Annotated in this window: 53 protein-coding genes (1 of these 53 running past the window's edge); 4 read left to right on the top strand and 49 right to left on the bottom strand. The window is 71.5% G+C overall.

Annotation, left to right across the window (positions count from 1 at the left end; translation table 11 throughout):
- The 19 genes from pyk to hisD all read right to left on the bottom strand — a co-directional run.
- On the bottom strand, nt 1-367 hold the 5' end (the start) of the coding sequence (gene pyk / locus C5H89_RS12845; protein WP_104107385.1) for a pyruvate kinase. Its footprint begins 1,088 nt before the window's first position; only the first 367 of its 1,455 coding nucleotides appear in the window; the start codon lies at nt 365-367; its stop codon lies beyond the left edge, outside the window.
- Between the two features lie 93 nt (nt 368-460).
- The gene (locus C5H89_RS12840) at nt 461-1,921 is read right to left on the bottom strand and encodes a glutamate synthase subunit beta (protein WP_104107384.1); all 1,461 of its coding nucleotides are present in this window, start codon (nt 1,919-1,921) and stop codon (nt 461-463) included.
- Nucleotides 1,914-6,443 (bottom strand): glutamate synthase large subunit, encoded by a 4,530-nt coding sequence (gene gltB, locus C5H89_RS12835; RefSeq protein WP_104107383.1) that lies wholly within the window; start codon nt 6,441-6,443, stop codon nt 1,914-1,916. The genes C5H89_RS12840 and gltB overlap by 8 nt, the downstream gene beginning before the upstream one ends.
- A 149-nt stretch (nt 6,444-6,592) precedes the next feature.
- Nucleotides 6,593-7,471 (bottom strand): prolipoprotein diacylglyceryl transferase, encoded by an 879-nt coding sequence (lgt, locus tag C5H89_RS12830; protein ID WP_104107382.1) that lies wholly within the window; start codon nt 7,469-7,471, stop codon nt 6,593-6,595.
- A gap of 46 nt (nt 7,472-7,517) precedes the next feature.
- Nucleotides 7,518-8,165, bottom strand: coding sequence for an SCO family protein (locus tag C5H89_RS12825; protein WP_104107381.1), 648 nt, complete (start codon nt 8,163-8,165; stop codon nt 7,518-7,520).
- On the bottom strand, nt 8,162-8,956 hold the full coding sequence (gene trpA, locus C5H89_RS12820; protein ID WP_104107380.1) for a tryptophan synthase subunit alpha: 795 nt from the start codon (nt 8,954-8,956) through the stop codon (nt 8,162-8,164). Before trpA ends, C5H89_RS12825 begins: the two co-directional genes overlap by 4 nt.
- Nucleotides 8,953-10,185: a tryptophan synthase subunit beta gene (trpB, locus tag C5H89_RS12815; RefSeq protein ID WP_104107379.1), complete on the bottom strand. Its 1,233-nt coding sequence runs from the start codon at nt 10,183-10,185 to the stop codon at nt 8,953-8,955. Before trpB ends, trpA begins: the two co-directional genes overlap by 4 nt.
- The gene (gene trpC, locus C5H89_RS12810) at nt 10,182-10,964 is read right to left on the bottom strand and encodes an indole-3-glycerol phosphate synthase TrpC (RefSeq protein WP_104107378.1); all 783 of its coding nucleotides are present in this window, start codon (nt 10,962-10,964) and stop codon (nt 10,182-10,184) included. Before trpC ends, trpB begins: the two co-directional genes overlap by 4 nt.
- Nucleotides 10,965-11,052: 88 nt before the next feature.
- Entirely contained in the window at nt 11,053-11,268 is a 216-nt protein-coding gene (locus C5H89_RS12805) for an HGxxPAAW family protein (RefSeq protein ID WP_104107377.1), read from the bottom strand.
- Nucleotides 11,269-11,313: 45 nt separating this feature from the next.
- The gene (locus C5H89_RS12800; protein ID WP_104107376.1) at nt 11,314-11,943 is read right to left on the bottom strand and encodes a Trp biosynthesis-associated membrane protein; all 630 of its coding nucleotides are present in this window, start codon (nt 11,941-11,943) and stop codon (nt 11,314-11,316) included.
- Complete coding sequence (gene hisI, locus C5H89_RS12795; protein WP_104107375.1) at nt 11,936-12,292, bottom strand: phosphoribosyl-AMP cyclohydrolase; 357 nt, start codon at nt 12,290-12,292, stop codon at nt 11,936-11,938. The genes C5H89_RS12800 and hisI overlap by 8 nt, the downstream gene beginning before the upstream one ends.
- Before the next feature lie 55 nt (nt 12,293-12,347).
- Nucleotides 12,348-14,156: an ABC transporter ATP-binding protein gene (locus C5H89_RS12790; protein ID WP_104107374.1), complete on the bottom strand. Its 1,809-nt coding sequence runs from the start codon at nt 14,154-14,156 to the stop codon at nt 12,348-12,350.
- Complete coding sequence (locus C5H89_RS12785) at nt 14,153-15,988, bottom strand: ABC transporter ATP-binding protein (protein WP_104107373.1); 1,836 nt, start codon at nt 15,986-15,988, stop codon at nt 14,153-14,155. Before C5H89_RS12785 ends, C5H89_RS12790 begins: the two co-directional genes overlap by 4 nt.
- 98 nt (nt 15,989-16,086) lie before the next feature.
- Nucleotides 16,087-16,848, bottom strand: coding sequence for an imidazole glycerol phosphate synthase subunit HisF (hisF, locus tag C5H89_RS12780; protein ID WP_104107372.1), 762 nt, complete (start codon nt 16,846-16,848; stop codon nt 16,087-16,089).
- Nucleotides 16,845-17,588, bottom strand: a complete 744-nt coding sequence (gene priA / locus C5H89_RS12775; protein ID WP_104107371.1) for a bifunctional 1-(5-phosphoribosyl)-5-((5-phosphoribosylamino)methylideneamino)imidazole-4-carboxamide isomerase/phosphoribosylanthranilate isomerase PriA — start codon at nt 17,586-17,588, stop codon at nt 16,845-16,847. Before priA ends, hisF begins: the two co-directional genes overlap by 4 nt.
- A 152-nt stretch (nt 17,589-17,740) precedes the next feature.
- Entirely contained in the window at nt 17,741-18,403 is a 663-nt protein-coding gene (gene hisH, locus C5H89_RS12770) for an imidazole glycerol phosphate synthase subunit HisH (protein WP_104107370.1), read from the bottom strand.
- Nucleotides 18,400-19,035 (bottom strand): imidazoleglycerol-phosphate dehydratase HisB, encoded by a 636-nt coding sequence (hisB, locus tag C5H89_RS12765; RefSeq protein WP_104107369.1) that lies wholly within the window; start codon nt 19,033-19,035, stop codon nt 18,400-18,402. Before hisB ends, hisH begins: the two co-directional genes overlap by 4 nt.
- Complete coding sequence (locus tag C5H89_RS12760) at nt 19,032-20,138, bottom strand: histidinol-phosphate transaminase (RefSeq protein ID WP_104107368.1); 1,107 nt, start codon at nt 20,136-20,138, stop codon at nt 19,032-19,034. Before C5H89_RS12760 ends, hisB begins: the two co-directional genes overlap by 4 nt.
- Nucleotides 20,135-21,430 (bottom strand): histidinol dehydrogenase, encoded by a 1,296-nt coding sequence (gene hisD / locus C5H89_RS12755; RefSeq protein ID WP_104107367.1) that lies wholly within the window; start codon nt 21,428-21,430, stop codon nt 20,135-20,137. Before hisD ends, C5H89_RS12760 begins: the two co-directional genes overlap by 4 nt.
- Before the next feature lie 69 nt (nt 21,431-21,499).
- Between hisD and C5H89_RS12750 the strand changes: the two genes are divergently transcribed.
- On the top strand, nt 21,500-22,177 hold the full coding sequence (locus C5H89_RS12750; RefSeq protein ID WP_240181845.1) for an LON peptidase substrate-binding domain-containing protein: 678 nt from the start codon (nt 21,500-21,502) through the stop codon (nt 22,175-22,177).
- Here C5H89_RS12750 and C5H89_RS12745 read toward each other — a convergent pair.
- The 26 genes from C5H89_RS12745 to mraZ form a co-directional block, all read right to left on the bottom strand.
- Nucleotides 22,174-22,740, bottom strand: a complete 567-nt coding sequence (locus C5H89_RS12745) for a hypothetical protein (protein ID WP_162799357.1) — start codon at nt 22,738-22,740, stop codon at nt 22,174-22,176. The two genes, C5H89_RS12750 and C5H89_RS12745, sit on opposite strands and share 4 nt — an antisense overlap.
- On the bottom strand, nt 22,737-26,297 hold the full coding sequence (dnaE, locus tag C5H89_RS12740; protein WP_104107364.1) for a DNA polymerase III subunit alpha: 3,561 nt from the start codon (nt 26,295-26,297) through the stop codon (nt 22,737-22,739). Before dnaE ends, C5H89_RS12745 begins: the two co-directional genes overlap by 4 nt.
- 121 nt (nt 26,298-26,418) lie before the next feature.
- Nucleotides 26,419-27,390 carry a DUF2332 domain-containing protein gene (locus C5H89_RS12735; RefSeq protein ID WP_104107363.1) on the bottom strand — a complete coding sequence of 324 codons (972 nt, stop codon included), beginning with the start codon at nt 27,388-27,390 and terminating at the stop codon, nt 26,419-26,421.
- A 6-nt stretch (nt 27,391-27,396) separates the two neighbouring features.
- Complete coding sequence (locus C5H89_RS12730) at nt 27,397-27,873, bottom strand: GNAT family N-acetyltransferase (RefSeq protein ID WP_104107362.1); 477 nt, start codon at nt 27,871-27,873, stop codon at nt 27,397-27,399.
- Complete coding sequence (locus tag C5H89_RS12725) at nt 27,860-28,798, bottom strand: RluA family pseudouridine synthase (RefSeq protein ID WP_101524182.1); 939 nt, start codon at nt 28,796-28,798, stop codon at nt 27,860-27,862. The genes C5H89_RS12730 and C5H89_RS12725 overlap by 14 nt, the downstream gene beginning before the upstream one ends.
- On the bottom strand, nt 28,795-29,361 hold the full coding sequence (gene lspA / locus C5H89_RS12720; RefSeq protein ID WP_104107361.1) for a signal peptidase II: 567 nt from the start codon (nt 29,359-29,361) through the stop codon (nt 28,795-28,797). The genes C5H89_RS12725 and lspA overlap by 4 nt, the downstream gene beginning before the upstream one ends.
- Complete coding sequence (locus C5H89_RS12715) at nt 29,334-29,939, bottom strand: TraR/DksA C4-type zinc finger protein (RefSeq protein ID WP_240181844.1); 606 nt, start codon at nt 29,937-29,939, stop codon at nt 29,334-29,336. The genes lspA and C5H89_RS12715 overlap by 28 nt, the downstream gene beginning before the upstream one ends.
- 179 nt (nt 29,940-30,118) lie before the next feature.
- Nucleotides 30,119-30,868 (bottom strand): DivIVA domain-containing protein, encoded by a 750-nt coding sequence (locus tag C5H89_RS19515; RefSeq protein ID WP_104107360.1) that lies wholly within the window; start codon nt 30,866-30,868, stop codon nt 30,119-30,121.
- A 149-nt stretch (nt 30,869-31,017) separates the two neighbouring features.
- Nucleotides 31,018-31,311, bottom strand: coding sequence for a YggT family protein (locus C5H89_RS12705; RefSeq protein ID WP_104107359.1), 294 nt, complete (start codon nt 31,309-31,311; stop codon nt 31,018-31,020).
- 6 nt (nt 31,312-31,317) lie between these two features.
- The gene (gene sepF / locus C5H89_RS12700; RefSeq protein ID WP_101524175.1) at nt 31,318-31,818 is read right to left on the bottom strand and encodes a cell division protein SepF; all 501 of its coding nucleotides are present in this window, start codon (nt 31,816-31,818) and stop codon (nt 31,318-31,320) included.
- Between the two features lie 58 nt (nt 31,819-31,876).
- The gene (locus C5H89_RS12695; protein WP_104107358.1) at nt 31,877-32,572 is read right to left on the bottom strand and encodes a YggS family pyridoxal phosphate-dependent enzyme; all 696 of its coding nucleotides are present in this window, start codon (nt 32,570-32,572) and stop codon (nt 31,877-31,879) included.
- On the bottom strand, nt 32,569-33,303 hold the full coding sequence (locus C5H89_RS12690) for a polyphenol oxidase family protein (protein WP_104107357.1): 735 nt from the start codon (nt 33,301-33,303) through the stop codon (nt 32,569-32,571). Before C5H89_RS12690 ends, C5H89_RS12695 begins: the two co-directional genes overlap by 4 nt.
- 17 nt (nt 33,304-33,320) lie before the next feature.
- Nucleotides 33,321-34,571 carry a cell division protein FtsZ gene (ftsZ, locus tag C5H89_RS12685; RefSeq protein ID WP_104107356.1) on the bottom strand — a complete coding sequence of 417 codons (1,251 nt, stop codon included), beginning with the start codon at nt 34,569-34,571 and terminating at the stop codon, nt 33,321-33,323.
- A 253-nt stretch (nt 34,572-34,824) separates the two neighbouring features.
- Entirely contained in the window at nt 34,825-35,580 is a 756-nt protein-coding gene (locus tag C5H89_RS12680) for an FtsQ-type POTRA domain-containing protein (RefSeq protein WP_104107355.1), read from the bottom strand.
- A complete protein-coding gene (gene murC, locus C5H89_RS12675; protein WP_104107354.1) occupies nt 35,580-36,998 on the bottom strand; it encodes a UDP-N-acetylmuramate--L-alanine ligase in 1,419 nt (472 codons plus the stop codon). The genes C5H89_RS12680 and murC overlap by 1 nt, the downstream gene beginning before the upstream one ends.
- On the bottom strand, nt 36,995-38,065 hold the full coding sequence (gene murG, locus C5H89_RS12670) for an undecaprenyldiphospho-muramoylpentapeptide beta-N-acetylglucosaminyltransferase (RefSeq protein WP_104107353.1): 1,071 nt from the start codon (nt 38,063-38,065) through the stop codon (nt 36,995-36,997). The genes murC and murG overlap by 4 nt, the downstream gene beginning before the upstream one ends.
- A 12-nt stretch (nt 38,066-38,077) precedes the next feature.
- A complete protein-coding gene (gene ftsW, locus C5H89_RS12665) occupies nt 38,078-39,322 on the bottom strand; it encodes a putative lipid II flippase FtsW (RefSeq protein WP_104107352.1) in 1,245 nt (414 codons plus the stop codon).
- 24 nt (nt 39,323-39,346) lie between these two features.
- Entirely contained in the window at nt 39,347-40,807 is a 1,461-nt protein-coding gene (gene murD, locus C5H89_RS12660; protein WP_104107351.1) for a UDP-N-acetylmuramoyl-L-alanine--D-glutamate ligase, read from the bottom strand.
- The gene (gene mraY, locus C5H89_RS12655) at nt 40,804-41,877 is read right to left on the bottom strand and encodes a phospho-N-acetylmuramoyl-pentapeptide-transferase (protein ID WP_104107350.1); all 1,074 of its coding nucleotides are present in this window, start codon (nt 41,875-41,877) and stop codon (nt 40,804-40,806) included. Before mraY ends, murD begins: the two co-directional genes overlap by 4 nt.
- On the bottom strand, nt 41,874-43,265 hold the full coding sequence (gene murF / locus C5H89_RS12650) for a UDP-N-acetylmuramoyl-tripeptide--D-alanyl-D-alanine ligase (protein ID WP_240181843.1): 1,392 nt from the start codon (nt 43,263-43,265) through the stop codon (nt 41,874-41,876). The genes mraY and murF overlap by 4 nt, the downstream gene beginning before the upstream one ends.
- 5 nt (nt 43,266-43,270) lie before the next feature.
- Nucleotides 43,271-44,734, bottom strand: a complete 1,464-nt coding sequence (locus tag C5H89_RS12645; protein WP_240181859.1) for a UDP-N-acetylmuramoyl-L-alanyl-D-glutamate--2,6-diaminopimelate ligase — start codon at nt 44,732-44,734, stop codon at nt 43,271-43,273.
- Nucleotides 44,735-44,832: 98 nt separating this feature from the next.
- A complete protein-coding gene (locus C5H89_RS12640) occupies nt 44,833-46,626 on the bottom strand; it encodes a penicillin-binding protein 2 (protein ID WP_240181842.1) in 1,794 nt (597 codons plus the stop codon).
- 143 nt (nt 46,627-46,769) lie between these two features.
- Nucleotides 46,770-47,279 carry a hypothetical protein gene (locus tag C5H89_RS12635; RefSeq protein ID WP_104107346.1) on the bottom strand — a complete coding sequence of 170 codons (510 nt, stop codon included), beginning with the start codon at nt 47,277-47,279 and terminating at the stop codon, nt 46,770-46,772.
- Nucleotides 47,276-48,244, bottom strand: a complete 969-nt coding sequence (rsmH, locus tag C5H89_RS12630) for a 16S rRNA (cytosine(1402)-N(4))-methyltransferase RsmH (RefSeq protein WP_104107345.1) — start codon at nt 48,242-48,244, stop codon at nt 47,276-47,278. Before rsmH ends, C5H89_RS12635 begins: the two co-directional genes overlap by 4 nt.
- A gap of 5 nt (nt 48,245-48,249) precedes the next feature.
- The gene (locus tag C5H89_RS18950) at nt 48,250-48,405 is read right to left on the bottom strand and encodes a hypothetical protein (protein WP_158647940.1); all 156 of its coding nucleotides are present in this window, start codon (nt 48,403-48,405) and stop codon (nt 48,250-48,252) included.
- Nucleotides 48,406-48,655: 250 nt separating this feature from the next.
- Complete coding sequence (gene mraZ / locus C5H89_RS12625) at nt 48,656-49,084, bottom strand: division/cell wall cluster transcriptional repressor MraZ (RefSeq protein ID WP_101524164.1); 429 nt, start codon at nt 49,082-49,084, stop codon at nt 48,656-48,658.
- A 366-nt stretch (nt 49,085-49,450) separates the two neighbouring features.
- Between mraZ and C5H89_RS12620 the strand changes: the two genes are divergently transcribed.
- Genes C5H89_RS12620 through C5H89_RS12610 form a run of 3 tightly spaced genes read left to right on the top strand, consistent with a single transcriptional unit; the run spans nt 49,451 to nt 54,055 of the window.
- A complete protein-coding gene (locus tag C5H89_RS12620) occupies nt 49,451-50,428 on the top strand; it encodes a MoxR family ATPase (RefSeq protein ID WP_240181841.1) in 978 nt (325 codons plus the stop codon).
- A complete protein-coding gene (locus tag C5H89_RS12615) occupies nt 50,421-51,698 on the top strand; it encodes a DUF58 domain-containing protein (RefSeq protein WP_104107344.1) in 1,278 nt (425 codons plus the stop codon). The genes C5H89_RS12620 and C5H89_RS12615 overlap by 8 nt, the downstream gene beginning before the upstream one ends.
- Complete coding sequence (locus C5H89_RS12610) at nt 51,695-54,055, top strand: DUF3488 and transglutaminase-like domain-containing protein (protein ID WP_104107343.1); 2,361 nt, start codon at nt 51,695-51,697, stop codon at nt 54,053-54,055. Before C5H89_RS12615 ends, C5H89_RS12610 begins: the two co-directional genes overlap by 4 nt.
- 31 nt (nt 54,056-54,086) lie before the next feature.
- Here C5H89_RS12610 and C5H89_RS12605 read toward each other — a convergent pair whose 3' ends face one another.
- The 4 genes from C5H89_RS12605 to C5H89_RS12590 form a co-directional block, all read right to left on the bottom strand.
- Nucleotides 54,087-54,524 (bottom strand): DUF3040 domain-containing protein, encoded by a 438-nt coding sequence (locus C5H89_RS12605; protein WP_104107342.1) that lies wholly within the window; start codon nt 54,522-54,524, stop codon nt 54,087-54,089.
- A gap of 161 nt (nt 54,525-54,685) precedes the next feature.
- Complete coding sequence (dinB, locus tag C5H89_RS12600; protein WP_101524161.1) at nt 54,686-55,861, bottom strand: DNA polymerase IV; 1,176 nt, start codon at nt 55,859-55,861, stop codon at nt 54,686-54,688.
- An 83-nt stretch (nt 55,862-55,944) separates the two neighbouring features.
- Entirely contained in the window at nt 55,945-56,652 is a 708-nt protein-coding gene (locus tag C5H89_RS12595) for a methyltransferase domain-containing protein (protein WP_101524160.1), read from the bottom strand.
- 31 nt (nt 56,653-56,683) lie between these two features.
- Nucleotides 56,684-57,513, bottom strand: an 830-nt coding sequence (locus C5H89_RS12590) for an OB-fold nucleic acid binding domain-containing protein (protein ID WP_205305003.1), incomplete at its 5' end; no start/stop codon positions are given.

Raw genomic sequence — 57,513 nt, 5'->3', positions numbered from 1 at the left:
TCAGGATCGGGTCGCCCGGCGAGACGTCGCCCGGGAGCCCGGAGTACGTCGTGCCGCACTCGACGGCGTCGCCCGGCACGTCGCGAGTGGTGATGGTCCAGCGCTGGCCGGTCTCGAGCACCACCGGGCCATTGGCGAAGGTCCCCAGCCGGATCTTGGGACCCTGGAGGTCGGCGAAGATGCCGACTCCGTGACCGGAGGCGTCGCTGGCCTCCCGCACCATCCGGTACATCCGCTCGTGGTCCTCGTACGAGCCGTGGCTCATGTTGAGCCGCGCGACGTCCATGCCCGCGTCGACCAGCTCGCGGATCTTCTCGGGGGTGGCTACTGCAGGACCCAGGGTGCACACGATCTTTGCTCTACGCACGGGACGAGCCTACCTCTTGAACGATCCAACAGGACCGGGAACGACGACGGGCTCCCTGCGGCGAACCGCCAGGGAGCCCGTCAGGGGGGTTGATCAGACGCTCAGCGGACGTGCCGTGGGCGGGATCGGCACCGGCAGCGCGGTGGAGCCGGTGAGGTAGTCGTCCACGCCCGCCGCAGCCGCCCGACCCTCCGCGATCGCCCAGACGATCAGCGACTGGCCGCGACCGGCGTCGCCGGCCACGAACACCTTCTCCACCGAGGCGGCGTACCGCTCGTCGCGCACCACGTTGCCCCGCTCGTCGAGGTCGACCCCGAGCTGGTCGAGCAGTCCCTCGCGCTGCGGACCGGTGAACCCCATCGCGAGCAGCACCAGGTCCGCGGGAAGGTCCCGCTCGGTGCCGGGGACCGGCTGGAACTTGGCGTCGACCTCGACGAGCCGCAGGGCCCGCACGTGGCCCTGCTCGTCACCGAGGAACTCCTGCGTGGAGACCGCGAACATCCGGTCACCGCCCTCCTCGTGGGCCGAGGAGACCCGGAAGGTCATCGGGTACGACGGCCAGGGCTGGTTGGCCGGCCGGGTCTCGGGCGGCTGCGGCAGGATCTCCAGCTGGGTGATGCTGGCCGCGCCCTGCCGGATGGAGGTCCCCAGGCAGTCCGCACCGGTGTCGCCGCCGCCGATGATCACGACGTGCTTGCCGTCGGCACGGATCTGGTCGGGCACCTCCTCGCCCAGCGCGATCCGGTTGGCCTGGGGCAGGAACTCCATGGCCTGGTGTATCCCGGCGAGCTCGCGACCGGGCACGGGCAGGTCCCGGGCCACGGTGGACCCGGTGGCCAGCACGACGGCGTCGTAGCGCTCCAGCAGCCGCTGGCCGCTGAGTTTGTCCGCGCCGACGTCGACGCCGGCGCGGAAGATCGTGCCCTCGCGCCGCATCTGGTCCAGTCGGCGGTCCAGGTGCTTCTTCTCCATCTTGAACTCGGGGATGCCGTAGCGCAGCAGCCCGCCGAGCTTGTCGGCGCGCTCGTAGACGGCCACGGTGTGACCGGCCCGGGTGAGCTGCTGGGCAGCGGCCAGGCCGGCCGGGCCGGAGCCGATCACGGCGACCGTGCGACCCGAGAGCCACTCCGGCGGCTGGGGCCGGACGTAGCCGGAGTCCCAGGCGCGGTCGATGATCGAGACCTCGACGTTCTTGATGGTCACCGGGTCCTGGTTGATCCCCAGCACGCAGGCGGTCTCGCACGGAGCCGGGCACAGGCGACCGGTGAACTCCGGGAAGTTGTTGGTCGCGTGCAGCCGGTCCATCGCGCCGTCCCAGTCGTCGCGCCAGACCAGGTCGTTCCACTCCGGGATGTAGTTGCCCAGCGGGCAGCCCTGGTGGCAGAACGGGATGCCGCAGTCCATGCAGCGTCCGGCCTGGGTGCCGATGATGGGAAGGAGGGCGCGCCCGATGCCGTCGGGGTAGACCTCGTTCCAGTCCTTGACTCGCTCCTCCACGATCCGCCGGGTGGCCACCTGGCGTCCGTGCTTGAGAAAGCCCTTGGGGTCAGCCATGTAGCACCTCCATGATTCGTGCGGCGGCCTCTTCCTCGCTGAGACCCTCCTCGAGTGCCTCGGCGCGGGCCTCCATGACCCGCTTGTAGTCGCTGGGCATCACCTCGGTGAAGCGCCCCAGCGACGTGGGCCAGTCGGCCAAGAGTGCCTCGGCGACGTCGGAGCCCGTCTCCTCCAGGTGCTCGCGGACCAGCGCCTCCAGCTCCTCGGCAGCCGCGCCGGTCACCGGTGCGAGCTCCACGAGCTCACCGTTGACCCGTCCCGGGTCCAGGTCGAGCACGAAGGCGTAGCCCCCGGACATGCCGGCCGCGAAGTTACGGCCCGTGGAGCCCAGGACCACCACCCGGCCGCCGGTCATGTACTCGCAGCCGTGGTCCCCGACGCCCTCGACCACCGCGGTGGCACCCGAGTTGCGCACGCAGAACCGCTCGCCGGCCTGGCCTCGCAGGAAGATCGCACCCGACGTGGCGCCGTAGCCGATGGTGTTGCCGGCGATGATCTGGGCCGACGCCTCGAACGTGGCACTCCGGTCCGGTCGCACCACGATGCGTCCACCCGAGAGTCCCTTGCCGACGTAGTCGTTGGCGTCGCCCTCGAGCCGCATGGTGATCCCGCGAGGCACGAACGCCCCGAAGGACTGTCCGGCGGAGCCGGTGAAGGTCAGGTCGATCGTGCCCTCGGGCAGCCCCTCACCGCGGTAGCGCTTGGTCACCTCGTGGCCGAGCATGGTGCCGACCGTCCGGTTCACGTTGCGGACCACGATCTGGGCGCGCACCGGCTCGCGGTTCTCGAGCGCGGGTCGTGCGATCTCGATGAGCTCGTTGTCCAGGGCCCGGTCCAGCCCGTGGTCCTGGGACTTCGTGCGGCGCAGGTCCTGGCCGGCGAACTGCTCGCCGGTCTGGACCTGGTGCAGGATCGGGGTGAGGTCCAGGCCGGAGGCCTTCCAGTGGTCCACGGCGTCGACGATGTCGAGCGCCTCCACGTGGCCCACCGCCTCGTCGAGCGTGCGGAAGCCGAGCTCGGCGAGCAGCTCGCGCACCTCCTCGGCGATGTACTCGAAGAACGTGACCACGAACTCCGGCTTGCCCGAGAAGCGCTCGCGCAGCACGGGGTTCTGGGTGGCGACGCCTACCGGGCAGGTGTCGAGGTGGCAGACCCGCATCATGATGCAGCCGGAGACCACCAGCGGCGCGGTGGCGAACCCGAACTCCTCCGCACCCAGCAGTGCGGCGATCACCACGTCCCGCCCCGTCTTGAGCTGACCATCGGCCTGCACCACGATCCGGTCGCGCAGTCCGTTGAGCAGCAGCGTCTGCTGGGTCTCGGCCAGGCCGAGCTCCCAGGGCCCACCGGCGTGCTTGAGCGAGGTGAGCGGCGAGGCACCGGTGCCCCCGTCGTGACCGGAGACCAGCACCACGTCCGCGTGCGCCTTCGAGACGCCCGCGGCGACCGTGCCCACGCCCACCTCGGAGACCAGCTTGACGTGCACCCGTGCCGAGGGGTTCGCGTTCTTGAGGTCGTGGATCAGCTGCGCCAGGTCCTCGATGGAGTAGATGTCGTGGTGCGGCGGCGGCGAGATCAGGCCCACGCCCGGCGTGGAGTGCCGGGTCTTGGCCACCCACGGGTAGACCTTGTGACCGGGCAGTTGACCGCCCTCACCCGGCTTGGCACCCTGGGCCATCTTGATCTGGATGTCGTCGGCCCCGGTGAGGTACTCCGAGGTGACGCCGAAGCGCCCCGAGGCGACCTGCTTGATCGAGCTGCGACGCTCCGGGTCGTAAAGACGCTCCGCGTCCTCACCGCCCTCGCCGGTGTTCGACTTGCCGCCGAGTCGGTTCATCGCGATCGCCAGCGTCTCGTGCGCCTCCTGGCTGATCGAGCCGTAGGACATGGCTCCGGTGGAGAAGCGCTTGACGATCTCGGAGACCGGCTCGACCTCCTCGATCGGCACCGGCTGGCGGTCGGACTTGAAGGCGAACAGCCCGCGCAGGGTCATCAGGCGACGCGACTGGTCGTCGACCGCGCTGGTGTACTGCTTGAACACGTCGTACCGCCCGGTGCGGGTGGCGTGCTGGAGCCGGAAGACCGTCTCGGGGTTGAACAGGTGCGGCTCCCCGTCGCGCCGCCACTGGTACTCGCCGCCCGTGTCGAGCTCGCGGTGCGCGGGCAGGATGCCCCCGCGGGGGTACGCCGTGGCGTGGCGGCGTGCCACCTCCTCGGCGATGGTGTCGATGCCGATGCCACCGAGCTTGGAGGTGGTGCCGGTGAAGTACTTGTCCACCAGCGACTGCGAGAGCCCCACGGCCTCGAAGATCTGGGCGCCGGTGTAGGAGGCGACCGTGGAGACGCCCATCTTGGACATCACCTTCAGGACACCCTTGCCCAGCGCCTTGACCAGGTTCTTGACCGCCTGCTCCGGCTCGATCTTGACGTAGTGCCCCTGGCGCGCGAGGTCCTCGACCGTCTCCATCGCCAGGTACGGGTTGACCGCGGCCGCCCCGTAGCCCATCAGCAGGGCCACGTGGTGCACCTCGCGGACGTCGGCGGCCTCGATCACCAGACCGACCTGGGTCCGGGTCTTCTCCCGGACCAGGTGGTGGTGCACCGCGCCGGTGACCAGCAGCGACGGGATCGGCGCCAGCTCTGCGGTGGAGTGGCGGTCCGAGAGCACGATGATGCGCGCGCCCTGCGAGATCGCCTCGGAGACCTCGGCGCAGATCTCGTCGATGCGGCGGGCCATGGCGGCGCCGCCGCCGTCGACCTCGTAGAGACCGCGGGAGACGTGGGTGATGAAGCCCGGCATGTCGCCGTCACGGTTGATGTGGCGCAGCTTGGCCAGGTCGTCGTTGGAGATCACCGGGAAGGGCACGACCACCTGGCGGCACGAGGCCGGCGTCGGGTCGAGCAGGTTCGACTCCGGTCCGATGGTGCCGTACAGCGAGGTGACGAGCTCCTCGCGGATGGCGTCCAGCGGGGGGTTGGTGACCTGGGCGAAGAGCTGGGCGAAGTAGTCGAAGAGCAGCCGAGGCTTCTCCGACAGCGCTGCGATGGGCGTGTCGGTGCCCATCGACCCGATCGGCTCCATGCCCGCGTTGGCCATCGGGGTCAGGAGGATGCGCAGCTCCTCCTCGGTGTAGCCGAAGACCTGCTGGCGCCGCGTCACCGACGCGTGGGTGTGCACGATGTGCTCGCGCTCGGGGATGTCGTCGAGGCTGATCAGGCCGGCGTGCAGCCACTCGTCGTACGGGTGGTCGGCGGCCAGTTCAGCCTTGACCTCCTCGTCCTCGATGATGCGGTGCTCGTCGGTGTCCACCAGGAACATCCGCCCCGGCTTGAGCCGGCCCTTGCGGACCACGGTCGCGGGGTCGAGGTCGAGCACGCCGACCTCGGAGGCCAGCACCACCAGACCGTCGTCGGTGACCCAGTAGCGCGAGGGACGCAGCCCGTTGCGGTCCAGCACGGCACCGATCTGGCTGCCGTCGGTGAAGACCACGCAGGCGGGGCCGTCCCACGGCTCCATCATGGCCGAGTGGAAGGCGTAGAAGGCCCGGCGCTTGGCGTCCATCTCGGCGTGGTTCTCCCACGCCTCGGGGATCATCATCAGCACCGAGTGCGGCAGCGAGCGGCCACCCATGTGCAGCAGCTCCAGCACCTCGTCGAACGAGGCGGAGTCCGAGGCACCGGGCGTGCAGATCGGGAAGAGCCGCTCCAGGTCGCCGGGGATGAGGTCCGAGGACAGCAGCGCCTCCCGGGCCCGCATCCAGTTCCGGTTGCCCATCACGGTGTTGATCTCGCCGTTGTGGGCGATGAACCGGAACGGGTGGGCCAGCGGCCAGCTCGGGAACGTGTTGGTGGAGAAGCGCGAGTGCACCACGGCCAGGGCCGAGGCGACCCGGTCGTCGAGCAGGTCGGGGAAGAAGGCGTCGAGCTGACCCGTGGTGAGCATGCCCTTGTAGGCCAGGGTGCGCGAGGACAGCGAGGGGAAGTAGACCCCCGTCTCGTGCTCGGCACGCTTGCGCAGGCAGAAGGCCAGCCGCTCCAGCGCCATCCCGGACAGGCGCGGCCCGGAGGCGGCGACGAACAGCTGGACGAAGGTCGGCATGACGCTCAGGGCCGTGGCGCCCAGGACGGAGTCGTCGGTGGGGACGTCGCGCCAGCCGAGGACGGTCAGGCCCTCCTCGGCGGCGATCTCCTCGATCCGGCCACGGGCCTTGCTCACCTCGCCGGCGTCGCCGGGGATGAAGGCCGTGCCCACGGCGTAGGAGTGCTGGGTGGGCAGGTCGAAGTCGACGACCGCGCGCAGGAACGCGTCGGGCACCTGCATCAGGATGCCCGCGCCGTCCCCGGAGTTGGGCTCGGCACCCGCGGCACCGCGGTGGTCCAGGTTGCGGAGCGCGGTCAGCGCCTTCGCAACGATGTCGTGGCTGGCAACGCCGGTCAGGGTCGCAACGAAGGCCACACCACAAGCGTCGTGCTCGTGGCGGGGATCGTAGAGCCCTTGGGGCGGCGGGAATGCGTGCATGAGGCATTCTCCCGTCGTCGTCGGGTGCGCCGGTGGTACTCCGGGGAGGGCCGGCGAACTGGCAAGCATGGGGGGTCTGCTCGGGACGACGTTGGCCCAGGCGTGAGGTCTCAGGTTATCACCCGGGGCAGGGTGTTCCCGACGTGAGGCTAGGCCCCGGACGGGGCGGGCTCGGGCTCCCGCGGGCGGCGGTAGACCTCCGTCTCGCGGCCCGGGTGGCGGCGCGCGGAGACGACGAAGTAGACCGCCGCCAGCACGAAGAGCACCAGCGAGGTCCAGGTGTTGAGCCGGAGCCCCGCCACGTCGTCGAGCTGCACGTCGTCGATGCGCAGGGTCTCGATCCACCCGCGACCGGCCGTGTAGGCCATCACGTACAGGGCCGCCACCCGGCCGTGTCCGAGGTTGAAGCGCCGGTCGAGCCAGATGACCACCGCGAACCCGGCCAGCGCCCAGAGGCATTCGTAGAGGAAGGTCGGGTGGAACAGCACGTCCTGGCCGACGTACTGCGAGGGTCGGTGCGCGTCGTCGATCTCCAGGCCCCAGGGAAGGTCGGTGGGTCGTCCGTAGAGCTCCTGGTTGAACCAGTTGCCCCAGCGCCCGATCGCCTGGGCGACCAGGACCCCGGGAGCCACCGCGTCCAGGACCGGGAGCAGCCGGATGCCCTTCAGCCGGGCCCCGATCGCCACCCCGACCGCACCGAGGGCTACGGCACCCCACACGCCCAGTCCCCCGCGCCACACGTACAGCGCGTTGATCGGGTCGCGCCCCTCGCCGAAGTAGAGCTGGTAGTCGGTGGCGACGTGGTAGAGGCGCCCGCCCACGAGTCCGAAGGGCACGCCCCACACGGCCAGGTCCTGGATCTCGCCGAAGGTCCCTCCTCGCGCCACCCAGCGGCGTTCGCCGATCCAGACGGCCACGACGATGCCGAGGATGATGGCCAGCGCGTAGCCGCGGATCGGCACCGGGCCCAGGTGCCACACGCCCTGGCCCGGGCTGGGGATGCTCAGGGCGATCACAGACAGGGACATGCTTCTCCAGTCACGGTGCGGTCAGGGCGACGCCCGGGGCCCCGGGTCATCCGGCCAGCAGCCTCTCGATGTCCTCGGCGAGCTCGGCGGCTGAGACGTCGCTGCCCCAGACCGTGGTCGCGCGGTCCTGGTCGTCCAGGCCGATGACCGGATCGCTGTGCGCCACCTCGTAGCCGCCGCCGGGCAGCTTGCGACCGTCCTCGATCAGGACGGCCAAGGAGCGGGCGGTCTTGACGATGGTGTCCAGCTCGCCGGTGACGCCGGTGAACTCGGGGTCGAAGCCGGCGAGGTAGTCGCGCAGCACCGCGACGTCGTCCCGGGCGGGGTCCGTGGTCACGAAGACCATGTCGACCCGCTCCCGGTCCGCGTCGTCGAGCCGGTTGAGCGCCGAGGCGATGGTCGACATCACGATGCCGCAGATGTCGGGGCAGTGGGTGTAGCCGAAGAAGACCAGGGTCAGGTCGTTGTCCGCCTCGGTGAGCGAGTAGGCGGAGCCGTCCTTGCCGCCCTGGGTGGAGACCAGCGGCGCCTTCGGCACGACGTAGGGGGTGGTCAGGGCGGAGCCGTGCAGCCCGTCGTCGTCGATCTCACCGTCGGGCGGTGCGGCCTGGCCACCGCCGCCACCACAGCCGGCTAGCAGCAGGACGAGTCCGGCGGCCAGGGCGGTGCCGAGTCGCGAGCGCAGCCCGGTCATCGCCGCACTCCCTCCGCCAGGTCCTGGGTCAGCGCCTCCAGCGCCCGCAGGCCCGCCTTGCGGTCGCCGGCGTGGTCGAGCAGGGTCCGCACGAACGCCGACCCCACGATGACGCCGTCGGCGAAGGCGGCGATCTCAGCTGCCTGGTCGCCGTTGCTGACGCCCAGTCCCACACCCACCGGAAGCTCGGTGGTGGCCTTGGTCCGGGCGACCAGCGGGCCGGCCAGGTCGCTGGTGGTGCTGCGCGCCCCGGTCACGCCCATCACCGCGGTGGCGTAGACGAACCCCCGGCAGTTGCGGGTGGTCATCGCGATCCGCTCCGGAGTCGAGCTGGGTGCCACCAGGAACACCTTGTCCAGGTCGTGCTCGTCCGCGGCGGCGATCCACTCGGCGCCGCTGTCCGGGGTGAGGTCGGGGGTGATCAGTCCGGCACCACCCGCGGAGGCGAGGTCGGCGGCGAAGCGAGCGACGCCGTAGCGCTCGACGGGGTTCCAGTAGGTCATCACCACGGTCGGGACGCCGGTAGCGGCCACGGCCTCCACGGTGCGCAGCACGTCCGTGGTGCGGATGCCGGCCTCGAGGGCCTGCTGGGCCGCAGCCTGGATCGTGGGTCCGTCCATCACCGGGTCGCTGTAGGGCAGGCCGACCTCGATCACGTCGCAGCCGGCCGCCACCATGGCCCGCATCGCGTCGACCGAGCCCGGCAGGTCCGGGAACCCGGCGGGAAGGTAGCCGACCAGGGCCGCCCGGTCCTCGCCCCGGGCCTTGTCGAAGGCGGGACGGACGCTCATCGTGCCTCCCCCGCGGGCCCGCCCAGGCCGAAGTGCTCGATGGCGGTGCCCATGTCCTTGTCGCCGCGTCCGGACAGGTTGACGATGATCGTGGCCTCCGGGCCCTTGGTCTGCGCCAGCTCGGCGGCCACCCGCAGCGCCCCCGAGAGCGCGTGCGCGCTCTCGATCGCCGGGATGATCCCCTCGGTGCGGCTGAGCAGCGCCATCGCCTCCATCGCCTCGGCGTCGGTCACCGGCAGGTAGGTGGCGCGGCCGGTGCGAGCCAGGTGGGCGTGCTGGGGGCCCACCCCGGGGTAGTCCAGACCGGCGGAGATGGAGTGCGACTCCTTGGTCTGCCCGTCCTCGTCCTGCAGCACGAAGGTCCGGGCACCGTGCAGCACACCGCTCTGACCGGCGTGGATGGTGGCCGCGTGGCGACCAGTCTCGATCCCGTCGCCGCCCGGCTCGAAGCCGTAGATGGCCACCGACTCGTCGTGCAGGAACGCGGTGAACATGCCGATGGCGTTGGACCCGCCGCCCACGCAGGCCGCCACCGCGTCGGGCAGCCGGCCGTACTGCTCCAGGCACTGGGCCCGGGACTCGTCGCCGATGCCGCGGCAGAAGTCCCGCACCATGCTGGGGAACGGGTGCGGTCCGGCCGCGGTGCCGAAGAGGTACGCGGTGTGGTCGACGCTGGCGACCCAGTCGCGCAGGGCCTCGTTGATGGCGTCCTTGAGCGTGGCGCTGCCCGACTCCACGGGGATCACCGTGGCTCCCAGCAGCTGCATCCGCGCCACGTTGAGCGCCTGCCGACGGGTGTCCACGGCGCCCATGTAGACGGTGCAGTCGAGGCCGAAGTAGGCGGCGGCGGTCGCGCTGGCCACGCCGTGCTGCCCGGCGCCAGTCTCGGCGATGACCCGGGTCTTGCCCATCCGTCTGGTCAGCAGCGCCTGGCCCAGCACGTTACGGATCTTGTGGGCGCCGGTGTGGTTGAGGTCCTCGCGCTTGAGCAGGATGCGCGCTCCGACCTGCGCCGAGAGCCGCTCGGCGTGGTACAGCAGGCTCGGGGTCCCGGCGTAGTCGAGCAGGATCGCCTCGAACTCGGCCACGAAGGCCGGGTCGGCCATGGCCTCCCGCCAAGCGACGTCGAGCTCGTCGAGGGCTGCCACCAGGGCCTCGGGCATGAACCGGCCACCGAAGTCCCCGAAGAAACCCCGCTCGTCGGCGTCGTAGACGTCCTCCTGGCTCATCCGAGCACTCCTGTCATGTTGCGCACCGCGGTCTCGGGGTCTCCCCCGGTGACCAGGGCCTCGCCCACCAGCATCACCGACGCCCCCTGGGCGACGAAACCGGCGACGTCGGCGGGGGTGTTGATGCCCGACTCCGCCACCTTGACCCGGTCGTCGGGGATGAGCGGCGCGAGGCGGCCGAAGGTGGTCTGGTCGACCGCGAGGGTCTTGAGGTTGCGCGCGTTGACGCCGATCAGCTCGGCCCCGAGATCGACCGCGCGCTCGGTCTCGGGCTCGTCGTGGACCTCCACCAGCACGGTGAGGCCCAGCTCGCGGGCGGTGTCGTGCAGCGCCCGGAGGCGGTCCTGGTCCAGCGCCGCGACGATGAGCAGCGCCAGGTCCGCCCCGGCAGCCCGCGCCTCGACCAGCTGGTACTCGGCGACGATGAAGTCCTTGCGCAGCAGCGGCACGTCCACCGCCGTCCGGACGGCGACCAGGTCGGCCAGGGAGCCGCCGAAGCGTCGTTCCTCGGTGAGCACCGAGATGGCGGCCGCACCGCCACGGGCGTAGGCAGCGGCCAGCTCGGCGGGGTCCGGGATCTCGGCCAGGTCCCCCTTGCTGGGGCTACGCCGCTTCACCTCGGCGATCACGCTCGAGCCGGCGCCACCGAAGTGCGGCATGGGATCGCGGGGCGGGTCCACGTCAGCCAGGGCGGCACGCACCTCGGCCAGGGGTCGGGCGGCCTCACGCCGGGCCAGGTCGATCCGGACACCGGCAACGATGTCGTCGAGGACGGACACGCTGCGACCTCTTGCTCTCGGTGGGAAGGACGTGGGCAAGCCTCTCACCACGGCGGTGAGGACCCGCCCGGGGTCAGGCTTGCAGGTGTCAGTGACCGGAGTCGTGGCTGCTGGTGTCGTGCAGCCCCATGCGGGACATCACCATGAACACGGGCAGGGCGGCGACGCCGAGCGCGATCCCGATCCAGAACATCACCATGCTGACGGGGCTGAGCATCAGGGCGATGCCCCCGACCAGGAAGCCCACCATCGCCACTCCCACCGCGGTCCATGCAGCAGGGGTGTTGCCGTGGTTGTCAGCCATGTGTTGCGCTCCAAGTCAGCCGTGCCATCAGTTGCGAGCCACAGTCTAGGGGGCGCCGTCCCGAGTCGGGTCCCGGCCCTCGTCCAGGGCCTTCCACAACGCGGCGGGATCGGCCTCGCCCTCAGCGTCCTCACCCTGGCCCCCGTCTTCGGCACGGCCAGGGGCCGACCTGGGGCCCCCGCCGGTCGGGGCGTCGTACCGGCTGCCCATCGCAGGCCACTGACCGGCCCGCAGGCCGGCGACCGCCGCGGCCGCCACGCAGCCGAGGGCGGCGACGGCGGCGACCCAGAACCAGGACGTCCAGGCGGTGTTCCACCCTCCCCCGGCGCCCCCCTCCTCGAGGGTCTGCAGCACCGCCTCGCGCAGCGTGACCAGACCCGTGATCCAGGTCGCCACCAGGCCCAGCGCCACGACGAGCCCGAGCCAGGCCACCACGCGCCGCATCAGCCCGCGGCTCACCAGCACCACGCCCCAGCAGGCGAGCACGACCAGGCCCAGGGCTCCGGCGAGCGGCATCTGGCCCAGGCCGGGGAACCCGTCGAGCACCAGTGCGGCTCCCGGCGTCTCGGGGTCGGCCGGCTCGACCGACATCCAGGCGCGGCTGCCGGAGACGGCCGCCAGGACTCCAGCGCCCACGCCGAGCAGCACGGTAGGACCGAAGCTGCGCTCAGCCACGCGACTCGGCCTCCCAGACCAGGTCGGCGTCGAAGCAGGTGCGGTCGCCGGTGTGGCACGCCGCGCCCTCCTGGTCGACCTTGACCAGCAGGGTGTCCTTGTCGCAGTCCAGGCGGATCTCGCGGACCCACTGCCGATGACCCGACGTCTCCCCCTTGACCCAGTACTCACGCCGGCTTCGCGACCAGTAGGTGGCCCTGCCGGTGGCCATCGTCCGGGCCAGGGACTCCTCGTCCATCCAGCCGAGCATCAGCACCTCGAGGGTGTCGAACTGCTGGACCACGGCCGGGACGAGCCCTTCGGCGGTCCGCTTGAGCCGGGCTGCGATGGCGGGATCGAGTTCACTCACCCTGCCAGTATCGCCGGTGGGCGAGGCCAAGGCGAGGGCGGGAGCAGGACCGTGATCATCGGCCCTGCTGCGCGGTCCAGGACGCGTAGAGCCCGGCGTAGACCGAGTCCGCCTGGCGGGCCAGCACGGCGTGCGGCCCGCGCTGCACGACCCGACCTGCGTCCACCACCACGACCTCGTCGGCCTGCTCGGCGGTGGAGAGCCGGTGGGCGATGGTGACCGAGGTCCGGCCCGACATCAGGCGCTCCAGGGCTCGCCCGATCCTCATCTCCAGCTGGGGGTCGACCGCGCTCGTGGCCTCGTCCAGCACCAGCAGGTCGGGGTCGGCGAGGTGGGCGCGCAGCAGCGCCACCAGCTGGCGCTCCCCGGCGGACAGCGCCTCCCCGCGCTGTCCCACCTGGGTCGACAACCCTGCCGGAAGCCCCGCGAGCCAGTCCGCCAGTCCGAGCTCCTCGGCCGAGGCCAGGATCTCCTCCGTCGTCGCGTCCAGGCGCCCGTACCGGACGTTCGCGGCGATGGTGTCGTTGAACAGGAACCCCTCCTGCGGCACCAGCACCACGCTGCGCCGCAGGTGCTCCTGGGAGACCTCGCGCACGTCGACGCCGTCCAGCAGCACCGCCCCGCTCGTCGGGTCCATCAGACGGGTCAGCAGCTTGGCGAAGGTGGACTTGCCCGATCCGGTCTCCCCCACGATGGCGATCCTGGTCCCGGCCGCGATGTCCAACGAGACCGAACGGAGCACCGGAGGCCCCCCGGGATAGGCGAACGTGACGTCATCGAAGCGCACGTCGATCGGGCCGCGAGGCAGCACCTGACCCCCGGCGCCGGGGTCCACCAGGTCGGCCGGGGTCTCGACGATCCCGATCACCCGGCGCCAGCTGGCGATGGCGTTCTGGGCGTCGGTGAGGATCTGGGTGCCCATCTGGACCGGGCCCACGAAGAGCGTGACGAGGAAGGCGAACGCGAGCACCCGGCCTGCGGTCATGTCACCGGTGAAGCCGAGCAGCACCCCGATGATCAGCACCCCCGCGTTGGCCAGACCCGCGGAGATCCCTCCCAAAGAGAACGACACGACCGTGAACTTCTGGGCTCGCACGCTGGCGGCCTGGAAGTCGTTGATCGCGTGGTCGATCCGGCCCTGGGTGCGCTCCTCGATGCCGTAGGAGCGGACCACCGCGGCGCCGACCACGGGCTCGGAGATGGCCGAGAGCAGGGTGCCGACATGGCGCCGGACGATGCCGTACGCCTCGGAGAGCTTGCGCTGGAAGTAGCGGATCGAGATCAGCAGCGGGGCGAAGCAGACCCACACCACGATGGCCAGCTGCCAGCTGTAGAACGCCATGATCACGGTGGCCACCAGGATCTGTCCCACGCTGACCACCAGCAGGATCCCGCCGAACACCAGGAACTGGCTCACCTGGTCGACGTCGGAGGTCACCCGCGAGACGAGCGAACCGCGACGCTCGGTGTTCTGGGTCAGCAGCGGCAGGTCGTGGACGTGCCGGAACGCCTTGATCCGCAGGGTGGCCAGGCCGCGCTCCGCGGCACCGAAGAGCCGACTGGTCATCAGGTACGAGGCGACGGAGGAGATCACCAGGGCCAGGGCGCAGGCCAGCCCGGTCCAGACCACGAAGCCGACGTCGGTGCCGTCGGGGCCGTTGAGCCCGCGGTCCAGCGTCTGCTGGACCGCCACGGGCACGATCACCTGCCCCAGAGAGGCGACCACGGCGAAGAACACGGTGAGGCCGAGGCCCTCCTTGAGCTCCGGCGAGATCGCGAACCCGCGACGGAGCGTGTCCATGGCGCCGATCTCGTCGCCACCGTCCATCCGGGTCGTGGCAGCAGGGTCGTGGACGGTGCTCATGCGCGTTCTCCCGCGGTCTCGCCGAGCACCTGGGCGAGCCCGGCCTCCGACTCCTCGTGTGCGGCCTGCTCGTAGGCGTTGACCAGCCTGGCGTAGGCGGGTCTGCGGGCCAGCAGCTCGGCGTGGCTGCCTCGATCGGCCACCTTCCCGTCGGCGAGGTAGACCACCTCGTCGGCCAGGGAGATGGTCGCCTTGCGGTAGGCCACCACCACCAGCGTGGTGTCGCCGGAGCCCTCGCGCAGCGAGCTGAGGATCCTGGCCTCCACCTCGGGGTCCACCGCCGACGTGGCGTCGTCGAGGATCAGCAGCCGAGGTCGCCGCGCCAGGGCCCGCGCCAGCGAGAGCCGCTGCCGCTGCCCACCGGACAGCGACGTGCCCCGCTCACCGAGCTGGGTGTCGAGCCCCTGGGGCAGCGCGGCGACGAAGCCGTCGGCCTGGGCGGTCCGCAGTGCCGCCCACACCTGCTCGTCATCGATCTGGGCGCCGAGGGTGACGTTGCCGCGGACGGTGTCGTCGAAGAGGAAGGCCGTCTGGGGGACGAGCGCGACCGCCCGCGAGCCTCCGCCGCGACGCAGCTCGCGCAGGTCGACCCCGTCCAGCAGGATCCGCCCGTGGTCGGGGTCGACCAGGCGGGTCATCAGGCTGGTGAGGGTGCTCTTGCCGGACGCTGTCGCGCCGACCAGGGCGATGGTCTGTCCCGGGTCCACCGCGAAGCTCACCTCGCGCAGCAGCGGGGTCGCCGGGTCGTAGGAGTAGCCCACGGACTCCAGCTCCAGGCGTGCCCCGACCGTCGAGGGGGGCAGCGACGCCTCGCCGTACGCGACGGCGCCGGTGGCGCCCAGCACCGACCGGATGCGCCGGAAGCCCACGACGCTGCGCGGGAACTCGCCGAGCAGCCACCCGATGGCCCGGATCGGGAAGGACACGATGGTGAGCAGGTAGGCGACCGTGACGACGTCGCCGGCACTCGCCGCACCGGAGGTGACCCGTGCGACCCCGACCGCGAGCACCACGAGCACGCCCAGGTTGGGCAGCGAGGCGAGGGTGGGATCGAAGACGGCCCGGATCCGGCCGGCGCGGATCGTCACGTCGCGCAGCTCGTGTGCCTTCACGCTGAAGCGGGCGGTCTCCTCGGGCTCGCGGCCCAGGGTCTTGACCACCATGGCGCCGTCGAAGGACTCGTGGGCGATCTCGCTGACCTCCGCACGCAGGCCCTGGGCCCGGGTCATCAACGGCGAGGACAGGCGCTGGTAGGCCAGGTTGGCAACCACCACGGCCGGGAAGACGAGCAGGCCCACGGCGGCCAGCACCACGTCCGCCACGAGCATCTGCACCACGGCGATCACCATCATCACCACGGTCCCCAGCGCCATCGGCAGCGGCGCGATGGGACCCCAAGCGGCCTCGACGTCGGAGTAGGCGTTGGAGAGCAGCTGACCCGTCGGGTGGCGCTGGTGCCACTCCATGGGCAGCGCGAGGTACTGACGCGTCACGGCGCGCCGGGTGTGCGACTGCATCCGGTACTGCATGAGGCCCGCCCCGAGGCGCCGAGCCACGATGCCTACCGCTCGGAGCACGGCGACGCCGAGGAACAGCCCCAGCACGGCCCAGAGCAGCCCGGCTGCGATCTCTCCGTCGGCGAAGGCGGGGATGACGACGTTCTCGGTGGCCCAGCCCAGCACCCAGGCATCCGCCACGGTCAGGACCGCGAAGAGCACGCTGCCCAGGGTGGAGAGGACGAAGATGACCGGCTCCCGCCGGATCGCGACCCCGAGCACGGCGAAGCCCTCTCGGGTGGTCGAGCTCCGCAACGTGCCCCGCTCGTCCACCACGCGTGTGCCCCTTAGTCCCGTGTCGAAAGTGCCGATCCAGTGGCGAACCGGCCAGACGCCCGGCCTATTCCCTGCTTGACCGCGGGGAGGAGGCCCCCTCAGCGCACCGGATGACCGGCGGCGGCCAGGGACTGCTTCACGTCGCGGATCCGCAGGGTGCCGAAGTGGAACACGGTGGCCGCGAGCACGGCGTCCGCGCCGGCCTCCACGGCCGGAGGGAAGTGCTCGGCGCGCCCGGCACCGCCCGAGGCGATCACCGGGATGGTGACCTCCCGGCGTACCGCGCGGATCAGGTCGGTGTCGAAGCCGTCCTGGGTCCCGTCGGCGTCCATCGCGTTCAGCAGGATCTCTCCGGCTCCGAGTTCGGCGGCGCGGGCGGCCCAGGCCACCGCGTCCAGACCCGCGGAGCGCCGGCCCCCGTGCGTGGTCACCTCGAAGCCCGAGTCGGTGCCCGGCGCCCGGCGGGCGTCGACCGACAGCACCAGCACCTGGCTGCCGAACCGATCGGCCACCTCGGCGATCAGCTCGGGACGCTGGATGGCGGCGGTGTTGGTGGCGACCTTGTCCGCTCCGGCTCGCAGCAGCCGGTCGACGTCGGCGACCGAGGAGACTCCGCCACCGACGGTGAGCGGGATGAAGACCTGCTCGGCGGTCCGGGAGACGATCTCCATCGTCGTGGCCCGCCCCTCGTGGGAGGCCGAGATGTCGAGGAAGGTGAGCTCGTCCGCACCCTCGGCGTCATAGATCCGGGCCAGCTCCACGGGGTCGCCGGCGTCGCGCAGGTCGGAGAAGTTGATGCCCTTGACCACGCGCCCCGCGTCCACGTCCAGGCACGGGATGACCCGTACCGCGAGGCTCACGACGCCCCGCCGGCGGGCAGGGTCAGGGCGAGGGCCTCCTCGAGGGTGAACCGCCCCTCGTAGAGCGCGGTGCCGATGATGGCCCCCTCGACGCCGATGCCGACCAGCTTCTGCAGCGCTGCCAGGTCGGCCAGCTCGGTGATGCCACCGGAGGCGACGACCGGGCGGTCGGTCGCGGCGCACACCGACTCCAGGAGCTCGAGGTTCGGCCCCTGGAGCATGCCGTCCTTGTTGACGTCGGTGACCACGTAGCGGGCGCAGCCCTCGGAGTCCAGCCGGCTCAGCACCTCGAACAGGTCTCCCCCGTCGCGGGTCCAGCCCCGCGCGGCCAGCGTCCGGCCGCGGACGTCGAGGCCCACGGCGACGCGGTCGCCGTATGTCGCGATGGCGCGCGCGCACCACTCTGGCTGCTCCAGGGCGGCGGTGCCGATGTTGACCCGGCGGCAGCCGGTCGCCATCGCGGCCGCCAGCGACTCGTCGTCGCGGATGCCGCCGCTCATCTCGACCTTGATGTCGAGGGTGTCCACGATCCTGGCCTGCAGCTCCCGGTTGTGTCCTCGGCCGAACGCTGCGTCCAGGTCGACCAGGTGGAGCCACTCCGCCCCTGCCTCCTGCCAGCGCAGGGCAGCCTCGACCGGGTCCCCGAACCGCTTCTCCGATCCCGCGACGCCCTGGACCAGCTGGACGGCCTGGCCCCCGGCGATGTCGACGGCGGGAAGGAGCTCGAGGTACTGGGACATGGCGGGGACTCTCCTGGGGGTGCTGGGGTTCGGGATGGAGGGGTTCGGCGCGGTCGCATCGTGCGCGGCCAGGGGCGGGATCGCACGGACCCGGATGGAGCGGAGGTAGGTGCTGCGTCGGCGTTTGCCGCCCCGGCGCCGCTCCAGCCAGCTCACAAGGACTGCATCCAGTTGCGCAGCAGCGCGGCCCCGGCGTCCCCCGACTTCTCGGGGTGGAACTGGGTGGCGGTCAGCGGGCCGTTCTCGACGGCCGCCACGAAGCGGTCCCCGCCGTGCTCGGCCCACGTGACCAGGGGCGCGCGGGTGCGGTCGTTGGTGACCAGGGTCCAGTCCCGCACCCCGTAGGAGTGCACGAAGTAGAAGCGCTCCTCGGCGAGGCCGGCGAACAGCGTCGACTCCTCGGGCGCCTCGACGGTGTTCCAGCCCATGTGCGGCACCACCGGCGCCTGGAGACGCTCCACGACCCCGGGCCACTCGTCGCAGCCCTGGGACTCCACGCCGTGCTCGACGCCGCGCGAGAACAGGATCTGCATGCCCACGCAGATACCCAGCACCGGGCGTCCGCCGGCGAGCCGCCGGCCGATGATCTCGTGTCCCCGGACCTCCCGCAGGCCGGCCATGCACGAGGCGAAGGCACCCACGCCGGGCACCACGAGACCGTCCGCGTCCTGTGCGGCCTGGCGGTCGGACGTCAGGGTCACCGACGCGCCGGCCCGCTCCAGCGCGCGCACCACGGAGCGGACGTTGCCCGAGCCGTAGTCCAGGACCACGACCTCCCGGGCGGGGCGGTCGGCGGTGGCGTCGGTAGTCGTCACAGCGACCCCTTGGTGGAGGGCACGCCCGTCTCGCGCGGGTCAATGGCGATCGCGTCCCGCAGGGCGCGGGCGAACGCCTTGAACTGGGTCTCCACGATGTGGTGCGGGTCGCGTCCGCCCAGCACCCGCACGTGGATGGCCATGTTGGCGTGGTGGGCGATCGACTCGAAGACGTGCCGCGTCAGGGAGCCGACGTACGGCGCCGTGGTGCCGCCGATGGAGACGAACTCCTGGCCCGCGGGCTCACCGGTGTGCACGCAGTAGGGGCGCCCGGAGACGTCGACGACGGCCTGGACCAGCGCCTCGTCCAGGGGCACGGTGGCGTCGCCGAAGCGCCTGATGCCCACCTTGTCGCCCAGGGCCTGACGGATCGCCGTGCCCAGCGCGATCGCGGTGTCCTCCACGGTGTGGTGGGAGTCGATGTGGGTGTCGCCGACGACGTGCACGACGAGGTCGACCAGGGAGTGCCTGGCGAACGCGGTGAGCATGTGGTCGTAGAACCCGACCCCGGTGGAGATCTGGGCCTGGCCGCTGCCGTCGAGGTCGAGCTCGAGGTGGATCTGCGTCTCCCGGGTCTCGCGGTCGACGACGGCGATCCGCCTGCCTCCGGCCACGGACTGCTCGGTGCTCATCGTTGCTCCTCCATCGTTTGGGTCTTCATCACGTCCACCAGGGCCTCCCTGAAGGCGGCCATCTCCTCGGGCGTCCCGACCGAGACGCGCAGCCAGCCCTGGGGACCGGTCTCGCGGATCAGGACGCCGCGGTCCAGTAGACCCTGCCAGACCGCGTGCCGGTCGACGAGTCCACCGAAGAGCACGAAGTTGGCGTCGCTCGTGGCCACCCGCAGGCCCTGCTCGGCCAGCCAGGTCACGCAGGCGTCGCGCTCGGCGCGTAGCGCGTCCACCTGGGCCAGCAGCTCGGGCGCGTGTCGCAGGGCGGCCAGCGCAGTCGCCTGGGTCACCGCGGAGAGGTGGTAGGGCAGGCGCACGACGCGCAGCGCGTCACAGATGGCCGGGTCCGCGGCCAGGTAGCCCAGCCGGGCGCCGGCCAGCGCGAACGCCTTGCTCATGGTCCGGGTGACGACCAGGTTGCGGTACTGCGCGAGCAGCTCCAGCGCGCTGGGCGTCCCGGCCCGCCGGAACTCCCCGTAGGCCTCGTCGACCACGACCAGACCGTCCCCGGCGGCCTCGCACAGCACCGAGATCGCCTCGGGCGGCAGTGCCGTGCCCGTGGGGTTGTTGGGCGAAGGCAGCAGGACCACGCTGGGGCGGTGCTCGAGCACCAGCTCGCGGGCCGCGTCCAGGTCGAGTTCGAAGTCGGTCTCCCGCCGTCCCTCCACCCAGCCGGTGACGGTGTCGCGGGCATACTCCGGATACATCGCGTACGTCGGGGCGAAGCTCAGCGCGCAGCGACCCGGCCCGCCGAAGGCCTGCAGGAGCTGGAGCATCACCTCGTTGGACCCGTTGGCGGCCCAGACCCCGGTGGCGGCGATACCGCTGCCGCCCGAGGTGTTGAGGTAGTCGGCCAGCCGCTCGCGCAGCTCGGTGAACTCCCGGTCCGGATAGCGGTTCAACGTGCTCGCCGCAGCCGCGACGGAGGCCGAGATGTCGGCCACCACGGTCGCGGACGGGGCATACGGGTTCTCGTTGACATTGAGCTGGACGGGCACGTCGAGCTGGGGCGCGCCGTAGGGCTCGATGCCGCGCAGGTCCTCGCGCAGCGGGGGGAACGTCACGACAGCCGCACCTGGACCGCGGCTCCGTGGCCGGGCAGGTCCTCGGCCTCGGCCAGGGTCACCACGTGCTGGGCGACCTGCTCCAGCGCCTCACGGGAGTAGTCCACGACGTGCACGGCCCGCAGGAAGGAGCGCACCGAGAGCCCCGAGGAGTGGCAGGCGCACCCGGCGGTGGGCAGCACGTGGTTGGAGCCGGCGGCGTAGTCGCCGAGCGAGACCGGTGCGTAGGGGCCGACGAAGACCGCGCCGGCGTTGCGGACCCGGCCCGCAACCCGAGCGGCGTCGGCGGTGTGGATCTCCAGGTGCTCGGCGGCGTAGGCGTTGACCACCGCCAGACCCTGCTCGAGGTCCTTGACCAGCACGACGCCCGACTGCTCGCCCTCCAGGGCGGTGCGGACGCGCTCGGCGTGGCGCGTCTGGCCGACCTGCTTGTCCAGCTCGATCACGACCTCGTCGGCGAGGCGCACCGAGTCGGTGACCAGCACCGAGGCGGCCAGCGGGTCGTGCTCGGCCTGGGAGATCAGGTCGGCAGCGACGTAGCGGGCGTTCGCGGTGTCGTCGGCCAGCACCGCGATCTCGGTGGGACCGGCCTCGGAGTCGATGCCCACGACGCCCTTGAGCAGTCGCTTGGCGGCGACCGTGTAGATGTTCCCCGGCCCGGTCACCAGGTCGACCCGGCGGCAGGGACCCGCACCGTGCGCCAGCATCGCGATCCCCTGGGCCCCGCCCACGGCGTAGACCTCGTCGACGCCGAGCAGCGCGCAGGCAGCCAGGATCGTGGCGGCGGGCAGGCCGCCGTTGTCCTTCTGCGGAGGGCTGGTCAGGGCGATCGATCCCACTCCGGCGACCTGGGCGGGCACCACGTTCATCAGCACGCTGGAGACCAGGGGCGCCAGGCCGCCCGGGACGTAGAGCCCGACCCGGTCGACCGGGACGAGCCGGTGGGTGACGGTCGCGCCCGGCGCCACCACGGTGGTGACGTCCTGCTCGAGCTCGGCCTGGCAGGTGATGCGCAGCCGGCGCACCGATTCCTCCAGCGCGGCACGCACGGCCGGGTCGAGCCGTTCCAGCGCGTCGGTGAGCGCGGCCGGGGGCACCACGATGTCGCTCTGGCTGACCCCGTCGAACCGCTCGGAGAACTCGGTGATGGCCTCCACGCCGCGGTCGCGGACCGCGTCGCAGATGGGCCGCACCAGATGGGTCGCGGACTCGACGTCGAACGCGGCGCGCGGCACGGCGGCGCGGTAGTCGACGGACGCGGCGGCGTCCCGGAGGTCGATGCGACGGATCATGGCGCAATTGTAGGCGGGCGTCCTGCGTGCCCCGGGACCGGATGAGGGATGGACATCTACGTTGGAGGGGTGAGTGCCACGCCGCCGGAGACCCTGCCGATGTTCCCACTGAGCATGGTGCTCTTCCCTGGTGTCTCGGTGCCACTGAACGTCTTCGAGGACCGCTACCGGGCATTGGTGCACCACCTGCTGCGCATCGAGGACCCCGCCCAGCGACTCTTCGGCTCGGTGGCCATCCGCGAGGGGTACGAGGTCGGGGACCACGGTTCCCAGTCGCTCTATCGCGTGGGCTGTCTGCTCCAGCTGACCGAGGCCGAGGCCCGGCCGGACGGGGGCTTCGACATCGTGGCCGTGGGACGCAGCCGGATCAGGGTCGAGGAGCTGCGCACGAGCGGGGACTTCCCGGTCGCGCGGGTGACCGACCTCGCGGACCGCAGCGATCGCGTCCCCGCTGAGCTGGTCGACCGGGCACGCGCCACGTTCACCGCGTACCGGGCGGCCGTGGCCGCAGTCCGGTCCGACCCCTTCTCGGGCCGCCTCCCCCGGGATCCGCTGTTCCTGTCGTGGACCCTGGCCGCGCTCGCACCGCTGCCGATGGCCGAGCGTCAGTCCCTGCTGGAGGCCGAGGACACCTCCGAGCGGCTGATTCTGGTGATCGACCTGCTGCGCCAGGAGCTGCGCGCCATGAACGTCATCCCCTCGCTGCCGGCCACCGAGGTGGCTCGGACCCGCTGGTCGCCCAACTAGGAACCGGACTCGGTCCGGGGCCGCTCCCGCGTCCTGCGCGGTCCCCCGAGGAAGACCCCCATCAGCCCGAGCAAGGCCCCGGCGGGGAACGCGTTGAACGCGCTGGAGTCGAACCAGAAGGGCCAGGGCCGGTCCCCTGCGCCTGCCAGCCCCAGGTCCGAGGGGATCGCCTCGTAGTCGCCGGCATCGGCGGCGAGCGCCTGGGGGTCCGCGGGTCCCAGGGCGTGGCCGACGTGGAACATCACCCAGCTGGCCAGCACGGCACCCACCACCACGGCGACCAGGGTGAGAACCTCGCGGTCCTTGCTCAGTGCGGCTGAGACGACCCCGTAGCCAAGGCCTCCCGCCAGCCCGATGACGGCGAACCACGCCGTCCCTGCGACGTCCTGTCCCAGACCCCCGGGCGCGAGGTACCAGGTGCCCTCGAAGGCTGCGCCGGCCGGCGGTACCCACACCGCCTCCCACACACAGCCCAGTAGCGCCCCCCAGGTCAAGGCGGCGAGCAGCATCAGCACCAGCCGGCGCGCCACCGCCCACCCCGATGCCCGCTCGGTCCCGCTCACCCGCTCAGGCACCCGGGGCCCAGGAGCTGCTTGAGGTCGGCGAACAGCGCGGCGCTCGCGGTGACCCGGAGCCGGTCGTCGAGCTTCATCACCGTCGTGGAGCTGCGGGTGAGCAGTCGCAGCTGCACCTCGGTCATCCCGGGGTGGGTGGAGAGCACGTCGCGGAGCTGGTCGACCACCGGCGCGGTGCAACGGGTGGACGGCAGGCTGATCACCACCGGGCCGGACGGGCCGTCGGAGAGGTCCGGGACGGTGATCTCCTGGCCCCGAATCTCGGGCTGGTCCTTGTCCCGCGAGAGCGAGCCCTTGACCCGGACGATGGCGTCCTGGGAGAGGTACGGCGCGGCGAGCTGGTAGGCGCTGGGGAAGAGCAGCACCTCGATGGCCCCGTCGAGGTCCTCCAGGGTGATGGTGGCCCAGGCGTCGCCGCGCTTGGTGATCTTGCGGTTGACCGAGGTGATCAGCCCGCTGACGGTCAGCATGCTGCCGTGCTGCCGATCCTCGTCGAGCATCAGCTGTCCGATGGTGCAGTCGGTGCCCGAGGAGAGCACGTGCTCCAGGCCCAGCAGCGGGTGGTCGGAGACGTAGAGGCCGAGCATCTCGCGCTCGTGGCCCAGCAGCGTCATCTTGTCCCACTCGTCGATCTCGGGCACCGCCACGGCGATGCCGAAGCCACCCTCCTCGCCGTCGTCGAGACCGCCGAACAGCGAGTCCTGGCCGATGGCCTCGTTCTTCTTGATGTCGACGTACTGGTCCACGGCGGTCTCGTGGATGGTGACCAGCGCCCGACGGCAGTGCTTCATCTCGTCGAAGGCGCCCGCCTTGACCAGGGACTCGATCACCCGCTTGTTGCACACCACCAGCGGGACCTTGTCCATGAAGTCGTTGAAGTCGGTGAAGCGGCCCTTCTCCTCGCGAGCGGCGACCACCCCGTCGACCACGTTGGACCCCACGTTGCGCACGGCGGTGAGCCCGAACCGGATGTCGGTGCCGACCGGCGTGAAGTTGGCGGCGGACTCGTTGACGTCCGGGGGCAGGACGGCGATCTTCATCCGGCGACACTCGTTGAGGTAGATCGCCATCTTGTCCTTGTCGTCCTTCACCGACGTCAGCAGCGCGGCCATGTACTCGGCCGGGTAGTTCGCCTTGAGGTACGCCGTCCAGTAGGAGACGAGCCCGTAGGCGGCGGAGTGCGCCTTGTTGAACGCGTAGTCGGAGAACGGCAGCAGGATGTCCCACAGGGTCTTGATCGCCGCCATCGAGTAGCCGCGCTCGGTCATGCCGGCGGAGAAGGTGGCGAACTGCTTGTCCAGCTCCTCCTTCTTCTTCTTGCCCATGGCCCGACGCAGGAGGTCGGCCTGGCCCAGGGTGTAGCCGGCGAGCTGTTGGGCGATCGCCATCACCTGCTCCTGGTAGACGATCAACCCGTAGGTCTCCCCCAGGACGTCCTCGAGGGCGTCGGCCAGCTCGGGGTGGATCGCCTCCACCGGCTCGCGGCCGGTCTTGCGGCGGGCGTACTTGTTGTGCGAGTCAGCGCCCATCGGTCCGGGGCGGTAGAGCGCACCCACCGCGGAGATGTCCTCGAAGGTGTCGGGGCGCATCGAGCGCAGCAGGGCGCGCATCGGCCCGCCGTCGAGCTGGAAGACCCCGAGCGTGTCCCCGCGCTGGAGCAGGGAGTAGGTGACGGGGTCGTCCAGGGTGAGGTCCTCGAGCACGACGGTCTCGCCCCGGTTGGCCGCGATGTTCTTCACCGCGTCGTCGAGCACGGTCAGGTTGCGCAGCCCCAGGAAGTCCATCTTGATGAGGCCGAGGGCCTCACAGGTGGGGTAGTCGAACTGGGTGATCATGACCCCGTCGGCGGGGCGCTTGAGCAGCGGGATGACGTCGATCAGCGGCTCGCTGGACATGATGACACCGGCGGCGTGGACCCCCCACTGGCGCTTGAGTCCCTCGATGCCCATCGCGGTGTCGACCACGCGCTTGACGTCGGGCTCGGCCTCGTAGAGCGCTCGGAACTCCCCGCCCTCGCCGTACCTCTTGTGGTTGGGGTCGAAGACGTCGTTGAGCGGCACGTCCTTGCCCATCACCGCAGCGGGCATCGCCTTGGTGATCCGGTCGCCCATGGAGAAGGGGTAGCCGAGGATGCGCGAGGAGTCCTTGACCGCCTGCTTGGCCTTGATGGTGCCGTAGGTGACGATCATCGAGACCCGGTCCTCGCCGTACTTCTCGGTGACGTAGCGGATCACCTCACCGCGCCGACGCTCGTCGAAGTCGATGTCGAAGTCGGGCATCGAGACCCGGTCGGGGTTCAGGAAGCGCTCGAAGATCAGCCCGTGCTCGAGCGGGTCCAGGTCGGTGATGCGCATCGCGTAGGCGACCATCGACCCGGCACCGGAGCCGCGCCCGGGACCGACCCGGATCCCGTTGTCCTTGGCCCAGTTGATGAAGTCCGCGACGACCAGGAAGTAGCCGGGGAAGCCCATCTGGGTGATGACGCCGACCTCGAAGTCGGCCTGCTTGCGGACCTTGTCGGGGATGCCGGCCGGGTAGCGCACCTGCAGGCCACGCTCGACCTCCTTGATCATCCAGGAGGTCTCGTCCTCGCCGGGCGGGCACGGGAACCGCGGCATGAAGGTGCCGTTGCCCTCGGTGAACTCCACGTTGCAGCGCTCGGCGATGAGCAAAGTGTTGTCGCAGGCCTCGCGGAGGTCGTACTTGTCGACCCACAGGGACCGCATCTCCGCCGGGCTCTTGATGTAGTAGCCGTCGCCGGAGAAGGCGAAGCGCTGACCCGGCCCGTCGCCGGCCGGGATGTCCATCGTGGACCCGGAGTTGATGCAGAGCAGGTGCTCCTGGGAGGCGGCGTCCTCCTGGCGGACGTAGTGGGAGTCGTTGGTGGCCAGCAGCGGGATCTGCAGGTCCTTGGCCAGGCGCAGCAGCCCCTCGCGCACCCGGGACTCGATCGAGAGCCCGTGGTCCATCAGCTCCAGGAAGTAGTTCTCCCGACCCAGGATGTCCTGGAAGTCCGCCGCGGTCTGCCGCGCTGCGTCGTAGTTGTCGTGGCGCAGGTGCACCTGGACCTCGCCGGAGGGACAGCCGGTGGTGCCGATGATGCCGCGGCCGTGCTGCGAGAGCAGCTCGCGGTCCATCCGGGGGTGCTGGAAGAAGCCATCGCGCCACGCCCCGGTGGAGAGCCGGAAGAGGTTGTGCATGCCTTCGGTGGACTCCGAGAGCAGCGTCATGTGCGTGTAGGCGCCGCGGCTGGAGACGTCGTCCGGGCCGCCCTTGTAGAAGTTGACCCGCTTGCGCTCGAACCGGGAGATGTTGGGCGTGAAGTAGGCCTCGATGCCGATGATCGGCTTGATGCCGGCCTTCTTGGCCTTCTTGTAGAACTCGTAGGCGCCGAACACGTTGCCGTGGTCGGTCATGGCGATCGCCGGCATGCCGAGCTCGGCCGTCCGCTCGGCCATCTGCTGGAGCCGCGCCGCGCCGTCGAGCATGGAGTACTCGGTGTGGACGTGCAGGTGGACGAAGTTGTCGCTGGAACCGGCCGACATGAGGGGCTCTTCCACACCTTCCGAAAGGTCGCTGATGGGCACGCGCTGAGGCGTCTCTGGAGGGAAGGACGTCAGCCTACGTCAGTGTGTCAGGGCCCAGGGACAGGACACCAGGGCGGCCTCAGAGCCACTCGATCGCGTGCCCGTGCCCGTGCGTCCAGGCCAGCGCACGGCCGTCGAGCCCGAGCACGAACCGGCCGGTCGGCGGGCCCGCGGCAGGCCCGGTGGCGGTCACCGAGGGCAGCACCCCCGGCGCCTCGTTGCTCACCCAGCGACACCGCCCGCCGGCCACCAGCTGAGTCATCAGGGCCACGAACCGGTCCCGGTCGTCTTCGTCCAGGTAGGCCGCCACCGCGCTGTGGAAGACCACCGGCACGCCATGACGCCCTGCCTCCGCGACCAGATCGGGCACGAGGTCCAGCAGGTCCCCGGCGAGCAGACGCGGCGGGTCGTCAGAGGCGATGCGGATCGCCGAGCGCAGCCGTCGCCGACGCGCCTCCTGCTCGGGCCACACCAGCGTCTCGAGCCAGGCCGTCTCATCGGCATCGCCAACGTCCAGGGGGTTGAGGTCGCACCCTCCCCGCCAGGCCACCCGGGGATGCCGGCGCGGCACCGGCAGCGGTCCGCGCGCGTCCGCGCTGAGCGTCGGCCCGGTGCTGCCGCGCAGAGCGCCGAACGGGGGCCACTCGTAGTCGTAGCGGTCCGGGAACAGGCACAGGCCGGCACTGGCACCCACCTCCACCAGGGCCAACGGCTCCCCGAGCCCGGCGAGCACCGGCACCAGGGTGGCGAGCCGGCCGACCTCGTTGGTCTGGGTGGCCCGGTCCCGGATCGTCTGCTTCACCGCGGTCTGGTACGTCAGCAGCACCCGGCGCAGCTCGGCGTACGGCGCCGGCGCCTCAGCGCCGTGCCAGCGAGCCGCCGCGAAGACCAGGTTCGGCTGCTGCTTGCCCTCAGGCAGGTCGGAGAGCCAGTCCAGGATCTCCGGGTCTCGGGCCACCGCCAGCGCCCACGTCTCGAAGCAGGGCGAGTCGCCGCGCGTGTACGCCGCGAAGTCGCGGTACCGCTCAGCCAGCTCCCCGTGCAACAGCATGCCCGCTCAGCCCGGCCATGCCAGATGTACGTCGGGTGCCCGCTCCTCGTTGTCCGACCCGTCCGTGCGCTCGACCTCGACGAACCCGTGGCGGGCGTAGAAGCGCTGCGCCGGCCTGTTGGAGGCGAAGACCCAGAGTCCGAACCCGTCCGGGCGCATCGCCTGCACCAGGCTCAGGAGCAGGGAGCCGATCCCCTGGCCGGTGCGGTCGGGGGCGACGTAGAGGTGGTCGAGCCAGGTGGCGGTCGCCAGCGCGAACCCGACCAGCTCACCGTCGGCGTGGGCCACGAAGAGGTCATGGGTCCCGAGGTCCCACCCGCGGACCCAGGCCGCCATCTCCTCCGGGGGGCGCACCGGGGCCGGGACGGCCGGCACCGCGGCGAACCGCGCCGCCACGTAGAGCGCGGCGACCTCTGCGAGGTCCTCCGGGCCGCCGGGCCGGACCACGACGTCCGCCGGAGGGTCCGGCTCAGCGCTCGTCACGGATCACGTCGAGCGCGTGCTCGAGGTCGGCGGGGTAGGTCGACTCGTACTCGACGTACTCCCCCGACTCCGGGTGCTCGAAGCCCAGCTTGACCGCGTGCAGCCACTGCCTCTCCAGCCCGACCCGCCGCGCCAGCACCGGGTCCGCGCCGTAGGTGATGTCACCGACGCACGGGTGCTTGAGGGCAGCCATGTGCACCCTGATCTGGTGCGTGCGACCGGTCTCCAGGTGGACCTCGAGCAGGCTCGCGAACCGATGGGCCTCGAGCGTCTCGTAGTGGGTGATGCTGTGCCGTCCGTCGGCCATCACCGCGAACTTGTAGTCGAACTTCGGGTGCCGTCCGATGGGCGCGTCGACGGTCCCCTCCAGCGGGTCCGGGTGACCCTGCACCAGGGCGTGGTAGGTCTTGTCGACGGTGCGGTGCCGGAAGGCGTTCTTCAGCACCGAGTAGGCGTGCTCGGACTTGGTGATCACCATGACCCCCGAGGTGCCGACGTCCAGCCGCTGCACGATGCCCTGGCGCTCAGATGCCCCCGAGGTGGCGATCCGGAAGCCGGCGCCGGCGAGGTGGCCGACCACGGTAGGTCCCGACCACCCGGGGCTGGGGTGGACAGCCACGCCCACGGGCTTGTCGATCACCACGATGGCGTCGTCGTCGTGGATGATCTTGATGCCCTCCACGAGCTCGGGGACCAGCGCCAGCGGGTCGCGCAGGACGGGGATGGTCACGTCCAGGGTCGCGCCGGGATGCACCCGTTCGCTCTTGCTCACCCCAGCGCCGTCGAGGTGCACGTGGCCCTGGGCGATGAGCTCGGCGGCGCGGGTCCGCGACAGCCCGAACATCCGGGCCATGGCGGCGTCGACCCGCTCCCCGTCGAAGCCGTCCGGGATCTGCACGGACCGGTGGTCGCTCTGGCCGTTCACGTCTGGTCCCCCTGCTCGGCTCGCGGCGCGGAGTCCCGGGTGCCGTCGAGCGCGATCCCCCTCAGGGACTGCACGATGATCACCGCAGCCGCCACGTTGATGAAGATGTCGGCGAAGTTGAAGACCGGCCAGTTGGGCAGGCGCAGGAAGTCCACGACGTGGCCGCGCAGCGGCGTCGGGTCGCGGAACAGCCGGTCGGCCAGGTTGCCGGCGACCCCGGCCAGCAGGAACCCCAGTCCCAGCGCCCACAGCGGGTCGCCGAGCCGACGGCTGAGGTAGAGCACCACGCACACCGCCACCGCCGCCAGGGCGGTGAACACGATCGTGAACTCCGTGCCGGTGCTGAACGCGGCACCGGGATTGAACACCAGGTGCAGGGTGAGCCAGTCGCCGACCAGCTCGCGGTCACCGTCGGGGAGGGTGGCGACAGCCCACGCCTTGGTGGCCTGGTCGATCGTCAACCCGATGAGGGCGACGGCCGCGAAGATGGCCAAGTGGGTACGTCGAGTGGATCCGGGGGTGTGGCCGCTGTTCTTCAGCGGCGTTCCTCGCGCTGCTTGCATGACAGGCACAGTGTCGCACGCGGGAATGCCATGACCCTCATCTTGCCGATCGGCTGGGCGCAGGACTCGCACACCCCGTAGGTGCCGTCGCCGATGCGGGAGAGGGCCCGGTCGATCTGCTCGAGCATCCCGCGCTCGCCACTCATCAGGGTCAGCTCGTGGTCCCGCTCGAAGTTGGTGGCTCCCACGTCCGCCTGGTCGTTCCCAGCGCCGTCCCCGGGGTCACGCATGAGCAAGGACAGGTCGCGCTCCTGTTCCTCCATGATGCCCACGAGCCGGTCTCGGTGCTCGTGCAGGTCGACCAGCACCTCGTCCACCTCTCCCTGGGTCCAGGGCTGCTCCCCGTCCTTGACGACGAGGGAGGCCGCCGACGACGTGATGGGCCGAGCCTTGCGGCCCGCGGTGGCCCTCTTCGCCGTGCCGACCTCGTTGCGAGCCGGCGCCGCCTTCTTGACCCCGTTGCGTGCCGGCGCCGCCTTCTTGACCCCGTTGCGTGCCGGCGCCGCCTTCTTCGCCGGGACCACCTTCTCGGCCGCTGCGGCGGCGGAGTCTCCGGGAGTCTTTCGAGCACTGCGCACCATGGCGATCCGCCCCCTAGGACAACAAAAGCTGTGGCGGGTGCCACATGCTCGCCACCGGAGGCTAGCCCGTCGCACACCCGGACTCAACCTCCGTCGGCGCGCGATGTACCTCTGCCGACAGCACGACGGCCGGCCCCCGAGGGGACCGGCCGTCGAGTGCCGAACGAAGGGGGGTGTCAGCCCTCGTCGTCACCCAGGATCGAACGCAACCGCTTGGGGGCGGGCGAGTTCTCGCCGGGTGCCGGGTTCTCCAGGCTTGCTGTTCCCTCCAGGGACGCCAGCTGCTGGGTGAAGTAGGTCTTGAGGCGGGAGCGGTACTCGCGCTCGAACGAACGCAGCGTCTCGACCTCTCCGTTCAGCTTGTCGCGCTCCTTCTCCAGGTCGCCGAACATCTGCTGACGTCGCTCGGCGGTCTCGGAGTCGAGCATCTGGGCGCGCTGGCGGGCGTCGGCCTCGACCCGGTCCGCCTTGGACTTCGACTCTGCCTCGAGCCGCTCGGCCTTGGTGCGGGCCTCGCCGACGATCTTGTCCGCCTCGTTCTTCGCGCCGTCGACGAGCTCGTCGGCGTTGCGGGTGGCGATCTCCAGCAGCCGAGCCGCAGCGTTGGAGGCGTCCGGCACGGTCTCGACCTTGATGGTCTCCACCACCGGCGCGGGGGCAGGGGTCGCTGCCACGACGGGCTCCGGCTTGACCGGCTCGGGCTCCTTGACCGCAGGCGCCGTGAACGGTGCCGGCGTCGGGGCACTGGCCCCAGCGGTCTGCGCCGAGGACAGCTTCGCCCGCAGGTCGTCGTTCTCCTTGGTCAACCGGGCAAGCTCGGCCTCGACCTCGTCCAGGAACTGGTCGACCTCCCCCATGTCGTATCCCTCACGGAGACGGACAGGAGTAAAGCGCTTGTTGCTCACGTCCTCAGGCGTCAGCGGCATGACCTCACCCAATCTCTTCGTCGGCAAAACTTGTGGTTGTGAACTGTGGGAACAATAGCGCCCCCGGATGATCCGTGGTCAGGGACCCGTGAGGCTGGTGGGTTTGCGGCGGGGATCCGGGGCGCCCGGTCCGCAGGATCGAGGTCGGGTCACCCGAAGAACACGATGCCCACGACGCGCAGCAGGAGCCACGCGACGAGGAAGACGATCATGAAGCTCAGGTCCAGGGCGAGCGAGCCCAGCCGGATGGGCGGCACGAACCTGCGCACTGCCTTGATCGGCGGGTCCGTAGCCGTGTAGACGCCCTCGAGCACCACGAGCAGGGCACCGGTGGGGCTCCACTGTCGCGCGAACACCTGAACCCAGTCGATGATGAATCGCACGAACATGAGAGCCAGGAAGAGCCAGATCAGCCCGTAAAGGATGTTGCCCACCACGATCATGAGGACTCAGCTCTGGTTGAAGAAACCGCCTTCGACGAGGCGCTCCTTCTCCTCGGCGGCCACCGTGACGTTGGGCGGGCACAGCAGGAAGACCTTGTTGGTGACCCGCTCGATGGTGCCGCGCGTGGCGAACACCAGGCCCGCGGCAAAGTCCACGAGCCGCTTCGCGTCGGAGTCGTCCATCTCGGAGAGGTTCATGATCACCGGGATGCCCTCCCGGAACTGCTCGCCGACGGTGCGCGCCTCGTTGTAGGTGCGGGGGTGCAGAGTGGTGATTCGACTCAACTCGCTCACTGTCTGTGCGACGGGGACCGGCGTGGGCCGCCGGCGCTCGGAGAGGTCGGCGACCGGGGCGGGTCGGCGCTCCCGGCCCGGTCGGTCCTCGACCCGGCCGTGGGTGGTGGTCTCGGTCTCGGCGGAGACCTCCTCCGCCTTGTAGTCGTCGTACCGACCGGTGTCCTCGAGCAGGCCGAGGTACTCGCCGATCCTGCGCATCGCGCCGCTCATGACAGTTTCCTCCGGTACGTCGTGGCACCCACAGTGAGTGCCGTCGTGAATTTCGACATTACTTGATCACAGGCCTCGGACCGAGGACCGCTGACCCGATGCGCACGTGTGTCGCACCGTGCCTCACCGCAGACTCCAGGTCCCCGCTCATGCCTGCGGAGAGCACACCCGCAGTGGGGTGCGCCGCCAGGAACCCCGTGCGAACCTCGGCCAGCCGGGTGAACGCACTGTCCGGCTCCTCCCCCAACGGCGCGACCGCCATCAGCCCGCGCAGCCTCAGCCCGGGAGTGCCGGCGACCTCCGCGGCCAACCGATCCAGCTCCTCGGGAGCCGCCCCGGACCGGGAGGTAGCCCCCGGCGGGTCCAGGCTGACCTGGAGCAGCACGTCCACGTCCTGCCCACGGGCGAGAGCCCCCCGGCCCAGCGGGGCCACCAGCTTGCGGCGGTCCACCGACTCGACCACGTCGGCATAGCCGGCGACTGCCGCGGCCTTGTTGCTCTGCAGTCCACCGATGAAGTGCCAGGTCAGGTCCAGCTCGGCGCACTGCGCGGCCTTGTCCGCGGCCTCCTGGTGCCGGTTCTCCCCCACGTGGGCGACACCGAGGTCGGCGAGGAGACGCACGTCCGAGACGGGGAAGAACTTGGTCACCACCACCAGGGTCACCTGGTCGGTCCGCCCAGCAGCGCGCCGCGCGTCGTCGATGCGGCGGGTGACGGTCTCCAGGTTGGCCGCCAGCGCGTCTCGCCTGTTCACGGCCGCATCCAGATCAGCGCGCCCATGCGTCCCGCCGCCTCGCCGTCGCGCCGGAAGGACCACAGCCGCGGGTCCTCGAGCGTGCAGAGCCCGAGCGAGGTGTGGCTGCGCACGCCGCTGCGCTCGAGCTGAGCCAGCACACCGGCGCCCAGGTCCAGGGAGGGGGTGCCCCACGAGGTCTCGGACCAGGTCTCGGGCACCACGGCGGCGACCGCGTCACGCATCGGCGCGGGCACCTCGTAGCAGCGACCACACACGTGGGGTCCCACCCAGGCGTGCAGAGCCTGACCGCCCAGCGCCCGTACCTGCTCGACCGCCGCGGTCACCACGCCCTCGACCACGCCCTTGCGGCCGGCATGGACGGCGCCGATGACGCCGATCTCGGGATCGGCCAGGAGCACCGGGACGCAGTCCGCCGCCCGGGCCATCAGGGCGACACCGGCCTGACGGGTCACCAGGGCGTCCGCCTCGGGCACGCCCTCCGGCCCGCCCTCCGCCACAGCCTCCGCCACGGGGGGGCCCACCACGTGCACCGACGAGCCGTGCACCTGCCGCATCCGCACCACCTCGGCGCCGCACTGGCGACCCAGGGCCGCCAGCGCGGGGTGGAGCGAGCCCGGCCCGCCCGTGCCGGTGAGGCCCGGCGCGGGCTCCGCGACGTCGACCGTGGCGTCGGTGAAGGCCACCTGCACGCCGGCCGCTCCCGCGGCACTCTCGGTGTGGACGAACATCCGCGCCTCCCCGGTCCTCACTTCAGGAAGTCGGGGATGTCCAGGTCGTCGTCGTCGAACTCGACCTTGCGCTGGACCCGAGGACGCTCCGCGGCCGGGGCGGCCTGCTGCGCGGGTCGTCCCCCCTGCTGGTAGGAGCCATCGCCCCCACGCCCGGTGTCGCCTTCGCGCTGGTGGCCCAGCACGGGTGACTGCACCGGCGGGCGCGCCTCGACCTGAGGACGGTCCGTGGCCGGACGCTGAGCCTGCGGACGCTGGGTCTGCTGCTGCGCCTGGGTCGCGGGACGGTTGAAGCCCGAGCTGTTCTCGCGCCGCTTGGGCATGCCGCCGTCGAACCCGGCCGCGATCACGGTGACCCGCACCTCGTCGCCGAGGGCGTCGTCGATCGTGGCGCCGAAGATGATGTTGGCCTCGGCGTGGGCCGCCTCCGAGACCAGGGCGGCCGCCTCGTTGATCTCGAACAGGCCGAGGTCGGAACCTCCGGCGATCGAGAGGAGCACGCCGTGGGCGCCTTCGATGGAGGCCTCCAGAAGGGGGCTGGAGACTGCCATCTCGGCCGCGGCAACCGCACGGTCCTCGCCGCGGGCGGACCCGATGCCCATCAGGGCCGAGCCGGCGTTGGCCATCACCGACTTGACGTCGGCGAAGTCGAGGTTGATCAGGCCGGGGGTGGTGATCAGGTCGGTGATGCCGGAGACACCCTGCAGCAGGACCTGGTCGGCCTGCTTGAACGCGTCCAGGATCGAGACGCTGCGGTCGCTGATCGACAGCAGTCGGTCGTTGGGGATGACGATGAGGGTGTCCACCTCCTCGCGCAGCTGCGCGATGCCCTCCTCGGCGGAGTTGGCCCGGCGGCGTCCCTCGAACGCGAACGGGCGGGTCACCACACCGATGGTCAGGGCACCGAGCGAGCGCGCGATGCGGGCCACGACCGGGGCACCGCCGGTGCCGGTGCCGCCACCCTCGCCGGCGGTCACGAACACCATGTCGGCGCCCTTGATGACCTCTTCGATCTCGTCCGCGTGGTCCTCGGCGGCCTTGGCACCCACGTCGGGGTTGGCGCCGGCACCGAGGCCGCGGGTGAGCTCTCGACCGATGTCGAGCTTGACGTCGGCATCGCTCATGAGCAACGCCTGGGCGTCGGTGTTGATCGCGATGAACTCGACACCCTTGAGTCCGACCTCGATCATCCGGTTGACGGCGTTCACGCCACCACCACCGATGCCCACGACCTTGATGATCGCCAGGTAGTTCTGGGCTGCTGCCACGGCTCTACGCCTCTCTTGCGTCTGGGCCGGCCTGTTGCCGGGCTCCGGTTGATCGTCAGGGGATGTCGCGAGGTCCGGGGAGCGGATCTGTGCTGCTGCTCAGGTCCGCGAAACCCTAACCGTGAACCTGAGGGTTATAGTTATGTCAACCTCGCGTTGGGTATGACCATAGGCAAGCAACGGCTCCCAACTGGTCCAGACACGCCGCACGCCGCAGTTAGGTCGTGAGATCTGGACCTTGGGGGACGTCCGCTCAGTCGGAGGTGACCGGCTGGCCGGGAACGCTGACGTCGTAGCGGCGGGCCTCGCGGGACTTCAGAAGCGCGGCCAGCACCGATGCCTTGTCGTCGGACTGCTCGGCACTCCCCCAGACCACCACCCGGCCGTCCCTGAGCACCAGGGAGATCTGGTCGACGGTCTGCACGTCCACGTGGTCGACCCGGGATGCCAGGTCCTCCGGCAGCGCCGAGACGACCTGCGCGGCCTCGCGCAGCGCGTCCCGGCCGGCGTCCCCGACGACCCGCACCCGGGGCAGCGTCGCCGGCGCCTGGTCGTACTCACGGAAGACGACCCCCTCGGAGTCCATGCCGCGCCACGAGCCGCCCAGGTCGACCACGGCCACGGCCGCGCGCTCCTGGACGGACACCAGGATCTCGTCGGGCCACTGTCGCGTGACGCGCGCGGAGCGGACCGGCGCGAGTCCCTCCACCCGCCGCCTCACCGAGTTCAGGTCCACCCGCAGCAGCGGGGTGTCGGCGGGTACGGCGGCGGCCTGCCGCACCTGGGCAGCGGAGACCTGGTCGGCACCCTGCACCGACACCCCCGCGACCGCCAGCACGGAGGAGAAGTAGGCGAGCCAGACCCCCGTACCGATCAGCACCAGGACCAGCACCGCGACCAGCACCCGACGCCACACCTGCCAGCGCCGCAGCCGCTGGCGGCGTGCGAAGCGCCGCCGGGTGCGCTCGGCGGCCTCGAGCTGCCCCAGTGGGCGCGGACGCCAGGTCATCAGCTGTCGCGAGCCGCGAGCAGCGCGAGCACGCGGGGCCCGACCTGGGTGACGGTGCCGGCGCCGAGGGTCAGGACCAGGTCGCCGGGCGCCGCCCGGCGTACCAGCTCGGCCGGGACGGCGTCGAAGTCGGGTTCGAAGACCACTCGGCCGGCCGGCAACGGGCACGCCTGCGCCACCAGGGCGCCGGAGACGGCCGGATCGGGGTCCTCGCGGGCCAGGTAGACGTCCATCACGACGACCTCGTCGGCCGCGGCCAGGGCCTCGCCCATGGCCGTGCCGAAGATGCGGGTGCGCGAGACCAGGTGCGGCTGGAAGGCCACGACGACCCGCCCCTCCCCGGCCACCGCGCGGGCCGCGGCGAGGTCGCCCGCGATCTCGACGGGGTGATGGGCGTAGCTGTCGAAGACCCGGATCCCGGCGGCCTCGCCCTTGCGCTCCATCCGGCGCCGAGTGCCGGTGAACCCGGCCAGCCCGGCGAGCAGCCGCTCGCGATCGTGCCCGAGCCGGATGCCGGCGGCCAGCGCGACCGCGGCGTCGAGCAGGTAGTGACGTCCCGGGATCTGCAGCTCGAGGCGGATGACCTCGCCGCCGCGGCCCACCAGGCTCGCCGAGGAGCTGGTGCCGACGAAGCTGAGGTCGGTGAGCCTGAGATCGGCGTCGGGCGACTCCCCCACCGCGACCACCTCGATGCCGAGCGAGCGCGCCTGCTCGGCCAATGCCGCCGCGCCCGGGTCGTCGACGGCGCAGACCAGGAACCCACCGGGCTCGATCCGCCGCAGGAAGGCCGAGAACGCCGCCCGGTAGGCCTCCTCGGTGCCGAAGTGGTCCAGGTGATCGGCCTGCACGTTGGTCACCAGTGCCGCGTGCGGGGAGTAGACGAGGAAGGCGCCGTCGCTCTCGTCGGCCTCGGCCACGAACAGGTCTCCGGTGCCCTCGTGCGCGTTGGCACCAGTGGCGGCCAGGTCCCCGCCCACCGCGTACGTCGGGTCGGCACCGGCCGCGATCAGCGCGGAGGTGAGCAGCGAGGTGGTGGTGGTCTTGCCGTGGGTCCCGGCGACGGCGATCGTGCGCCGGCCCACCATCACCGAGGCCAGACCTGCAGAGCGGGGCAGCACCCGTAGGCCCCGGCGCAGGGCCTCGACCACCTCGGGGTTGTCCTCGCGCACCGCGGTGGAGACGATCAGCGTGTCGACGCCCTCGACGTGGGCGGCGTCATGACCGAGGTGGACTCGCGCCCCGAGCTCGCGCAGGGACTCCAGCGTGGGCGAGTCGGTGCCGTCGCTGCCCGAGACCTCGATGCCGCGCTCCAGCATGATCCGGGCGATGGCGGACAGGCCGGCGCCGCCGATGCCGACGAAGTGCACCCGGCCGAGCCGGTCGGCGGGCAGGATCTGGTCGGGGACCGGGAGCTTCACCGGGCGGCCTCCAGGATCATCCGGGCCAGCTTCTCATCAGCGTCCAGGACGACGGCCTGCGAGGCGGCGGCGCCCATCAGGCGCAGTCGGTCCGGGTCGTTGAGCAGGCCGGGCAACGTCGCGGCCACCCACTCGCTCGACAGCGCCTGGTCGGCCACCAACAGCCCTCCCCCGGCGTCGACGACCGGGCGGGCGTTGAGCGCCTGCTCGCCGTTGCCGATCGGCAGCGGGACGTAGACGGCCGGGAGTCCCGTCCCCGACACCTCGGTGACGGTGTTGCTGCCGGCGCGGCACAGCACCGCGTCTGCCGCGGCGTAGGCCAGGTCCATCCGGTCGACGTAGTCCACCACGACGTACGGGACGCCGGTCACCGGCGCCGCCACCTGCTGCTTGGGACCCACCACGTGCAGCACCTGGACCCCGGCGGCGGCGAGCTCGGGGGCCGCACCGACCATCGCCTGGTTGATCCGGGCGGCGCCCTGCGACCCGCCGGTGACCAGCAGGGTGGGTCGCTCCGGGTCGAGCCCGAAGGTGGCGCGCGCCTGGTCGCGCAGCGCGGCCCGGTCAAGCGTGGAGATCATCCGGCGTACCGGCAGGCCGAGGTGGACCGCGTGCGGGAGGGGGGTGCCGGGGAAGCTGGTGGCGACATGGGTCGTCAGCCGGGCGCCGAGCTTGTTGGCGATGCCGGGCAGGGCGTTGCCCTCGTGGACCACCAGCGGGAGTCCCCGACTGCGCGCGGCCAGGTACGCCGGCACGGAGACGTAGCCGCCGAAGCCGACCACGACGTCGGGCCGGACCCGGTCCACGACCGCCAGCGCCGCCGCGCGGGCCTGCCACAACCGCCCGGGCGTGCGCAGCAGGTCGGCGCCGGGCCTGCGCGGAAGCGGCACCCGAGGCACGACCTCCAGCGGGAACCCGGCCTGGGGAACCAGCCGAGCCTCCAGGCCCGTCGAGGTGCCCAGGCAGGTGATGGTGGCCTCGGGGGCCAGTCGCAGGATCGCGTCTGCGGTCGCGAGCAGGGGGGACGTGTGGCCGGCGGTGCCACCGCCGGCGAGCAGGACGTGCATATCGGTGCCAGCCTAAGGCTTGTCCGGGCCGACGGCCGGACCGGCCGCCAGGCCCACCGAACCCGGACGCCGACGGGCGGCGAGCGCGGCGGCCGCCTCCGGTTCGCGGCGCGCGAAGCCGATCAGCAGGCCGAGGGCCACCAGTGAGGGCACGAGGGCGGATCCTCCGTAGGAGACGAGCGGGAGCGGGATGCCGATGACCGGCAGCAGCGCCAGCACCATGCCGACGTTGATGATCATCTGCCCGAGCAGCCACACCACGATGCCGAACGTCATGTAGCGCACGAACGGGTCGGTCGTGGTGGCAGCGACCCGGGTGGCGGCGTAGGCGATCGTGAGGAACAGGCCGACGACCAGGAGCGTGCCGACCAGGCCGAGCTCCTCGCCGAGCACCGCGAAGATGAAGTCGGTGTGGGCCTCGGGCAGGTCTCCCCACTTCTGGATCGAGCGCCCGATCCCCTCGCCGAGCCATCCGCCCGAGGAGAGGGCGTAGAGCCCGTGAGCGGGCTGCCAGCCGCTGTCGTGGTAGTCCTTGAAGGGGTCGACGAAGTTCGTCAGCCGGCCCCGGCGCTCGGGGCTCGTGGAGGCCAGGAAGAGCGCGAGCACCCCGACGATGGTCAGGCAGAACGCGAAGAGCCGTGCCGGGGCGCCGACGATCCACAGCATCGACAGCAGGATGGCGATGAGCACCAGCGCGGTCCCCAGGTCGTGCCCCACCACGACCAGCGTGATGATCGCCAGCAGCCCGGGGACCACCGGCACCATCACGTGGTGCAGGTCGCCGAGTCGCCGCTCCTTGTGGGCGTACACGTGCGCGGCCCAGAGCACGATCGCCAGCTTGGCGAACTCCGAGGGCTGGAGGGCGAACGGGCCGACCGCCAGCCAGTTCTTGTTGCCGTTCACGGTCACGCCGAACTTCGCCACCAGTGCCAGCAGCACGATCGCCGCCAGGTATCCCGGGTAGGCGAGGCGCCTGAGGTGCCGCAACGGGACGCGGGAGGCCACGAAGGCCGCCGGGACGCCGATGAGCACCCACATGAGCTGGCGCTTCACGATCGCGTAGGAGTCGTCGTAGACCCGGAACGAGTTCACGCTCGAGGCGCTCAGCACCATGATCAGGCCGATGGTCAGCAGGAGCGCCGAGGAGCCCAGCAACAGGTAGTAGGAGGTGAGCGGGCGGTCCAGCGCCTGCTTGAGGGCCAGCCACTGGGTGCCGAAGGTGCCTCGCGGGACGTGCTCGGGGTTGGCGGTGGTCATCGCTCCCCTTCCCTGTGCTCCTGGCTAGTCCGTCTCGCCCGCTGCCCTGCGCCGCACCGCTGAGGCGAACGCGTCGCCTCGTGCGCCGTAGTTGGCGAACATGTCCATCGAGGCGCATCCCGGCGCCAGCAGCACGGTGTCTCCCGGACTGGCGAGACCGACTGCGGCGTCGACGACGCGCTCCATGGGATCTCCAGTCTCCCCGTCGCCAATCTCGATGACGGGGACATCTGGCGCGTGTCGCGAAAGGGCGTCGGCGATGACGTGCCGGTCCCGGCCCAGGAGCACGACGCCGCGCAGCCGGCCGCGGACCGAGGAGACCAGGTCGTCGAACCGGGCGCCCTTGGCCAGGCCGCCGGCCACCCACACCACGGAGTCGTAGGCCTGCAGCGAGGACTGGGCTGCGTGCGGGTTGGTGGCCTTGGAGTCGTCGACGTAGCTCACCTCGCGCACGGTCGCGACGTGGGCGATGCGGTGGCCGTCGGGCCGGAAGGCGCGCAGCCCGTCGCGGACTGCGGCCTGGCTCACGCCGTGCGCGCGAGCAAGTGCGGCGGCCGCGAGCGCGTTGGCCACGAAGTGCGGTGCCGGCGACGCCAGGTCGGCGATGGTGCACAGCTCGGCCGCGCTGGAGGCCCGGTCCTCCACGAACGCGCGGTCCGCGAGGATGTCCTCCACCAGCCCGAGCATGCCCACCCCGGGCATCCCGAGGGTGAAGCCGATCGCCCGGGCCCCCTCCACGACGTCGGCCTCCTCCACCAGGCGGCGGGTCCGCTCGTCGGCGACGTTGTAGACGCACGCCCGCTGAGCCTGCGTGTAGATGCGGCCCTTGTCGGCCACGTAGTCGTCGAAGGAGGAGTACCAGTCGAGGTGGTCCTCGGCGACGTTGAGCACCGCGGCGGCCTCGGCGCTCATCGAGGAGGTGTAGTGCAGCTGGAAGCTGGAGAGCTCCACGGCGATCGCGTCGTAGGGCTCGGGGTCCATCACGGCCTCCACGATGGGCCGTCCGACGTTGCCCGCGGCGGTCGACCTGAGTCCCGCCGCGGTGAGGATCGAGTCCAGCATCTGCACGGTCGTGGTCTTGCCGTTGGTGCCGGTGACGGCCAGCCAGGGTGCCGGGTGCTCGGGGTCCCGCAGCCGCCACGCCAGCTCGACCTCGCCCCACACCGGGATGCCGCGGGCCCTCGCCTGGGCGATCAGGGGGGCGTCGGGACGCCAGCCGGGAGAGGTGACGAGCACGTCCACCTCCTCCGGCAGCCGCTCGGTCACGCCCTGGCCCAGGCGTACGTCAGCCCCCAGGACGTTCAGCAGCTCGGCCTTCTCGGCCTTGTCGTCGGAGGTCGCCTCGTCCAGCGCGACCACGCCGGCGCCCAGGTGGTTCAGGCTGTCCGCGGCCGCGAAGCCCGAGACCCCGAAGCCGGCCACGACGGCGCGCACGCCGTCCCAGGAGTCGCGACGTCCCAGGGAGCGGGGATCCTTGCTCGTCATCCGATGCCCGCCACCCATTCGGCGTAGAAGATGCCCAGTCCGGTAGCCACCGCCAGCCCGGTGATGATCCAGAACCGGACCACCACGGTCACCTGCTCCCACCCGAGCATCTCGAAGTGGTGGTGCAGGGGGGCCATCCGGAAGATGCGCCGTCCCTTGGTCGCCTTGAAGTACCCGACCTGAAGGACGACCGAGAGGGTCTCGACCACGAACAGCCCACCGATGATCACCAGCAGCAGCTCGGTCCGGGTCAAGATGGCCAGGCCGGCGAGCGCCCCGCCCAGGGAGAGCGAGCCGGTGTCGCCCATGAAGATCTGGGCCGGCGAGGCGTTCCACCACAGGAAGCCGAAGCAGGCGCCCATGATGGCCGCGGAGACCACCGCCAGGTCGAGCGGGTCGCGCACCTCGTAGCAGGAGCCGGAGGACTGGAGCGCGCACGACTGGTTGTTCTGCCAGATGTTGACCAGCGTGTAGGCGCCGAAGACCATCACGCAGGCACCGGTCGCGAGCCCGTCGAGCCCGTCGGTGAGGTTGACCGCGTTGCTGAAGCCGGTGATGAAGAACCAGATGACCACCAGCAGCAGGATGGTCGGCACCACCCAGGAGTCGAAGTCCCGGATGAAGGAGAGGTGGCGGGAGGCAGGGGTCTCCCCGCGCTCGTCCTCGAGCATCGGGGAGAGCGCGAGCAGGCCGAAGACCAGCGCGATGACGGTCTGGCCGATCATCTTCGCCTTGCTCCGCAGGCCGAGGCTGCGCTGCTTGACGATCTTGATGAAGTCGTCCAGGAAGCCCACCGCGCCCAGTCCCACGAAGAGGAAGAGCAGCAGCAGCGCCGACGCGGTCGGGCTCTGACCGGTGATCAGCTTGGCGAGGAAGTAGGCGACCACCGAGGCACCGATGATCACGATCCCACCCATGGTGGGGGTGCCCCGCTTGGTGTGGTGGGTGGTGGGCCCGTCGTCGCGGATCTCCTGGCCGTAGCCGCGCCGCGACAGCGAGGTGATCGCCACCCGGGTGCCGAGCAGCGAGAAGATGAGCGCCAGTCCGCCCGCGAACAGGATGGCTCTCATCGAGCAGCGTTCCCTTCCAGAAGTCCTTGCGCGACGTGCTCCAACGCAGCACCGCGGGATGCCTTGACCAGGACGACATCGCCCGAGGTCACATTCTCCCGCATCCAGGCCAGTGCCTCGTCCCGAGTTGCGGTGACAATCGCCTCACCACGCCAGTCCGGATCGCTCCTGGCCCCGTCGGCGACCTGCTCGGCCGCGGAGCCGACCGTGACCAGCACGTCGATCTGGGCCGCGGCCAGGAACTGCCCGAGCCCACGGTGCGCCGCCGGCGACCCCTCGCCGAGCTCGAGCATCTCCCCCAGCACGGCGAAGGTGCGCCGCCCGCCGGCGCGCCCGATGTGGCCCAGGGTGTCCAGGGCAGCCATCGTCGACTCCGGGTTGGCGTTGTAGGCGTCGTTGATCACCAGCAGACCGTCGGCGCGCCGGGCCGGCTCCATCCGCCAGCGCGACTCCGCCCGGGCTCGGGTGAGGCCGTCTGCCACGAGGTCGAGGTCGAGGCCCGCGGCCAGCGCCATGGCGGCTGCGGCGGCGGCGTTCTCCACCTGGTGGGCACCGAGCTGCGCCAGGTGCACCGGCGCCCATGACCCGGCGTACCCGAGCTGGAAGGCCGGTCGGCCCAGCTCGTCGGTGGCGACGTCGCGCCACGACACGTCCCCCGACGGTCCGAAGGTCACCACCCGGGCCGCGGTGCGGCCGGCCATCGCGGCGGTCAGGGGGTCGGAGGCGTTGAGGACCGCCGCGCCGCCGGGCGGCAGGGCCTCGACGATCTCGCCCTTGGCCTGGGCGATGGCCTCCCGACTACCGAACTCCCCCAGGTGGGCGGTCCCGACGTTGAGCACCGCCCCGACCCGGGGCGGCGCGACAGCGCAGAGCCGGGCGATGTGCCCGATGCCCCGGGCACCCATCTCCACGACCAGGAAGGAGGTCTCCGGCGTGGCGCGCAGCACCGTGAGCGGGACGCCGAGCTCGTTGTTGAAGTTGCCGGCCGTGGCCACGCACGGGCCGGCGGCCGCCAGCACCTGGGCCAGGTAGTCCTTGGTGCCGGTCTTGCCCTGCGAGCCGGTCAGGGCGAGCACGATGAGACCGGGCAGGGAGTCGACCACGTGCCGGGCCAGCAGGCCCAGCGCAGCGAGCGGGTCCTCGACCAGGACGCCGGGCACGCCGCACTCGCGGGTGCCCAGGAACGCCGCAGCGCCCTGCGCGACCGCAGCCGCCGCGAAGTCGTGGCCATCGGCCCGCTCGCCCTCGATCGCCACGAAGAGCCCGCCCGGTAGCACCTGCCGACTGTCCACGAAGGCGGCCTCGGTGACGGTCGGCGGAGCTTCGCTCGCCCCGTCCACTCCGGTGACGGTCCCCGAGACGACCTCGGCGACCTCGTCCAGGCTCATGGGAATCACAGTGCGTCCAGCTCCTCACGGGCCACGGTGCGGTCGTCGAAGGGGTGCACCCGGTCGCCGACCTCCTGCCCGGTCTCGTGGCCCTTGCCGGCCACGAGCACGATGTCACCGGGACGGGCCCGACGTACGGCGTCGCGGATGGCCAGGCGTCGGTCGCCGATCTCGACGACCTCGGCCCGGGAGCCCGGGGCGATGCCGGACAGCACCGCGGCCCGGATCGCCGCAGGCTCCTCGCTCCGGGGGTTGTCGTCGGTCACCACGACCACGTCGGCGAGCCGGGCGGCGATCTCCCCCATCAACGGTCGCTTGCCCGCGTCCCGGTCGCCGCCGGCCCCCAGGACCACGATCAGTCGACCGGCCGTCAACGGCCGGAGGGTGCGCAGCGTGGCCTCGACGGCGTCCGGCTTGTGGGCGTAGTCCACGATGACCGCGAACTCCTGGCCGGCCTCGATGCCCTCCAGCCGCCCGGGGACCCCGGCACCCGCGGCGATACCGGCCGCGACCGCGGCGGCGTCGAACCCGGCCTCGGCCGCGGAGGCGATGGCGGCCAGGGCGTTGGCGACGTTGAAGTCGCCGGCCAGGGGCACGCCCGCGGCACACGACTGACCGTCGGGCCCGAGCACGGTGAAGGTGGACCCGGTCGCCGTCGCGCGGACGTCCACCGCCCGCCAGTGCGCGACGTCGCTCCCGGAGGCCGAGAACGAGCGCATCGGGATCGTCGCGGAGTCCAGCAGCCGGCGTCCGTAGGCGTCGTCGAGGTTCACCAGCCCGCGCCGGGCGCGCTCGGGGGTGAAGAGCGAGGCCTTGGCGGCGAAGTACTCCTCGACGCTCGCGTGGAAGTCGAGGTGGTCGCGTCCCAGGTTGAGGAAGGTCGCCACGTCGAAGACCACGCCGTCGACCCGGCCCATGACCAGGGCATGGCTGGAGACCTCCATCGCGCACACCCGCACCTCCCGCTCGCGCATGAGAGCGAACAGGGCGTGCAGGTCAGGGGCCTCCGGGGTGGTCAGGGTGGTCGGCACGTCCACTCCGGCGATCCTGGTGCCGACGGTGCCCACCGCCGCGGCCCGCACCCCGGCTGCCTGCAGTCCCGACTCCGCCAGCCGGGTGGTGGTGGTCTTGCCCTGGGTCCCGGTGACCCCGATCATCGCCAGGGCGGTCGCCGGGTCGCCGTACAGGTGGGCGGAAAGCGGGCCGAGCAAGGCCCGGATCCTCTGCACCACCACGGTGGGCACCCCGGGCGGCAGCAGGGCGGCCCCCTCGGGGTCGGTGAGCACCGCGACCGCGCCGGACTCCAGGGCGGCCCCGGCGTACGCCGCGCCGTGCACGCGGGCACCTGGGAGCGCGACGTACAGGTCGCCGGGGAGCACCCGTTGGGAGCTCAGGGTCAGGCCGGTGACCAGGGTGCGCGGCTCGCCGTGCAGCAGCGGGACGGCGTGCGTCCCGAGCCAGTCCGCGATGTCGGCCAGGCTGCTCGCGGGCGGGCGCTCAGGCCTCGTCGCCGAGACCGTCCGCTCGTTCTTCACGCCCGGGAGACTATCTGCGGCGAGCCTCCAGGTCACCATTCAACCGGCAGGCGCGAGGGCTTGGTGCCCGTGGGCGGGACCCCGTAGCGCGAGAGTGCGTAGCCCATGATCCGGGAGAACACCGGACCGGCGACCGAGCCACCGCCACCGTCGACCTCCGGCGCGTGGATCACCACGTAGACGGTGAACCGAGGGTCGTCGGCGGGGGCGAAACCGCCGAAGCTGAGGGAGAAGGAGCCGTCGTAGCAGCCGCAGTCCCCGTCGACCCGCTGGGCGGTGCCGGTCTTGCCGGCGACCCGGTAGCCGGGCACCTGCGCCCGAGGGGCCACGCCGACCTCGGGATCCACCACGCGCTCCATCATCTGGGCCGTCTGCCGGGCAGCCCGCTTGCTGACCACCCGGGCACGGGTGGCGACCTCGGTTCCCACCTCGGTGCCGTCGTCGGTGGTGGCCCGGCCCCGGATCAGGCTGGGACTGACGCGGACCCCGCCGTTGGCCACGGTGTTCACCGCCGCGGTCATCTGGAGCGCGTTGACCGAGAGCGACTGCCCGAAGGCGACGCGGTCCTTGGTCTGGGAGGTCATCACCTCGCCCGGAGTCAGGATGCCGCGGGTCTCGCCCCGCACGCCGACCCCGGTGGGCTCCCCCAGGCCGAACTTGGACAGGTAGCCGGTGAGCTCCGCGGGAGAGAACTGGTCGGCGGCCAGCACCGTCCCGATGTTGGAGGACTTCGCGATGACCCCGGCCATCGTGAGCTTGATGATGTCGTGGTCGAACCAGTCGTTGATGGTGCGGTCCTGCCGCGCCAGACTGGAGGGGATCTTGATCTTGGTGCGTGCGGTGACCTTGCCGGCGTCGACCAGGGACGCCACGGTCAGCACCTTCTCCACCGACCCGGGCTCGAACGGCTCGCTCAGCGCCCGGGACCCGAGATCCTCCTCGGGGCTCTCCTGCGGGGAGTTCGCGTCGAACGTGGGCACGTCGGCCAGCGCCAGCACCTCGCCGGTGCGCGAGTCCATCACGATGGCGGCACCGGACTTCGCCCGGTAGTCCTCCACCGTCTGGGCCAGGGCCTTGGTGACGAACCACTGCAGGTCCTGGTCGAGGGTGGTCTGAAGGGGCTGACCGTCCATCGCCTCGGTGATCGAGTTCTCCGCGAGAGGCACTCGGTAGCCGCCCCTGCCCTGGGTGTAGCGGGCACGCCCGTCGGTGCCCGAGAGCTGGGCGTCGAAGGTGCGCTCGAACCCGCCCAGCGGCTCGTCGGTGCCCATGAAGCCGACCAGGTTGGCCGCCACCTCGCCCGCCGGGTAGTTGCGGACCGGGTCCTCGTGGGTGGTGACGCCCTGGTAGCCGGCCTGCTTGAGCTTGTCGATGACGCCCTCGGCCTTGGTGGCGGGCACGCGCCGGTCCAGGTACTCGAAGCGGCTGCCCTCCTCACGCAGGCTCTCCAGCGCCTTGAAGTAGTCCAGGCCGAGCTCGCTGGACAGGATCGTCGCGATCTCCGGGGCGTCCGCAGCGGTCATCAGGGGATCGGCCACCACCATCTTGCCAGTGACCGAGGCGGCCAGCGGCACGCCGTTGCGGTCCAGGATGTCCCCGCGCGCCGCGGGCAGCGTCAGGTCCACGACCCCCTCGGCCGCTGCCATCTGGGCGTACGACTTGGGGTCGATGCCCTGGAGCTGCACCAGGCGGGCGCCGAAGAGCGAGAGCACCATCGCGATGAGGACGAACCCGAACCGCAGGCGCACCATCGGTGACCCGCGGCGGCCCTCCCTGGCCTCGGAGCCTCTGCCACGCCGCAGCTGCGGACGGCCGGTGGTGGTCAAGGGTGGGCTCCGTTTCGGTTCGGGACTCCTGGCGGTGTCGTACTCATTGATACCTGTCCGGACGGGCGCTTCGGCTCAGGTCACTTGCGTGTCGGCGCTTCGGCGCTCCACCTGGGCCGGACGCGTCAAGGGGTCCGAGCGGCTCACGGAGTGGTCTGGGCAGCCCCGGCTTCGGCAGGGACCTGGACCACGGTGACCTCCGGTCGGAGCTCGGGCGGCAGCGCCTTCGGGCGGGGCGCCAGGCGCATGCCGTTCTCCCGCGTGGCAGGGACGGGGGTGCCCACGATCTCGCCGTCCAGCTTCAGGAATGCCGGTGCGGCCGGGATGACCATCCCCATCCGCTGGGCGGCCAGGGCGACCCGCTGGGGGTCGCGCAGGTCATCGAGCTCCATCTTCAGCGACTCCTCGTGCGCTGCCATGGTCGCGGCCTGCGCCTCGAGCCGGTTGGCGGTGAACGCCGCCTGCTGCATGGAGGTGTTGAAGAGCAGGAGTCCCACGACCCCGGTCAGCAGGATCATCGAGACCAGGAAGACGAAGGGCACCCGGGGAGCCTTGGAACGCACCCGGGGCACGACGTTGAGGCGCGACCGGGTGACGGCCGCCTCGCCGATCGCGGCGACACGGGAGCGGATCTGGACTGCGGGGCTGCTCATGATCGGTGCGCTCCTCGGGCTGGCAGGACTCGTTCGACGGCTCGCAACCTCACGGAGGCAGCTCGGGGGTTCTCAGCGATCTCGTGCTCGTCAGCGACCTCGGCACCGCGGGTGACCATCCGCATGGTCGGCTCGTGGCCCTCGGGGATGAAGGGCAGGCCCTCGGGCACGTCGAGGCGGGTGAGCGCGGTGAAGGCGTGCTTGACCATCCGGTCCTCCAGCGAGTGGTACGCCTCCACCACGACGCGGCCACCGACGGAGATCACCGACAGCGCGGCCGGCAGCGCGTCCCGCAGCGCACCGAGCTCGTCGTTGACCTCCATCCGGAGTGCCTGGAAGGTGCGCTTGGCGGGGTGTCCCCCGGTACGCCGTGCGGGCGCGGGGATCTCGGCGTAGAGCAGCTCGACCAGCCGACCCGAGCGGGTGAACGGCTCGCGCTCGCGCTCACGCACGACCGCGCCGGCGATCTTGCGGGCGAACTTCTCCTCGCCGTACTCGCGCAGCACCCGGGTCAGCTCCTGGGCGGAGTAGGTGTTGAGGACCTCCGCGGCGGTGATGCCCGTCGTCCCGTCCATCCTCATGTCCAGCGGCGCGTCCTCGGCGTAGGCGAACCCCCGCTCGCGGACGTCCAGCTGCATGGAGGAGACCCCGAGGTCGAAGAGCACGGCGTCGACCGAGTTCAGCCCCTGCTCCGCCACCACGTCCGCGATCTCGTCGTAGACCGCGTGCACGGGAGTGAACCGATCGCCGAACCCGGCGAGCCTGGACGAGGCCAGCTCCAGCGCCTGGGGGTCGCGGTCGATGCCGATCACCCGGACGTGGTCGAAACGCTGCAGGACCGCCTCGCTGTGGCCGCCCAGGCCCAGCGTGCAGTCCACCAGCACGGCACCGTCACGCTCCAGCGCGGGTGCCAGCAGGGCGACGACCCGGTCGAGCATGACCGGGACGTGAGATGCGCGGCTCATCTGCCCTACTTGCCCAGGGACGTGAGGATGAGCAGCGCCAGGGCCAGCGCGGCGGAGGCGCCGGCGGAGAAGGTCATCACGGCCAGCACCTCGCGCGCCTGGTCCCGGACGCGACGCGGACGTGCCGCCCGCCCCGTGACAGTTGCGGAAACGCTGTCCATAGATCTCGACCCATCTGTCGTGGCTGCTGGTGCGGGGAGTGCGGTGCCGGCGGTCGGCGGTACGTGCCGGCGGCGGCTGCGTGCGACGTAGTGGTCAGGTCCCTGCCCGCTCCCGCGGTGGGAAGGTCCTCTGGTGCCGGGGAAGTGACCCCAGATGACCCGCATGGAGCGGGCTCGAGACCTGGCCCTACGTCGTTGGTGAAGTTGTGGTGCTGCCGACCTGCTGGTGCTGCGGTGCTGCTGGGTCCGGCTAGATGCCGGGGAAGACCTCGTCGCTGAGCTCGGAGAAGACCTGCTCCTGCTCCTCGCTGTAGCTGGCCCAGGAGGCGGGGTCCCAGATCTCGATCCGGTTCATCGAGCCGATCACGATCACGTCCTTGCTCAGCGACGCGTAGTCGCGGAGCACCTGCGGGATCGAGATGCGGCCCTGCTTGTCCGGAACCTCCTGGCTGGCGGCCGCGAACAGCATGCGGACGTAGTCCCGGGTGCCCTTGTTGGTCACCGGCGCCTGGGCCAGGCGTTCGGTGAGCCGACCGAAGTCCTCCAGTGACCACACCGTCAAGCAGCGTTCCTGCCCTCGGGTCACCACAAGTCCTTCCGCCAGCTGATCTCTGAACTTCGCGGGGAGGAAGAGCCGACCTTTGTCATCCAGCTTGGGCGTGTAGGTGCCGAAGAACATCCGGCACCCCCCACGTTGTCGACCCCTCCACCACTTTCCCCCACATTACCCCACTTCCCTCCACCGTCAATCACCTTTCCCCCGATTCCGCCCCAAATCCAGGTAGGGACTCCGGGTCTCGCCCTCTCGCGCCGTCAGCGTCCTGGGTGTCTCGTCGCGCTAAAACCGCAGGTCAGCGCCGTGTGGTGGAGCGCGGACCAGCGAGATCCGGCCCGGGTGGAGCGCGGGTGGAGCAGGGAGCGCACGCGGTGGTGCGGAGTGGAGCAAAGCGGCGGGCGCCACGGGGGGCGCGACAGCGATCCCTCGACTAACGTGGATCACTCACACGACGTCGCGCCCGGGCGTCGGGACGAGGGGAAGACAACAGTGAGCGTGCCGATCGCCGTGGGAGCCGATCTAGACACCCTGAACCGGGTCACCGGTCGGGTGCGCGAGAACATCGAGCGGGTGATCGAGGGCAAGCCGGACGTGGTCTCGACCGCACTGATGGTGCTGCTCGCCGAGGGTCACCTCCTCATCGAGGACGTTCCCGGGGTGGGCAAGACGATGCTCAGCAAGGCGCTGGCGCGCAGCATCGACTGCACGGTGCGTCGCATCCAGTTCACCCCGGACCTGCTGCCCTCCGACGTCACCGGCGTCTCGATCTTCAACCAGGACACCCGCGAGTTCGAGTTCCGCCCCGGCGGGGTGTTCGCCAACATCGTGGTCGGTGACGAGATCAACCGCGCCTCCCCCAAGACCCAGTCCGCCCTGCTGGAGTGCATGGAGGAGCGGCAGGTCACCGTGGACACCACGACGTACCAGCTGGAGTCGCCGTTCATGGTGGTGGCCACCCAGAACCCCATCGAGATGGAGGGCACCTACGCCCTGCCCGAGGCCCAGCGGGACCGCTTCATGGCCCGGGTCTCGGTCGGGTACCCCGTCGAGGCGGCCGAGCTGGCGATGCTCACCTCGCACACCAGCGCCAGTCCGCTGGACGACCTCGAGCCCGTCACCGACGCCGCGGAGATCCGCAAGCTGATCGGCATCGTCGCCCAGGTGCACGTCTCAGAGCCCGTCCAGCGGTACGCCGTGGCGCTCGCGACCGCCACCAGGTCCTCCCGCGAGCTCAACCTGGGCGCGTCCCCACGCGCCACCCTGCACCTGGTGCGAGCCGCGAAGGCGGTCGCGGCGATGTCGGGTCGGGACTACGTCCTGCCCGACGACGTCCACCGGCTGGCCGTGCCGGTGCTCTCCCACCGGCTGCTCACCAACGTGGAGGCCGCCATGAGCGGCCGCACCAGCAGGGACGTCCTCAACTCCATCCTGGACAGCGTCCGCGTCCCGGACTCCGGTCGTGCGTGAGGCCCTCGCCTCGCTGACGGTCCGGGGCCGGGCCTTCCTCGCCGGCGGCCTGATGGCGGTGGTGTGCGCGATCCTGTTGGACCAGCAGGGCCTGGTCCGGGTCGGAGCTCTGGTGGTCGCGCTGCCGCTGCTGTGCGCGGCCTTCCTGGGACGCTCCCACTTCCGGCTCGCCCTGGAGCGCGAGGTGACCCCCCGCCTGGTCGCGGCCGGTCAGCCTGCCCGGGTCACGCTCACGCTGACCAACGAGGGGCGCGCGCCCACCGGGGTGCTGCTGCTGGAGGACCAGGTCCCCTACGCCCTGGGCGCACGACCACGGTTCGTGCTCGAGGGCATCGGACAGGGCTGGCGCCGTCAGGTGACCTACCAGCTGCGGGCCGACCTCCGGGGCCACTACGAGATCGGCCCGATGACGATCCGGATCACCGACCCGTTCGGCCTCGTCGAGCTGGGCCGGGCCTTCCACACCAGCGCTCCACTGACCATCACCCCGCGCACGGTCCCGTTGCCCGACATCGGGCTCGGCGGCGCGTGGACCGGCTCGGGTGACAACCGGCCACGCTCGTTCGCCACCGGCAGCGCCGAGGACGTGACCGTGCGCGAGTACCGCCAAGGTGACGACCTGCGGCGGGTCCACTGGCGCAGCTCGGCCCGGCTGGGCGAGCTGATGGTACGACGCGAGGAGCAGCCCTGGCAGTCCCGGGCCACCGTGGTGCTGGACAACCGCGACGGCTCCCACCGCGGCAAAGGTGCCGCCTCGTCACTGGAGGAGGCGGTCACCGCGGCCGCCTCGATCGCGGTCCACCTGACCCGCCGTGGATTCATGGTGCGACTGGTCACGGCGGCCGGGGAGGAACCCACCACCGCCTGGCACTTCCGTGACCCCGAGGCCAACACGGGGCCCCTCCTGGAGGCCCTGTCCGTGGTCGACCTCGACCGCCGCCCCTCGATGGACACCTCCTGGCTCGGAGAGGCCGGCCAGGGCGGGGTGCTGGTCATGGTGAGCGGCGCCCTGACCAGCCACGACCGCGGCTACCTCAACCGGTTGCAGCACCAGGGCAGCGCGCCAATGGCGATCGCGCTGGACGTGGACGCCTGGGCGCCCGGCCGCACCCGCACCAGCCCTCCGGCCGCCGCTCTGCTGTCCGCCGCCGGTTGGCGAACCGCCCAGCTGGGACCAGGCGGCCGTCTCGACGCCGCGTGGCAGGAGCTGGGGCGTGCCGCGGTGCGGACGCATGGACGGGATCGTCGCGACGTCCGGGCCACGCCATGACGCGGGTGCCTTCGTTCGGTCGCGAGCTCCTGCTCTCCGCGGTGGCCGCCGTCACCGTGTGGGCGGCGATGCTCGGCTGGTCCCCGCTGACCGAAGCACCGGGCTCCTTCCTCGACCCGCTCATCTGGTGCGCGGTGGTGGTGGCGGTCTCCGGCGCGGCGCTGCGTCACGCCCGGGTTTCGGGAGCGGCAGCCGTCCCGGTCCAGGTGCTCCTGGCGGGGCTCTGCGTCCTGTGGGCGGTCACCGGCTCCCCCGTGCCCACTCCGGGCGGGATCGGCGAGCTGCTCGCCGGGTTGGACCAGGCGGTCACCTCGGCCCACCGCTATCCCTCCCCCGTGCCCCGCGACGTCCCCGGCGTCTGGCCGCTCTTCCTGCTCGTCGGCGCGTCGTCCATGGTGGTCGTCGACGTGGTGGCGGTGCGACTGGGGCGCGCCGCCGGGTGCGGCCTGCTGCTGATGGCGCTCTACAGCATCCCGGTCAGCCTGCTGGTCGCAGGCGTGGCCTGGTGGGTGTTCGTGCTGGTCGCGACCGGCTTCCTGACCCTGCTGTTCCTGCAGCAGGACGGTCTCGTCTCGCGCTGGGGACGGGGCGTGCCCGGAGGCCGTGAGGACGAGGTGGGCCAGGCCCTGCTCGGGACCCGGACGGGCAGGGCCCGGTCCTCGGCCCTCGCCCTCGGCGCCGGCAGCACCGCACTGGCTGTCGCGCTGCCCGTCCTCGTGCCGACACTGGGGCTCGACGTGTGGAACGGTCCCGGGCAGGGCCAGAGCGGCGACGGCATCTCGGTGGCCAACCCGTTGGTCGATCTGCGACGGGACCTCCAGCGGGGCAACGACGTCCCGCTGCTCCAGGTCCAGAGCACCGGGAAGCGGCCGACGTACGTCCGGCTCTCGGTGCTCAACCGCTTCAGCGGCGAGGAGTGGAGCAGCGGCGACCGCACCGTGCCGCCCAGCCAGCAGGCCGACGGCGACCTTCCGAGCCTGGTGGGGGTCGACCGGCGGCTGGACCGCGACGAGACCACCTACACGTTCGCTGCCACCAACGGCCTGGAGTCTCGCTGGCTGCCCACCATGCCCCAGACCTCGCAGATCACCGCGGAGGGCGACTGGCGCTACGACCGCTCGACGATGGACTTCATCGCCGGCGACGACGACCTCACCACCGCCGGGCTCACCTGGCAGCTCCGGGGCGTGGACCTGGAGTACGACGCGCAGAGCCTGGACGACGCCGGTTCCGGGGTCTCCCAGATCGGGGCCGACCTGGTCCAAGTGCCAGCCAACCTGCCCGGTGTCGTCCGCTCGCTGGCGGAGTCGGTCGCGGGCGGCGAGACCACACGCTTCCGTCAGGCCCGTGCCCTGCAGGAGTGGTTCCGCACCGAGTTCACCTACAGCCTGGACCGGGTCGACTCGGTGGGCAACAACGAGCTCGTCGCCTTCCTCTCCCCGGAGGGGCGGACCGGCTACTGCGAGCAGTTCGCCGCCTCCATGGCCGTGATGGCACGAGTCCTCGACATCCCGGCCCGGGTGGCGGTGGGCTTCCTGGAGCCGACCGAGATCTCCCCCTCGGTCTGGGAGTTCTCCTCGGACGACCTGCACGCCTGGCCGGAGCTCTTCTTCCCCGGATCGGGGTGGGTGCGCTTCGAGCCCACCCCTGGCTCGCGGGCTGCCGGGACGCCGGGCTACACGGTCGCCGACCTCCCCGAGATCGAGGAGACCGTGCGTCCGGCGCCCCGAGCCGGCGAGGGCCTGATCAGCAGGGCACCGCGCGAGCAGCGTCAGGAGGAGACGCTGGAGCAGTCGGGATCCCAGGAGGCCTCGGCCTTCCCGTGGCGCCGTCTGGTGGGCACGGTGCTGGCGCTGCTGGTGGTGGTCGGGCTGGCCCTGACCCCGGCGCTGGTGCGGCGCCGGAGGCGCCGGGCGAGGCTGCACGCCGGGGACATCGAGTCGCTGTGGGCGGAGCTGGCCGACCACGTGGTCGACCTCGGTCGGCAGTGGCCGGCGGGGCGCTCTCCCCAGGCGGCCGCCGACGCGGTCTCGCAGTGGTTCGGGGCACCCGGGGACGATGCGCGTCCCCGGCTCGGGCCGGACCAGGACCCGCGGGCCAAGTCCGCGCTCCGTCGACTGGTCACAGCACTGGAGCGCTCCCGCTACGGGCGTCCTGGAGTCGCGCCGGACCGGGTGCCCGGATGGCTGGAGGACCTGCAGACGTGCACTCGCGCACTGTCGGCCGGCGCCGGGAAGGGGCGACGGGCGATGGCGACCTGGTGGCCGACCTCGGTGCTGCGCCAGGTCGTGACCGGTCGCGCCGAGGCAGAGCCGGTGGTGACCAGCCGCGCTGGACTGGCAGACCACCTCAGCTGAGGTCGGGCCTCGGGCTCAGGGCGGGCGGTGCTCAGTAGCCGCCGGAGTCACGACGGCGACGCCAGCGTGCCTCCATGCGCTCGGTGAAGGAGCCGGAGGGCTTGGCGGTGCCGCCGGAACGGCGGCGCTTGCGGCCACCGTCGACCACGCTGAAGCCCTGGCGGGTCTCCCGGAAGGGGGCGGACGGAGCGGCGGCGGTCTGCGGTGTTCGCAACGAGGTCACCGCGATCGTGGCGGAGGCCAGCATGATCACGAAGCCGACCACGCCCACGACGGGCAGCGGGACGATGACACCCGTCATCAGGATGGCGACTCCAAGCGCGAAGACGAGGCCGGCGACGACGGCTCGTCGTCGCGCAGCACGCTGGAACGCGGTGCCCCGCAGGGTGTGCGCGAACTTGGGGTCCTCTTCGACGAGAGCGCGCTCCATCTGCTCGAGCAGTCGCAACTCCTCTTCCGAGAGCGGCACGATTCCTCCCGAAACTATGATGTGCGGCACATCCGCTTCCCCAAGTCTAGGCAGCGGTCTGGTGACACGGTAGTCGCTACGACAAATTGATCAGGCATCGGTTCGCCGTTTGCCCCGACGTCGGGACCGTGGGTCTGGACCGTGGCTGAGCACCCGCGGCGTCAGGCCAGCAGGCTGGCCGGCCGGACCGCGCTGGCCCCGAACCTCCGGGTTGCCGCATCCACAGCCCGGTCCGCCTCCGCCCATCCACGGTCGCGCTCCCCCAGCACGAGCTGTCGCTGCACCTCCTCGCGAGGCAGCAGACCCTCCACCCGCACCCCGACCAGCCGCAGCCGGGCGCGCTGCAGACCCAACGCCTCGAAGAGACGGACCGCCGCTCGGTAGACCTCCACCGAGACGTCGGTGGCCTCGGGAAGAGTGCGAGAACGGGTGATCGTGGTGAAGTCGGCGAACCTGATCCGCACCGTCACCGTGCGACCGGCCACCCCCGCGGTCCGCATCCGCCCGGCCACCTTGGTCGAGAGTCGGAGCAGCTCACGCAGGATCACCTCCCGGTCATCGGTGTCGCGCGCGAACGTCTCGTCCGCGCCCATGGAGCGATCCGGCTCGTCCGGCCCGCGCCGCGGCGTGACCGCCCGCTGGTCCACTCCCCAGGCCAGGTCGTGCAGATGGGCTCCGACTCCGGGCCCCAGCGCCCGCTGGAGCGTCCGGACCGGGGTGTGGGCCAGGTCGCCGACCCGGTAGAGACCCAGGCGGTGGAGCTGGGCACGGGTCTTCTCCCCCACTCCCCACAGCTCGCCCACGTCCAGGGGGTGCAGGAACGAGGTCACCTCCTCGGGTGGGACCACGACCACCCCGTCGGGCTTGGCACGCCGGCTGGCCATCTTGGCGATGGTCGGCGAGGCGGCCACCCCCACCGAGCAGGTGATGCCCTGCTCGTCGTGGATGGCGGCCCGCAGCTGCTCGGCGATCTCGACCGGTCCTCCCAGCCGCAGCGCCGATCCCGAGACATCGAGGAAGGCCTCGTCCAGGGAGAGCACCTCGACGAGCGGGGTGATCCGGCGGAAGTTCTCCATGATCGCCGCTGAGACGGCGCCGAAGGTCTCGAAGTCGGGCGGTATCACCACCGCGTCCGGACACATCCTCCGAGCCCTGGTCATCGGCAGTGCCGAGCGGACGCCGTACTGGCGAGCCAGGTAGTTGGCCGAGAGCACCACTCCTCGACCACCGCCGCCCACGATGACGGGGACCTCCCGCAGGTCAGGGCGCTCCCGGGTGGCCACGGAGGCGTAGAAGGCATCCATGTCGACGTGGAGCACCGGAGTCGCCTCAGCCATCGGTGCACCCCCGTGACCGGGTCGACCGCACCGGGTGCGACGACCGGACGGCCTGGCCTTGCGGCCGACGACGGCCGCGCGGCTCAGCGGGTCGCGAGCACGTGCAGCTGGGCCGCGAGGGGGAGGTACTCCGGACGGTCGCTGACGGCCCGCTCCAGCTCCACCAGGGCAGCAGTGGCTCCGGGTTCGAGGTCGAGCAGTGACCCGGGCACCAGGTCGGCGAAGACCCGGACCGCGTGGACCTGGTGGGTCGCCAGCCCTGCGTCGGCCAGCAGCACCGAGACCTCCTCGGCGGTGAACCGGTGACCCGACCGCCCGACGTCGATGTTGTCGAGCAGGTCCCGGGCCTGCTGGAAGTGGCCCGCCATCGCCCGCGCGAGGACAGCCGCGTGACGTTGGGCGACGAGGAGGCTGAGGGTGCCGCCGGGCCGCAGCACCTCGACGATGGTGGCCAGGGCGGCAGCAGGGTCATCGACCACCTCGAGCACCCCGTGGCACAGCACGAGATCCACGCTGGCCGGCGCGGCGACCTGGAGCAACGTGGAGAGCTCGCCCTGGCGGCCGGTGACACCGACGCCCGCCTCGCGGGCACGGCGATCCAGCGAAGCGAGCGCGTCGGGACTGGGGTCGACCACCGTGACCCGGTGTCCCAGCTCAGCGACCCGCACCGCAAAGCCACCGGTGCCTCCACCGATGTCGAGGATCTCCTGGGGAGGACCGGCGAGCATCGGCTCCAAGGCCTCCCACACGACTGAGGTCCGGGCGGCGCTGCGTCGTTCGCTCGCTGACATGGAAGACACCCTAGGGCGTGGGTCCAGCGGGTCATCCTGGGCTCCCGGGGCTGCGGTGCCACAGGTTGCGGGAAGGGGGAGTCGTCCGATCCGGATCCTCCCGGCCCGACAGCGACCTGCTCAGACCGCTGGCGCTCGAGGCTTCCTCGCCGGCAGGCCGGACGTCGGCGTACGGCGACATCTTGAAACCGCTGCTGTGCACCAGCACCCGCCGCGTGCCGGGCTCGACCCATCCGGGCGCCGGGCGCTCCATCAGCGCACGCACCGCGGCCAGGCCCTCCTCCGGGGAGTCGGCCGCCTCCCAGACGGCGAGAAGATCCGGCAGCGGCCAGGCGCCGGTGGCCCGCACGGAGACTCCCCGATGGCCGGTGCGCCGCAGCTCGCCCCGCACGAGGAGCAGCCACGACGCGAACACCGTGGCCGCGTAGGCGCCCTGGGCGTCCTCGAAGAAGGTCGCGTCCACGGGGCCGGTGGAGTCGTCGAGGGTCAGGAAGACCACTCGGCGTCCCGAACGGATCGGCGGGGTCTGGGTCGCCACCTTCACCCCGGCCACCAGCACCTCTCCCCGACTCCGTCCGGAGAGCAGCTCGTTGCTCCTGGTCACTCCCAGGGCCTGGAGCAGCCCGGCGTACTCGTCGACCACGTGGCGGCTGACGTCGAGCCCCAGGATCTCCAGCTCCGCCCCCATCCGCTCTGCGGTGGTGAGCTCGGGGAGACCAGCCGCAGCCGCCTCGGAGGGCTCGTCCCCCAGCTCCAGCGCCATCTGGACCGACTCCACGGGTCGGTCCCTCGACGGGGCGCGCGACTGGGCAGCAGCCTGCTCCCAGATCCCGTCCCGGGTGACCGGGTCGCTGCTGTTGC

The organism is Nocardioides sp. 616, assembly GCF_002930065.1.
In the GTDB taxonomy this organism is placed as follows: Bacteria; Actinomycetota; Actinomycetes; order Propionibacteriales; family Nocardioidaceae; genus Nocardioides; species Nocardioides houyundeii.
The sequence above is the reverse complement of the archived record's forward strand: the minus strand, read 5'-3'. Positions and strand labels throughout refer to the sequence as shown.

Bases quoted from the DNA above. Each gene is read 5' to 3' on its own strand.
- C5H89_RS12840 (WP_104107384.1), bottom strand. From the start codon at position 1,921: ATGGCTGACCCCAAGGGCTTTCTCAAGCACGGACGCCAGGTGGCCACC.
- gltB (WP_104107383.1), bottom strand. From the start codon at position 6,443: ATGCACGCATTCCCGCCGCCCCAAGGGCTCTACGATCCCCGCCACGAG.
- lgt (WP_104107382.1), bottom strand. From the start codon at position 7,471: ATGTCCCTGTCTGTGATCGCCCTGAGCATCCCCAGCCCGGGCCAGGGC.
- C5H89_RS12825 (WP_104107381.1), bottom strand. From the start codon at position 8,165: ATGACCGGGCTGCGCTCGCGACTCGGCACCGCCCTGGCCGCCGGACTC.
- trpA (WP_104107380.1), bottom strand. From the start codon at position 8,956: ATGAGCGTCCGTCCCGCCTTCGACAAGGCCCGGGGCGAGGACCGGGCG.
- trpB (WP_104107379.1), bottom strand. From the start codon at position 10,185: ATGAGCCAGGAGGACGTCTACGACGCCGACGAGCGGGGTTTCTTCGGG.
- C5H89_RS12805 (WP_104107377.1), bottom strand. From the start codon at position 11,268: ATGGCTGACAACCACGGCAACACCCCTGCTGCATGGACCGCGGTGGGA.
- C5H89_RS12790 (WP_104107374.1), bottom strand. From the start codon at position 14,156: ATGAGCACCGTCCACGACCCTGCTGCCACGACCCGGATGGACGGTGGC.
- priA (WP_104107371.1), bottom strand. From the start codon at position 17,588: ATGTCCCAGTACCTCGAGCTCCTTCCCGCCGTCGACATCGCCGGGGGC.
- hisB (WP_104107369.1), bottom strand. From the start codon at position 19,035: ATGAGCACCGAGCAGTCCGTGGCCGGAGGCAGGCGGATCGCCGTCGTC.
- hisD (WP_104107367.1), bottom strand. From the start codon at position 21,430: ATGATCCGTCGCATCGACCTCCGGGACGCCGCCGCGTCCGTCGACTAC.
- dnaE (WP_104107364.1), bottom strand. From the start codon at position 26,297: ATGTCGGCCGGTTCCAGCGACAACTTCGTCCACCTGCACGTCCACACC.
- C5H89_RS12735 (WP_104107363.1), bottom strand. From the start codon at position 27,390: ATGCTGTTGCACGGGGAGCTGGCTGAGCGGTACCGCGACTTCGCGGCG.
- lspA (WP_104107361.1), bottom strand. From the start codon at position 29,361: ATGCAAGCAGCGCGAGGAACGCCGCTGAAGAACAGCGGCCACACCCCC.
- C5H89_RS19515 (WP_104107360.1), bottom strand. From the start codon at position 30,868: ATGCCGCTGACGCCTGAGGACGTGAGCAACAAGCGCTTTACTCCTGTC.
- C5H89_RS12705 (WP_104107359.1), bottom strand. From the start codon at position 31,311: ATGATCGTGGTGGGCAACATCCTTTACGGGCTGATCTGGCTCTTCCTG.
- sepF (WP_101524175.1), bottom strand. From the start codon at position 31,818: ATGAGCGGCGCGATGCGCAGGATCGGCGAGTACCTCGGCCTGCTCGAG.
- C5H89_RS12690 (WP_104107357.1), bottom strand. From the start codon at position 33,303: ATGTTCGTCCACACCGAGAGTGCCGCGGGAGCGGCCGGCGTGCAGGTG.
- C5H89_RS12680 (WP_104107355.1), bottom strand. From the start codon at position 35,580: ATGACCTGGCGTCCGCGCCCACTGGGGCAGCTCGAGGCCGCCGAGCGC.
- murG (WP_104107353.1), bottom strand. From the start codon at position 38,065: ATGCACGTCCTGCTCGCCGGCGGTGGCACCGCCGGCCACACGTCCCCC.
- ftsW (WP_104107352.1), bottom strand. From the start codon at position 39,322: ATGACCACCGCCAACCCCGAGCACGTCCCGCGAGGCACCTTCGGCACC.
- murD (WP_104107351.1), bottom strand. From the start codon at position 40,807: ATGACGAGCAAGGATCCCCGCTCCCTGGGACGTCGCGACTCCTGGGAC.
- mraY (WP_104107350.1), bottom strand. From the start codon at position 41,877: ATGAGAGCCATCCTGTTCGCGGGCGGACTGGCGCTCATCTTCTCGCTG.
- murF (WP_240181843.1), bottom strand. From the start codon at position 43,265: ATGAGCCTGGACGAGGTCGCCGAGGTCGTCTCGGGGACCGTCACCGGA.
- C5H89_RS12635 (WP_104107346.1), bottom strand. From the start codon at position 47,279: ATGAGCAGCCCCGCAGTCCAGATCCGCTCCCGTGTCGCCGCGATCGGC.
- rsmH (WP_104107345.1), bottom strand. From the start codon at position 48,244: ATGAGCCGCGCATCTCACGTCCCGGTCATGCTCGACCGGGTCGTCGCC.
- C5H89_RS18950 (WP_158647940.1), bottom strand. From the start codon at position 48,405: ATGGACAGCGTTTCCGCAACTGTCACGGGGCGGGCGGCACGTCCGCGT.
- mraZ (WP_101524164.1), bottom strand. From the start codon at position 49,084: ATGTTCTTCGGCACCTACACGCCCAAGCTGGATGACAAAGGTCGGCTC.
- C5H89_RS12610 (WP_104107343.1), top strand. From the start codon at position 51,695: ATGACGCGGGTGCCTTCGTTCGGTCGCGAGCTCCTGCTCTCCGCGGTG.
- dinB (WP_101524161.1), bottom strand. From the start codon at position 55,861: ATGGCTGAGGCGACTCCGGTGCTCCACGTCGACATGGATGCCTTCTAC.
- C5H89_RS12595 (WP_101524160.1), bottom strand. From the start codon at position 56,652: ATGTCAGCGAGCGAACGACGCAGCGCCGCCCGGACCTCAGTCGTGTGG.